General features: G+C 72.9%; 50 protein-coding genes and 1 tRNA gene (1 of these 51 cut by a window edge). 36 read left to right on the top strand and 15 right to left on the bottom strand.

The features are described 5' to 3' along the window. Positions 1-1,687, top strand: partial view of a penicillin acylase family protein gene (locus tag ACZ51S_RS22370; protein ID WP_468476676.1) — the 3' portion only. It extends 1,199 nt beyond the left edge of the window; 1,687 of the gene's 2,886 nt are visible here — the last part of the coding sequence; its start codon lies beyond the left edge, outside the window; its stop codon occupies positions 1,685-1,687. 91 nt (positions 1,688-1,778) lie between these two features. On the opposite strand, the gene ACZ51S_RS22365 is transcribed toward ACZ51S_RS22370, so the two are convergent. Next, positions 1,779-2,372: a 5-formyltetrahydrofolate cyclo-ligase gene (locus tag ACZ51S_RS22365; protein WP_468803596.1), complete on the bottom strand. Its 594-nt coding sequence runs from the start codon at positions 2,370-2,372 to the stop codon at positions 1,779-1,781. Between the two features lie 127 nt (positions 2,373-2,499). Between ACZ51S_RS22365 and galU the strand changes: the two genes are divergently transcribed. The 7 genes from galU (at position 2,500) to ACZ51S_RS22330 (ending at position 7,866) form a co-directional block, all read left to right on the top strand. Continuing rightward, positions 2,500-3,402: a UTP--glucose-1-phosphate uridylyltransferase GalU gene (galU, locus tag ACZ51S_RS22360; RefSeq protein WP_388939308.1), complete on the top strand. Its 903-nt coding sequence runs from the start codon at positions 2,500-2,502 to the stop codon at positions 3,400-3,402. A gap of 4 nt (positions 3,403-3,406) precedes the next feature. Further along, positions 3,407-4,750, top strand: coding sequence for a molybdotransferase-like divisome protein Glp (glp, locus tag ACZ51S_RS22355; RefSeq protein ID WP_468476674.1), 1,344 nt, complete (start codon positions 3,407-3,409; stop codon positions 4,748-4,750). A gap of 80 nt (positions 4,751-4,830) precedes the next feature. Next, positions 4,831-5,310, top strand: coding sequence for a cyclic pyranopterin monophosphate synthase MoaC (gene moaC / locus ACZ51S_RS22350; protein ID WP_388939304.1), 480 nt, complete (start codon positions 4,831-4,833; stop codon positions 5,308-5,310). 32 nt (positions 5,311-5,342) lie between these two features. Further along, positions 5,343-5,903, top strand: coding sequence for a MogA/MoaB family molybdenum cofactor biosynthesis protein (locus ACZ51S_RS22345; RefSeq protein ID WP_468961860.1), 561 nt, complete (start codon positions 5,343-5,345; stop codon positions 5,901-5,903). Between the two features lie 17 nt (positions 5,904-5,920). Then, positions 5,921-6,538 carry a GNAT family N-acetyltransferase gene (locus ACZ51S_RS22340; protein ID WP_388939301.1) on the top strand — a complete coding sequence of 206 codons (618 nt, stop codon included), beginning with the start codon at positions 5,921-5,923 and terminating at the stop codon, positions 6,536-6,538. Positions 6,539-6,694: 156 nt separating this feature from the next. Further along, positions 6,695-7,714 carry a divisome protein SepX/GlpR gene (sepX, locus tag ACZ51S_RS22335; protein WP_468803597.1) on the top strand — a complete coding sequence of 340 codons (1,020 nt, stop codon included), beginning with the start codon at positions 6,695-6,697 and terminating at the stop codon, positions 7,712-7,714. A gap of 78 nt (positions 7,715-7,792) precedes the next feature. Beyond that, positions 7,793-7,866, top strand: a tRNA-Ala gene (locus ACZ51S_RS22330). A gap of 90 nt (positions 7,867-7,956) precedes the next feature. Here the strand turns inward: ACZ51S_RS22330 and ACZ51S_RS22325 are convergent. Continuing rightward, positions 7,957-8,562, bottom strand: a complete 606-nt coding sequence (locus tag ACZ51S_RS22325; protein WP_468476671.1) for a DUF6461 domain-containing protein — start codon at positions 8,560-8,562, stop codon at positions 7,957-7,959. Between the two features lie 256 nt (positions 8,563-8,818). Here ACZ51S_RS22325 and ACZ51S_RS22320 point away from each other — a divergent pair, with 256 nt between their 5' ends. Next, positions 8,819-10,135, top strand: a complete 1,317-nt coding sequence (locus ACZ51S_RS22320) for a CoA transferase (protein ID WP_468961787.1) — start codon at positions 8,819-8,821, stop codon at positions 10,133-10,135. 27 nt (positions 10,136-10,162) lie between these two features. Here the strand turns inward: ACZ51S_RS22320 and ACZ51S_RS22315 are convergent, their stop codons facing one another. After that, positions 10,163-10,666: a GNAT family N-acetyltransferase gene (locus ACZ51S_RS22315; RefSeq protein WP_468476669.1), complete on the bottom strand. Its 504-nt coding sequence runs from the start codon at positions 10,664-10,666 to the stop codon at positions 10,163-10,165. Between the two features lie 38 nt (positions 10,667-10,704). Between ACZ51S_RS22315 and ACZ51S_RS22310 the strand changes: the two genes are divergently transcribed. After that, positions 10,705-11,508 carry an exodeoxyribonuclease III gene (locus tag ACZ51S_RS22310; RefSeq protein WP_468476668.1) on the top strand — a complete coding sequence of 268 codons (804 nt, stop codon included), beginning with the start codon at positions 10,705-10,707 and terminating at the stop codon, positions 11,506-11,508. On the opposite strand, the gene ACZ51S_RS22305 is transcribed toward ACZ51S_RS22310, so the two are convergent. After that, the gene (locus ACZ51S_RS22305) at positions 11,490-12,248 is read right to left on the bottom strand and encodes a MerR family transcriptional regulator (protein WP_468961786.1); all 759 of its coding nucleotides are present in this window, start codon (positions 12,246-12,248) and stop codon (positions 11,490-11,492) included. The genes ACZ51S_RS22310 and ACZ51S_RS22305 overlap by 19 nt on opposite strands. A gap of 202 nt (positions 12,249-12,450) precedes the next feature. Here ACZ51S_RS22305 and ACZ51S_RS22300 point away from each other — a divergent pair, with 202 nt between their 5' ends. From ACZ51S_RS22300 to ACZ51S_RS22285, 4 genes are all read left to right on the top strand, one after another. Continuing rightward, entirely contained in the window at positions 12,451-14,058 is a 1,608-nt protein-coding gene (locus tag ACZ51S_RS22300; protein WP_468476666.1) for a flavin-containing monooxygenase, read from the top strand. Next, complete coding sequence (locus ACZ51S_RS22295; RefSeq protein ID WP_468803601.1) at positions 14,055-15,053, top strand: alpha/beta fold hydrolase; 999 nt, start codon at positions 14,055-14,057, stop codon at positions 15,051-15,053. Before ACZ51S_RS22300 ends, ACZ51S_RS22295 begins: the two co-directional genes overlap by 4 nt. Next, positions 15,050-15,934 carry an SDR family oxidoreductase gene (locus ACZ51S_RS22290; RefSeq protein ID WP_468476664.1) on the top strand — a complete coding sequence of 295 codons (885 nt, stop codon included), beginning with the start codon at positions 15,050-15,052 and terminating at the stop codon, positions 15,932-15,934. Before ACZ51S_RS22295 ends, ACZ51S_RS22290 begins: the two co-directional genes overlap by 4 nt. A gap of 77 nt (positions 15,935-16,011) precedes the next feature. Then, positions 16,012-16,212 (top strand): hypothetical protein, encoded by a 201-nt coding sequence (locus ACZ51S_RS22285; RefSeq protein ID WP_468803603.1) that lies wholly within the window; start codon positions 16,012-16,014, stop codon positions 16,210-16,212. Between the two features lie 111 nt (positions 16,213-16,323). On the opposite strand, the gene ACZ51S_RS22280 is transcribed toward ACZ51S_RS22285, so the two are convergent. Next, a complete protein-coding gene (locus ACZ51S_RS22280; protein WP_468476662.1) occupies positions 16,324-19,587 on the bottom strand; it encodes a S41 family peptidase in 3,264 nt (1,087 codons plus the stop codon). A gap of 214 nt (positions 19,588-19,801) precedes the next feature. Between ACZ51S_RS22280 and ACZ51S_RS22275 the strand changes: the two genes are divergently transcribed. Both ACZ51S_RS22275 and ACZ51S_RS22270 read left to right on the top strand, forming a co-directional pair. Then, positions 19,802-20,380, top strand: coding sequence for a TetR/AcrR family transcriptional regulator (locus ACZ51S_RS22275; protein WP_468476723.1), 579 nt, complete (start codon positions 19,802-19,804; stop codon positions 20,378-20,380). Positions 20,381-20,566: 186 nt separating this feature from the next. Next, a complete protein-coding gene (locus ACZ51S_RS22270) occupies positions 20,567-22,771 on the top strand; it encodes an MMPL family transporter (RefSeq protein ID WP_468961783.1) in 2,205 nt (734 codons plus the stop codon). A 203-nt stretch (positions 22,772-22,974) separates the two neighbouring features. On the opposite strand, the gene ACZ51S_RS22265 is transcribed toward ACZ51S_RS22270, so the two are convergent. Continuing rightward, a complete protein-coding gene (locus ACZ51S_RS22265; protein WP_468803604.1) occupies positions 22,975-23,457 on the bottom strand; it encodes an SsgA family sporulation/cell division regulator in 483 nt (160 codons plus the stop codon). Positions 23,458-23,634: 177 nt separating this feature from the next. Here ACZ51S_RS22265 and ACZ51S_RS22260 point away from each other — a divergent pair, with 177 nt between their 5' ends. The 4 genes from ACZ51S_RS22260 to ACZ51S_RS22245 are packed head-to-tail and all read left to right on the top strand — an operon-like array spanning position 23,635 to position 27,481. After that, positions 23,635-24,702, top strand: a complete 1,068-nt coding sequence (locus ACZ51S_RS22260; RefSeq protein ID WP_468476659.1) for an energy-coupling factor ABC transporter permease — start codon at positions 23,635-23,637, stop codon at positions 24,700-24,702. Between the two features lies 1 nt (position 24,703). Continuing rightward, positions 24,704-25,465, top strand: a complete 762-nt coding sequence (cbiQ, locus tag ACZ51S_RS22255; protein ID WP_468476658.1) for a cobalt ECF transporter T component CbiQ — start codon at positions 24,704-24,706, stop codon at positions 25,463-25,465. After that, a complete protein-coding gene (locus ACZ51S_RS22250; protein WP_468961781.1) occupies positions 25,453-26,259 on the top strand; it encodes an energy-coupling factor ABC transporter ATP-binding protein in 807 nt (268 codons plus the stop codon). The genes cbiQ and ACZ51S_RS22250 overlap by 13 nt, the downstream gene beginning before the upstream one ends. A 58-nt stretch (positions 26,260-26,317) precedes the next feature. After that, positions 26,318-27,481, top strand: a complete 1,164-nt coding sequence (locus ACZ51S_RS22245; RefSeq protein ID WP_468961779.1) for a serine hydrolase domain-containing protein — start codon at positions 26,318-26,320, stop codon at positions 27,479-27,481. A 55-nt stretch (positions 27,482-27,536) separates the two neighbouring features. Here the strand turns inward: ACZ51S_RS22245 and ACZ51S_RS22240 are convergent, their stop codons facing one another. The 3 genes from ACZ51S_RS22240 to ACZ51S_RS22230 all read right to left on the bottom strand — a co-directional run bounded on the left by ACZ51S_RS22240 (position 27,537) and on the right by ACZ51S_RS22230 (position 31,649). Next, the gene (locus ACZ51S_RS22240; RefSeq protein ID WP_468476655.1) at positions 27,537-28,016 is read right to left on the bottom strand and encodes a YbaK/EbsC family protein; all 480 of its coding nucleotides are present in this window, start codon (positions 28,014-28,016) and stop codon (positions 27,537-27,539) included. 149 nt (positions 28,017-28,165) lie between these two features. Continuing rightward, positions 28,166-29,803 carry a penicillin-binding transpeptidase domain-containing protein gene (locus tag ACZ51S_RS22235; RefSeq protein ID WP_468803607.1) on the bottom strand — a complete coding sequence of 546 codons (1,638 nt, stop codon included), beginning with the start codon at positions 29,801-29,803 and terminating at the stop codon, positions 28,166-28,168. A 79-nt stretch (positions 29,804-29,882) separates the two neighbouring features. Further along, a complete protein-coding gene (locus tag ACZ51S_RS22230) occupies positions 29,883-31,649 on the bottom strand; it encodes a dolichyl-phosphate-mannose--protein mannosyltransferase (RefSeq protein ID WP_468476653.1) in 1,767 nt (588 codons plus the stop codon). Positions 31,650-31,717: 68 nt separating this feature from the next. Here ACZ51S_RS22230 and rsmI point away from each other — a divergent pair, with 68 nt between their 5' ends. The 13 genes from rsmI (at position 31,718) to ACZ51S_RS22165 (ending at position 47,809) form a co-directional block, all read left to right on the top strand. Next, positions 31,718-32,614 carry a 16S rRNA (cytidine(1402)-2'-O)-methyltransferase gene (gene rsmI / locus ACZ51S_RS22225; protein WP_388939265.1) on the top strand — a complete coding sequence of 299 codons (897 nt, stop codon included), beginning with the start codon at positions 31,718-31,720 and terminating at the stop codon, positions 32,612-32,614. A 161-nt stretch (positions 32,615-32,775) separates the two neighbouring features. Next, a complete protein-coding gene (locus ACZ51S_RS22220; RefSeq protein WP_468476651.1) occupies positions 32,776-33,267 on the top strand; it encodes a hypothetical protein in 492 nt (163 codons plus the stop codon). 9 nt (positions 33,268-33,276) lie between these two features. Continuing rightward, complete coding sequence (locus ACZ51S_RS22215; protein WP_468961777.1) at positions 33,277-34,227, top strand: TatD family hydrolase; 951 nt, start codon at positions 33,277-33,279, stop codon at positions 34,225-34,227. 165 nt (positions 34,228-34,392) lie between these two features. Continuing rightward, entirely contained in the window at positions 34,393-35,883 is a 1,491-nt protein-coding gene (locus ACZ51S_RS22210; protein ID WP_468476649.1) for a ubiquitin-like domain-containing protein, read from the top strand. Then, positions 35,880-36,791 carry a 16S rRNA (adenine(1518)-N(6)/adenine(1519)-N(6))-dimethyltransferase RsmA gene (rsmA, locus tag ACZ51S_RS22205; RefSeq protein WP_388939257.1) on the top strand — a complete coding sequence of 304 codons (912 nt, stop codon included), beginning with the start codon at positions 35,880-35,882 and terminating at the stop codon, positions 36,789-36,791. The genes ACZ51S_RS22210 and rsmA overlap by 4 nt, the downstream gene beginning before the upstream one ends. Continuing rightward, positions 36,788-37,690: a 4-(cytidine 5'-diphospho)-2-C-methyl-D-erythritol kinase gene (locus ACZ51S_RS22200; RefSeq protein ID WP_468961775.1), complete on the top strand. Its 903-nt coding sequence runs from the start codon at positions 36,788-36,790 to the stop codon at positions 37,688-37,690. Before rsmA ends, ACZ51S_RS22200 begins: the two co-directional genes overlap by 4 nt. A 209-nt stretch (positions 37,691-37,899) precedes the next feature. After that, the gene (locus tag ACZ51S_RS22195; protein WP_468476647.1) at positions 37,900-39,222 is read left to right on the top strand and encodes an acyltransferase family protein; all 1,323 of its coding nucleotides are present in this window, start codon (positions 37,900-37,902) and stop codon (positions 39,220-39,222) included. A 28-nt stretch (positions 39,223-39,250) separates the two neighbouring features. Continuing rightward, positions 39,251-41,050 carry an ABC-F family ATP-binding cassette domain-containing protein gene (locus tag ACZ51S_RS22190; protein ID WP_388939252.1) on the top strand — a complete coding sequence of 600 codons (1,800 nt, stop codon included), beginning with the start codon at positions 39,251-39,253 and terminating at the stop codon, positions 41,048-41,050. A gap of 188 nt (positions 41,051-41,238) precedes the next feature. Further along, positions 41,239-42,876, top strand: coding sequence for a PQQ-binding-like beta-propeller repeat protein (locus tag ACZ51S_RS22185; RefSeq protein ID WP_468961774.1), 1,638 nt, complete (start codon positions 41,239-41,241; stop codon positions 42,874-42,876). 41 nt (positions 42,877-42,917) lie between these two features. Then, positions 42,918-44,582 carry an outer membrane protein assembly factor BamB family protein gene (locus ACZ51S_RS22180; protein ID WP_468476645.1) on the top strand — a complete coding sequence of 555 codons (1,665 nt, stop codon included), beginning with the start codon at positions 42,918-42,920 and terminating at the stop codon, positions 44,580-44,582. A 133-nt stretch (positions 44,583-44,715) separates the two neighbouring features. Beyond that, positions 44,716-45,426 (top strand): response regulator transcription factor, encoded by a 711-nt coding sequence (locus ACZ51S_RS22175; RefSeq protein ID WP_388939565.1) that lies wholly within the window; start codon positions 44,716-44,718, stop codon positions 45,424-45,426. A 189-nt stretch (positions 45,427-45,615) separates the two neighbouring features. Beyond that, positions 45,616-46,575 (top strand): UDP-glucose 4-epimerase GalE, encoded by a 960-nt coding sequence (galE, locus tag ACZ51S_RS22170; protein WP_468476644.1) that lies wholly within the window; start codon positions 45,616-45,618, stop codon positions 46,573-46,575. Positions 46,576-47,035: 460 nt separating this feature from the next. Then, positions 47,036-47,809: a LuxR C-terminal-related transcriptional regulator gene (locus ACZ51S_RS22165; protein ID WP_468476643.1), complete on the top strand. Its 774-nt coding sequence runs from the start codon at positions 47,036-47,038 to the stop codon at positions 47,807-47,809. On the opposite strand, the gene ACZ51S_RS22160 is transcribed toward ACZ51S_RS22165, so the two are convergent. Beyond that, positions 47,768-48,265, bottom strand: a complete 498-nt coding sequence (locus ACZ51S_RS22160; protein ID WP_125603002.1) for a MarR family winged helix-turn-helix transcriptional regulator — start codon at positions 48,263-48,265, stop codon at positions 47,768-47,770. The genes ACZ51S_RS22165 and ACZ51S_RS22160 overlap by 42 nt on opposite strands. Positions 48,266-48,411: 146 nt before the next feature. On the opposite strand from ACZ51S_RS22160, the gene ACZ51S_RS22155 reads away from it, so the two are divergent. Further along, a complete protein-coding gene (locus ACZ51S_RS22155) occupies positions 48,412-49,269 on the top strand; it encodes a trans-aconitate 2-methyltransferase (protein ID WP_468476642.1) in 858 nt (285 codons plus the stop codon). Next, complete coding sequence (locus ACZ51S_RS22150) at positions 49,266-49,661, top strand: VOC family protein (protein ID WP_468476641.1); 396 nt, start codon at positions 49,266-49,268, stop codon at positions 49,659-49,661. The genes ACZ51S_RS22155 and ACZ51S_RS22150 overlap by 4 nt, the downstream gene beginning before the upstream one ends. A 171-nt stretch (positions 49,662-49,832) precedes the next feature. Here ACZ51S_RS22150 and ACZ51S_RS22145 read toward each other — a convergent pair whose 3' ends face one another. After that, positions 49,833-50,507: a TetR family transcriptional regulator gene (locus ACZ51S_RS22145; RefSeq protein WP_468803611.1), complete on the bottom strand. Its 675-nt coding sequence runs from the start codon at positions 50,505-50,507 to the stop codon at positions 49,833-49,835. Beyond that, positions 50,504-51,475 (bottom strand): acyl-CoA desaturase, encoded by a 972-nt coding sequence (locus tag ACZ51S_RS22140; RefSeq protein WP_468476640.1) that lies wholly within the window; start codon positions 51,473-51,475, stop codon positions 50,504-50,506. Before ACZ51S_RS22140 ends, ACZ51S_RS22145 begins: the two co-directional genes overlap by 4 nt. Before the next feature lie 396 nt (positions 51,476-51,871). On the opposite strand from ACZ51S_RS22140, the gene ppc reads away from it, so the two are divergent. Then, entirely contained in the window at positions 51,872-54,565 is a 2,694-nt protein-coding gene (gene ppc / locus ACZ51S_RS22135) for a phosphoenolpyruvate carboxylase (protein ID WP_388939563.1), read from the top strand. A 92-nt stretch (positions 54,566-54,657) separates the two neighbouring features. On the opposite strand, the gene pth is transcribed toward ppc, so the two are convergent. The 3 genes from pth to ACZ51S_RS22120 all read right to left on the bottom strand — a co-directional run bounded on the left by pth (position 54,658) and on the right by ACZ51S_RS22120 (position 57,108). Beyond that, positions 54,658-55,248 (bottom strand): aminoacyl-tRNA hydrolase, encoded by a 591-nt coding sequence (gene pth / locus ACZ51S_RS22130; protein ID WP_468961772.1) that lies wholly within the window; start codon positions 55,246-55,248, stop codon positions 54,658-54,660. 99 nt (positions 55,249-55,347) lie between these two features. Next, complete coding sequence (locus tag ACZ51S_RS22125; RefSeq protein WP_388939237.1) at positions 55,348-55,932, bottom strand: 50S ribosomal protein L25/general stress protein Ctc; 585 nt, start codon at positions 55,930-55,932, stop codon at positions 55,348-55,350. A 198-nt stretch (positions 55,933-56,130) separates the two neighbouring features. Beyond that, complete coding sequence (locus tag ACZ51S_RS22120; protein WP_361600702.1) at positions 56,131-57,108, bottom strand: ribose-phosphate diphosphokinase; 978 nt, start codon at positions 57,106-57,108, stop codon at positions 56,131-56,133. Positions 57,109-57,202: the final 94 nt, after the last annotated feature.

Below are 57,202 nucleotides of genomic sequence, written 5' to 3'. Positions count from 1 at the left end.
CATGCCCGGCGTGGTCATCGGCCACAACGCCGACATCGCCTGGGGCATGACCAACCTCGGCGCCGACGTGACCGACCTCTACCTGGAGCAGGTCCGTCCCGAGGGCTACGTCTACGACAACAAGATCGTCCCCTTCACCACCCGTGAAGAGGAGATCAAGGTCGCGGGCGGCAAGAGCAAGAAGATCACCGTCCGCACCACCAACAACGGACCGCTGATCTCCGACCGCAGCGACGAGCTCGAGACCGTCGGCTCCCGCGCCCCCGTCCCCAGCTCGGCCCCGGACCGCGGCAACGGCTACGCCGTCGCCCTGCGCTGGACCGCCCTGGACCCGGGCAAGTCGATGGACGCGGTGTTCAAGCTCGACCGGGCCAAGGACTTCAACAGCTTCCGTGCCGCGGCGGCCGACTTCGAGGTCCCCTCGCAGAACCTGATCTACGCCGACAACAAGGGCGCGAACGGCAACATCGGCTACCAGGCCCCGGGCCGCATCCCGATCCGCAACCAGGGCGACGGCCGCCTGCCGGCGCCCGGCTGGGACCCGAAGTACGCCTGGAAGGGCGGCCGGGACGGCAACGCCGGCTACATCCCGCAGAACGAGATGCCCTGGGAGCTCAACCCGGCGCGCGGCTACATCGTCACCGCCAACCAGGCCGTCACCGAGTCCGGCACCGGCGCCGGCAAGTACCCGTACGTACTGACCACGGACTGGGGTTACGGCGCCCGGAGCCAGCGGATCAACGACCTCATCGAGGCGAAGACCAAGGACAACGGCAAGATCTCCACCGACGACATGCGGACCATGCAGATGGACAACAGCAGCGAGATCGCCGCGCTGCTGACCCCGATGCTGGCCAAGATCCCGGTCTCGGACCCGGACGTGCGTTCGGCGCAGAAGCTGCTCGAGGGCTGGAACTACACGCAGGAGCCCGACTCCGCGGCGGCCGCGTACTTCAACGCGGTCTGGCGCAACATCCTCAAGCTGGCCTTCGGCGACAAGATGCCGAAGGAGCTGCGGGTCGAGGGCAGCTGCATGAACGTCAGCGAGGAGAGCACCGGCCCGAACGACGACCTCACCAAGACGGTCCGCGAGTGCGGTACGCGCGGCCCCGACTCGGCGCAGCCGGACGGCGGCGACCGCTGGTTCGAGGTGGTCCGCCGGCTGGTCAAGGACGAGAAGTCGCCGTGGTGGCAGGCCACCCCGAAGACCGTCCACGACAAGCCGATCAAGACCCGTGACGAGCTCTTCGCGCGGGCCATGGAAGACGCCCGCTGGGAGCTGACGGCCAAGCTCGGCAAGGACCAGTCGACCTGGAGCTGGGGCCGGCTGCACCAGCTGACGCTGAAGAACCAGACGATCGGCAAGGAGGGCCCGGGCTTCATGCAGTGGGTCCTCAACCGCGGCCCCTGGAACCTGGGCGGCGGCGAGGCCACCGTCAACGCGACCGGCTGGAACGCCACCAGTGGCTACGAGGTCACCTGGGTGCCGTCGATGCGGATGGTCGTGAACCTCGGCGACCTGGACAAGTCCCGCTGGATCAATCTGACCGGCGCCTCGGGTCACGCGTACAACGGCACGTACACGGACCAGACGGCGCTGTGGGCCAAGGGTGAACTGCTGGAGTGGCCCTTCGGGAAGGACGCCGTCGACAAGTCGACAGTGGACACCCTGACGCTCAAGCCGTGATCACGAGACCGCGGCGGCGCCGGCTGGTCGGCTGGCCGGCTGACCGGCTCATCCGCTGATCGGCTCACGGGCTGATCGGCTCACGGGCTGATCACGCGGTGAAGCGCACCACCCCCGACGGGGTGGCCACCGCCTGCACGGGGTGGTCGTGCGGTTCCTCCGGGACCCGCGCGACCACCTCTTCGTCGTACAGGAGCACCACCAGCGCGGGATGCGCGCCGGCACGCTCCAGGCGCGCGAGCACCCGGTCGTACGAGCCCCCGCCGCGGCCCAGCCGCATCCCGCGCCCGTCCACCGCGAGCCCGGGCAGCAGCACGGCGTCGGCGCCGGTCACGGCGTCCGGGCCGAGCGGGGTCCCGGAGGGCTCCAGCAGCCGCATCTTGCCCGGGTGCGCGGCTTCGGCGAGGCTGTCCGGGCCCTCGTACGCGGCCCAGTCCAGATCGTTGTCGGGCAGCAGCAGGGGCAGCAGCACCCGCTTGCCGGCCGCCCGCAGCGCGTCGAGCAGCTCGCGGGTGCCCGGTTCCGCGCCGACGGAGACGTACGCAGCGACCGTGCGCGCGCCGGCCAGTTCCGGCAGGGTGAGCGCGGACCGGGAGAGCGCGCGGGCCGCCGCCTCGCGGGCTCCGGGGGACAGGGCGCGGCGGGCGGAAAGGAGCTCCCGGCGCAGGGAAGCCTTTTCGGGCACGGCCGGGTGGTTCCCGGGCGAGTTCTGTACCACAGTCTCGTCACAATTCCTTTCACATATGGATCAAGTCGGGCATATTCGCCAGAACCGCGCTGAGCGCACAGCGTGACCCACTATCGTTCTGCCCATGATTCAGTCGCACCCAGTGATCAAGAAGGCCGTTATCCCGGCTGCGGGGCTCGGCACTCGGTTCCTTCCGGCGACCAAGGCGACCCCGAAGGAAATGCTCCCGGTCGTGGACAAGCCGGCGATCCAGTACGTCGTCGAGGAGGCCGTATCGGCCGGCCTGGACGACGTACTCATGATCACAGGCCGTAACAAGCGGCCCCTGGAGGACCACTTCGACCGGAACTACGAGCTCGAGTCGGCTCTGATCGCCAAGGGTGACGACGACCGGCTGAAGAAGGTGCAGGAGTCCAGCGATCTGGCCACCATGCACTACGTCCGCCAGGGCGACCCGCGCGGTCTCGGCCACGCCGTCCTGTGCGCCGAGCCGCACGTCGGCAACGAGCCCTTCGCCGTCCTCCTCGGCGACGACCTGATCGACCCGCGCGACCCGCTGCTGCGCCAGATGGTCGACGTCCACGCCGCCACCGGCGGCACCGTCATCGCGCTGATGGAGGTCGACCCCTCCAACGTGCACCTCTACGGCTGCGCCGCCGTCGAGCCGACCGGCGAGGACGGCGTCGTCCGGGTCACCGGACTCGTCGAGAAGCCGGAGCCGGCCGAGGCGCCCAGCAACTACGCGGTCATCGGACGCTATGTCCTCCACCCCGCGATCTTCGGCATACTGCGGGAGACCGAGCCGGGCCGCGGTGGGGAGATCCAGCTCACCGACGCCCTGCAGAAGCTGGCCGCCGACGACAGCGTGGGCGGCCCGGTGCACGGCGTGGTCTTCCGAGGCCGCCGCTACGACACCGGGGACCGGGGTGACTACCTGCGGGCCATCGTCCGACTCGCGTGCGAACGTGAGGACCTGGGCCCGGAGTTCCGCACCTGGCTTCACCGTTACGTCACGGAGGAGATGTAGCACCTTGAGCAGTTCCGCACCGCAGGACGCCGGCCGGCACCGTCTGTGGTCGGTGGACGAGCACCTCGCGGACATCCTCGCCGCCGTCCGGCCGCTGGAGCCCATCGAGCTCCAGCTGCCGGACGCCCAGGGCTGTGTCCTGGTCGAGGACGTCACCGTGCCCGTCGCCCTCCCGCCCTTCGACAACAGCTCCATGGACGGGTACGCCGTCCGCACGGCCGACGTCCAGGGTGCGAGCGAGGAGTTCCCCGCGGTGCTCGCCGTCATCGGCGACGTGGCGGCGGGCAGCGGAGAGCTGCCCACCGTCGGCCCCGGCCAGGCCGCCCGCATCATGACCGGTGCCCCGCTGCCGCCCGGCGCGGAAGCCGTCGTACCGGTCGAGTGGACCGACGGCGGCACCGGCGGAGGCGCCGCCTCCGGCATGACCCCGGCCAGCGCCGCGCCCGAGGGCGCGGCAGGCGAGGTACGCGTCCACCGCGCGGCCGAGGCACGGGCGCACGTGCGCCCGCGCGGAAGCGACGTACAGGCCGGAGACCTGGCGCTGGCCGCCGGCACCGTCCTCGGCCCGCCGCAGATCGCCCTGCTCGCGGCGATCGGCCGCGGCACCGTACGGGTCCGGCCGCGCCCGCGCGTGGTCGTCCTGTCCACCGGCAGCGAGCTGGTCCAGCCGGGTGAGGCGCTGGCCCCCGGGACGATCTACGACTCCAACAGCTTCGCGCTGGCCGCCGCCGCGCGCGACGCCGGCGCCATCGCCTACCGCGTCGGCGCGGTCGCCGACGACGCCGACACCCTGCGCTCCACCATCGAGGACCAGCTGATCCGTGCCGACCTGATCGTCACCACGGGCGGCGTCAGCGTCGGCGCGTACGACGTGGTGAAGGAGGCCCTGACCGCCACCGCCACCGGCGCCGATGGCGGGCCCTCGGGCGGCGGCGTCGACTTCCGCAAGCTCGCCATGCAGCCCGGCAAGCCGCAGGGCTTCGGCACCGTCGGCCCCGACCACACCCCGCTGCTGGCCCTGCCCGGCAACCCGGTGTCCTCGTACGTGTCCTTCGAGCTGTTCGTGCGCCCCGCGATCCGGGCGCTCATGGGCCTGCCGAAGTCCGAGGTCTCCCGTCCGAGCGTGCGCGCCGTGCTGAAGGCCGAGAAGCCGCTCGGCTCCCCGGCGGCCCGCCGTCAGTTCCTGCGCGGCAAGTACGACGCCGCGGCCGGCACGGTCGCCCCGGTCGGCGGATCCGGCTCGCACCTCATCGCCGCGCTGGCGCACGCCGACGCGCTGATGGTCGTACCGGAGGACGTCACCTCGGTGGAGCCCGGGGCCGAGCTGGAAGTGATCCTGCTCGGCTGAGCGGGGCCCGGTGCGGGTAGCGTGTTGCATCACACAGGCCCCAGGCTCCAGGGGGCCCGGAGCGGGAGCGGCACGCAGATATGAGTACGCAGAGCAGGCTGACGCACATCGACGAGGCCGGCGCGGCCCGGATGGTCGACGTCTCCGAGAAGGACGTCACCACCAGGACGGCGCGCGCCAGCGGACGCGTCCTCGTCTCGCCGCGGGTGATCGAGCTGCTGCGCGGCGAGGGCGTGCCGAAGGGCGACGCCCTCGCCACCGCCCGCATCGCCGGGATCATGGGGGCCAAGAAGACCCCCGATCTGATCCCGCTCTGCCACCCGCTCGCGGTGTCCGGAGTGAAGGTGGACCTGAAGGTCGCCGACGACGCCGTCGAGATCCTCGCCACCGTCAGGACCACCGACCGTACGGGCGTCGAGATGGAGGCGCTGACGGCGGTCGCCGTCGCCGGCCTGACCGTGATCGACATGGTGAAGGCGGTCGACAAGGGCGCGGTCATCACCGACGTCCGGGTGGAGGAGAAGACGGGCGGCAAGTCCGGCGACTGGAGCCGCGCGTGACGCCCCCGCGCGGCGGCGAGGTGCACAGCCACGTGCCGCCGGAGACCGGCGGCGCCCCGGAGGCGGGGCGGCCCGACGCCGGGGCGCCCGTGGGGCGGGCCCTGGTCGTCACCGCCTCGAACCGCGCCTCCCAGGGCGTGTACGCCGACAAGGGCGGCCCGCTGCTGGCCGGGGCGCTGGAGAAGCTCGGCTTCACGGTGGACGGCCCACGCGTGGTCCCGGACGGCGACCCCGTCGAGCGGGCGCTGCGCGAGGGCGTGGCCGCCGGCTACGACGTCATCCTGACCACCGGCGGCACCGGCATCTCGCCGACCGACCGCACCCCGGACGCCACCGGCCGGGTGCTGGACTACGAGATCCCGGGCATTCCGCAGGCCATCCGCGCGGAGGGCCTGGCCAAGGTGCCCACCGCCGCCCTGTCGCGGGGCCTGGCGGGCGTGGCCGGGCGCACGCTGATCGTGAACCTGCCCGGTTCCACGGGCGGCGTGAAGGACGGCCTCGCGGTGCTGTCGCGGATCCTGCCGCACGCCGTCGACCAGATCCGGGGCGGCGACCATCCCAGACCCGACGCGGCGGCCGGGAGCCCGAGCTGAACGGCCCCTCCTGGCCGGTGGTGCTGACGGACGGCGATGTCACGCTCCGGCCGATAAAGCTGCGGGACCAGCGCGCCTGGCGCGAGGTCAACCAGCGCAACCGGGACTGGCTGCGGCCGTGGGAGGCGACGATCCCGCCGCCCACGCCGTGGGGGCCGGTGATCCACCGGCCGACGTACCGGCAGATGGTCCGCCATCTGCGGGCGGAGGCGCAGGCGGGGCGGATGCTGCCCTTCGTCATCGAGTACCGGGGGCGCTTGGTCGGCCAGCTGACGGTCGCCGGGATCACCTGGGGCTCGATGTGCGCCGCCCATGTGGGCTACTGGGTGGACCGGGACGTGGCCGGCCGCGGGGTGATGCCGACGGCGGTCGCGCTCGCCGTGGACCACTGCTTCCAGAAGGTCGGGCTGCACCGGATCGAGGTGTGCATCCGCCCCGAGAACGGGCCCAGCCGCCGGGTCGTGGAGAAACTCGGGTTCCGTGAGGAGGGGCTGCGGCCGCGTTATCTGCATATCGACGGGGCGTGGCGCGACCACCTGGTCTTCGCGCTGACGGCGGAGGAGGTTCCGCAGGGGCTGCTGCGCCGCTGGCAGCGGACGCGCAAGCGGGAAAGTCCGCCGTCGGCGCCCGCGTAAAAGCAGGTAATCGCAAAAACGTTCGAATTTATGGCCGGCTCGCCCCATAACCTGATCCGAAGAATCACAAAAAAAGTCGGTGATATCAGCCGGATCGTGCGACACACCGGCCCAATTGGCTGATCCCCTCGGCCGCGCCCCTCTACGGTGTGAGGTGTGAGCAGCAGCGGCCTCATCTACGCAGTCATCGTCGGGGCCTGGGCCGCCTACTTGGTGCCCATGTGGCTCCGGAGGCAGGACGAGCTGAACGAAGCGCGTCCGACGGAACGCTTCTCCACCGCCATCCGGCTGCTTTCCGGCCGGGCGGGAATGGAGCGCCGTTACGCCAAGGGGCTGCGTGAGCGCGGTGAGGATCAGGCTGAGGCCCAGCCCCACGCGGACCCGGAAGCGGCGACGGAAACGGTGAATTCCGTGGACGCCGACGCCCGGGCCATCGGCGTACCCCCGACCAGGGTGGAGCTGAGATCGGCCGAGGCCGAGCGGGCCCGCCGCCAGCAGCGCCTCCAGGTGCTCGCACGCCGCAGGCGCACCACCGCGCTCCTGTTCCTCGCCTTCAGCGGCGGCGCGGTCGCCGCCGCCGTCGGCGGGATCCGGTACCTGTGGGCCCCGGCCGTGCCGGCCCTGCTGCTGAGCGCCTACATCGTGCACCTGCGGGTCCAGGAGCGGCGGCGCTACGAGTTCACCATGGACCGCCGCCGGGCCGAGGCGGCCGCCCGCAGCCTGCGCGAGAACCGCACCCAGCGCCACCGCGAACAGCCGGAACCCCCCGCGGGTACCGAGCCGGACCCCGCGCCGCCGGTCTCCCCGCAGGAGGCCGGACGCCGCGCGCTCGTCGAGCAGACCGACCATGCCGAGTGGGTGGACCAGCAGCGCGAGCGCGAGCGCGGCCCGGCGCGCGGCGACAGCTGGGAGCCGGTACCGGTCCCGCTGCCGACGTACGTGACGGCCCCGGTCGCCCCCCGCGCCACCGGCCCGGTGAACCCGGACGGCTGGAGCGCGGCCCGCTCCAGCACCGCCGAGCCGACCGACCCGCGCCTGCGCGCCCAGCCGGCCGCCCCGAAGCCGGACCCGGTCCCGCAGCCCGCCCCGCCCCGCCCGCGCGGCCGCGACCTCGGCCGCACCCCGCTCTTCGACCAGTACGAGAGCGACGACCGCCCCCGCGCCGCCAACGAGTGACGGGTGACCTGCGCGGACCCTCCGGACAACGCGTTTTGGAGCACCCGCGCGGGGATGCTAATGTTTCACACGTCGCAAGGGCCTGTGGCGCAGTCTGGTAGCGCACCTCGTTCGCATCGAGGGGGTCTGGGGTTCAAATCCCCACAGGTCCACAAACGACAGTTCTTGAGTAGCTCTCAGGAATCGTCTCGAGATCCCGTTCCGCCGAAAGGCGGGGCGGGATCTCGGCGTTTCCGGGCATGTCACCGGACCTGGACCGTGGCGCAGGTGAAGGTCGTGTTCCGGAGCAGGGCCGGAGTGACGGCCACGCCGGTCAGGTGCTCCGCCAGAGCGAACGCCGCCGGTGAGGACAGATCCGTTTCCGGGGACTCGTCCTCGAGGTGGAAGCCGATCCGTTCCATGACGTCGAGGAGCTCGTCGGGTGCGGTGCCCCACCGGTCCTCCGGGAACATGGGGTCGAAGCACAGCCGCAGGACCTGGTCCCGCGCCCAGAGGAACGTGCCGACGGCGTTGACGTTGACGAAGTGAGAGATCCAGCTCGTCCCGGCCGAGGCCGGCAGGACCCGGTCTTCGGTGACTCCGAGGTAGCCGTTGGGTTCGATCAGGAGCGTCCAGAGGCCCACGGTCGTCATGGCGACCAGCTGACGGGCGCCGTCCTCCAGGTCGTACTGGGCGAAAGCGGCGTCGGTGACGGCGGCTATGCCCCGCAGGGGAGCTTCCGGTCGTCCTTCGAGCCGGGCCGTCAGCTCAGCGGGCGACAGGCCCCGTACCAGGGTGAAGCAGTACGCCTCGGCAAGGTCGGGAAAGTCGCTCTCGAACCACGCGTAGTCCGCTCCGGTCTTCGTCATGCCGCCCATCCTCGCTGCTGCGTCTGACAGCGGCGGGCCAGGGAAGCGCCCTTCCCCGGTCTCTGGAGTGGCTGGTCAGCGCCGAGCCGAGTACGCCCGTGGCCAGGCCGGTTACCGGGGCGGCCGCGCAGCCCCACTGCCCCGTGTCATTTCCGTGCTCCGCTCGCCGACCACGCCACCCTGCGTGCGCAGCCGCTTGAACGGCAACCCGTGACGCGGCGGCCCCTGCGGGAGGGAGCGTCGGGACAATGGGGGCATGGTGGATGTGGATGGGGCCGTCGCGCAGGCGTGGGAAGCGCTGGGCGGGGACGGGGAGTTGGCCGGGCGGGTGCGTTTCCGGGGGCCGGGCGGGCTGGAGGGGCCGCTGCCGGTGCGGGAGTTGGCGCGGGCCTGCGTGGGGGTGTGCGGGCTGGCGGCGGCCGAGCTGGCCGCCGTACGGGCCGGGGGCACGGTGCTCGACGCGGCTCCGGTCGTGGTGGACGAGGGGGCCGTGGCCACGGCGTTCGTCAGCGAGCGGCACCTGCGGGTGGAGGGCAGGGCGCCGGTGAGCTTCGCGCCGCTGTCGGGGTTCTGGCGGGCGGCCGACGGGTGGGTGCGGACCCACGCCAACTACCCGCACCACGAGGCCGCCCTGGTGCGGGCGCTCGGCGTGCCCAAGACCCCGGAGGCGGTGCGGGAGGCGCTCGCGGGGCGGAGCGCGGTGGAGGCGCAGGAAGCGGTCTACGCCGAGGGCGGGCTCGCCGTCGCGGTCGCGCGGGAGTACGGGGAGCCGCAGCCGCTGGTCGAGTGGGTACGGGGGCCCGGGCGCGGCCGGCTGCCGGCGCCGGCCGGGCCGCCCGCGTCCGGGGTGCGGGTGCTGGACCTGACCCGGGTCATCGCGGGGCCCGTCGCGACGCGGACGCTGGGGCTGCTGGGCGCCGACGTGCTGCGGATCGACTCCCCGGGGCTGCCCGAGGCGGACGACGCCTACGCGGACACCGGCTTCGGGAAGCGTTCCGCGCTGCTGGACTTCGCCGGCGCGGCGGACCGGGCCGTGCTGGAGAGCCTCCTCGACACGGCCGACGTGGTGGTCACGGGGTACCGGCCGGGGGCGCTGGAGCGGTTCGGGCTGGGAGCGCGCGAGCTGCTGGAGCGCCGGCCGGGGCTGGTGGTGGCCGAGCTGTGCGCGTGGGGGTGGCACGGGGCGTGGGCGGGCCGCCGCGGCTTCGACTCGCTGGTGCAGGCCGGGTACGGGATCGCCGCCCGGTGCGCGGGGGAGGACGGTGCCCCGGGGGTGCTGCCGGCGCAGGCCCTGGACCACGGCACCGGGTACCTGGTGGCCGCGGGTGTGCTGCGGGCGCTGGCGGAGGGCGGCGGCCGCGCGTTGCGGTTCTCGCTGGCGGGGACGGCGTCGTGGCTGGTGCGGGAGGTTCCCGCCGCGGGGGCGGGGGCGCCGGGCCACTCGGCGGAGCCGTGGCTGCGCGAGGCGGATTCCGCATACGGGAGGCTGCGGTACGCGGCGAGCCCGTTCGGGGACTGGGGGCGGGGGCCGTCCCGGTGGGGTGCGGACGAAGCCGCCTGGCTCCGCCGCTGACCCGTCGGCACGGCCCCGCGGGGCGGTTCAGGAGGCGGCGGCCGGCAGCGGCTTCGTCATGCAGCGGCTGGACTCGTAGAAGCGGTAGTAGCCGAACTTCTCGGACATGCTGTAGCCCGACGAGAGGTAGAGGGCGATGGCCTCCGGCTGCTGGTCGCCGGTCTCCAGGACCATGCGGCTGCGGCCCGCCGCCAGGGCGTCGGCCTCCAGCTCCGCCAGGATGCGGCGGGCCAGTCCCAGGCCGCGGGCCCGCGGGACCACGTACATGCGCTTGACCTCGGCGTCGCCGTCCGAGTAGCCCTCTTCGTTCTTGTCCTGGCTGCGCCAGGCGCCGCTCGCCACCGGGGCGCCGGAGGCGTCGTAGGCGATCAGGTAGAGGCCGTTGGGCGGGACGAACATCACCGGGTCGAGGAAGGTGGCGTCGCCCTCGCCGTCGTAGCGCTGCTGGTACTCCACCTGGACCTGGGCGTCGAGCTCCGCCGCGTCCGGGTGGTCGTACGGCACGGCGCGGATGTTTATACCGTGAGACATTCGAATATCGTACGGATCCATCCCGCTATGGTGCAGGGATGCTCACCGTGACCACCGTGAATGTGAATGGGATCCGCGCCGCCGCGAAGAAGGGCTTCGTGGAGTGGCTCGCCGGATCCGACGCCGACGTCGTGTGCCTGCAGGAGGTGCGGGCCGAGGAGGCGCAGATTCCCGCGGAGGCCAGGGAGCCCGAGGGCTGGCACACCGTGTTCGCGCCGGCCGCCGTCAAGGGGCGGGCCGGCGTCGCCCTGTACACGCGGCGGGCACCGGAACGGGTGCGGGTGGGCTTCGGGAGCGACGAGTTCGACGCGAGCGGGCGGTACGTGGAGGTCGACCTGCCCGGGGTCACCGTCGCCAGCCTGTACCTGCCGTCCGGGGAGGCCGGCACCGCGAAGCAGGACGAGAAGTACCGGTTCATGGAGGAGTTCGCCGGCTACCTCCGCGCTCTGAGGGCGCGGGCCGCCGCCGACGGGCGGGAGGTCGTGGTGTGCGGGGACTGGAACATCTGCCACCGCGAGGCCGACCTCAAGAACTGGAAGACCAACCGCAAGAACGCGGGCTTCCTGCCCGAGGAGCGGGAGTGGCTGGGGAAGGTGTACGCGGAGGCCGGGTACGTCGACGTCGTGCGCGAGCTGCACCCGGAGACGGAGGGTCCGTACTCGTGGTGGTCCTACCGGGGCCGGGCCTTCGACAACGACGCCGGCTGGCGCATCGACCTCCAGGTGGCGAGCCCGGGGCTGGCCGCGAAGGCCGTGAAGGCCTTCGTCGAGCGGGCCGAGACGCACCCCGAGCGCTGGTCGGACCATGCGCCGGTGACGGTGGTCTACGAGCTTGGGGTCTGAGGGGTCTGAGGGGCCTGGGGTGGCTCGGGCGTCTGGGGCGTCTGGGGTGGCTCGGGGGCCGGAGGGGGCTGCTGGTGCAGGCGGTCCATCGCCATCGTCAGCTCCGCCTCGACCACGCTCTTCGCCAGCGGGCGCAGCCGCGCCACGGCGTCCCGCCCGATGTGGGCGGAGATCAGCTCGGTGAACAGCTCCGCCATCGCGTCGGCGTGCTCGCGGACCCTGCGGCCCGTCTCCAGCACCGCCGACAGCGGTACGCCCTCGCGGACCAGGGCCGAGGAGACGTCCAGCAGGCGCCGGCTGACGTGCACGATCTCCTCGCCGTCGGTGGCGAGGTACCCCAGGTCGAGGGAGGCCGCCAGGTTCTCCGGGGTGACCTCGCCCTCGAAGTAGTCGGCCAGGGCCTCGGGCGAGAGCCTGACCGGGGTCTCCTCCGACCAGCCGATGCCGAGCAGCTCGCCGAGCTGGCCGACGTCGCGGCCCTTCTCGAAGGCGGCGGTCAGTTCGGCGATGCCGCCGAGGGTGTGGCCGCGTTCGAGCAGGGCGGCGATGGTGCGCAGCCGGGCCAGGTGCTGGTCGTCGTACCAGGCGATGCGGCCCTCGCGGCGCGGCGGCGGGAGCAGCTTGCGCTCGCGGTAGAAGCGCAGGGTGCGCACCGGAATGCCGGCCGCCTCGGCCAGTTCCTCCGTCCGGTACTCGCGCTCCACGGCGGGCTCCGCCTCTCTCGTCGCCGGTCTCTCCACACGCGCAGCCTAGGGCTTGTCCCGCGGATCGGTCCCGCGGATCATGGCGCGGCCGTTCCATTGGGGCGCCGCCGCGCCGTACTCGCGGTAACTTTCCGGGCGCGACCCCTACCCATGGGTACGGGGCTGCTCTACTCTCCCGATTGTGCCAGTGATTGCTGGCAACGTTGCGGTTCGGATTGCGGTGCGGAAGGCGGCGGGCATGGGCGGCAAGGGCAGGACGGCCGGCGGGAGCGGGCGTGAGCACGTACGCGTGGCGGTGATCGGGTCCGGCTTCGGCGGGCTCGGCGCGGCCGTGCGGCTGCGGCGCGAGGGGATCACCGACTTCGTCGTACTGGAACGGGCCGACTCCGTCGGCGGCACCTGGCGCGACAACAGCTACCCCGGGTGCGCCTGCGACGTGCCCTCCCACCTGTACTCCTTCTCCTTCGCGCCCAACCCGGACTGGCCGCGGACCTTCTCCGGGCAGCCCGCCATCCGCGCCTACCTGGAGCACGTCGCCGACACCTTCGGGCTGCGCCGGCACATCCGGCTCGGTCACGAGGTCCTGATGATGCGCTGGGACGCGCAGGAGCTGCGCTGGGAGATCGAGACCTCCGCGGGCGGGCTGACCGCCGACGTCGTGGTGTCGGCGACCGGACCGCTGTCCGACCCGAAGATGCCCGAGGTCCCCGGGCTTGCCGAATTCCCCGGCAAGGTCTTCCACTCCGCGCGCTGGGACCACGACTACGACCTGAGCGGCAAGCGCGTCGCGGTGATCGGTACGGGCGCCTCCGCGATCCAGATCGTGCCGGCCATCGCCCCCCGGACGGCCCGCCTGACGCTCTTCCAGCGCACCCCGCCGTGGGTGCTGCCGCGCACCGACCGCGCCATCAGCACCGCCGAGCGCTGGCTGCACCGGCAGCTGCCCTTCACCCAGGCGGCCCGCCGCGGGCTGCTGTGGGGCATCCGCGAGATCCAGGTCAGCGCCTTCACGAAGCGGCCGAACCAGCTCGGTCTGATCGAATCCCTCGCCAAGGCCAACATGGCGCGCTCCATCAAGGACCCGGCACTGCGGGCCAGGCTCACGCCCTCCTACCGGATCGGGTGCAAGCGGATCCTGCTCTCCAGCGAGTACTACCCGGCGCTGGCGCGGCCCGACGTGGACGTGGTCGCCTCCGGGCTCAAGGAGATCCGGGGCTCGGTGCTCGTCGCCGCCGACGGGACCGAGACCGAGGTGGACGCGATCGTCTTCGGCACCGGCTTCCACGTCACGGACATGCCGATCGCCGACCGGGTGGTGGGGGCCGACGGGCAGACCCTCGCGGACTCCTGGAAGGACGGGATGCAGGCGCTGCGCGGGGCGACCGCGGCCGGCTTCCCCAACTGGATGACGATCATCGGACCGAACACCGGCCTCGGCAACAGCTCGATGATCCTGATGATCGAGTCCCAGCTGAACTACATGGCGGACTACCTGCGCCAGCTCTCCCTCCTCGAAGGGAGCGGCCCGGGCGGGCGCACCGCCCTCGCGGCCCGCCCGTCCGCCGTCAACCAGTGGAACCGGCGCGTCCAGGCGCGGATGGAGCGCACGGTGTGGAACACCGGCGGCTGCACCAGCTGGTACCTGGACTCCCAGGGCCGCAACACCACCGTCTGGCCGGGGACGACGGGAGAGTTCCGGCGCGAGACGCGCACGGTCGACCTGTCGGAGTACGAGGTCGTACGCGTGCGCGAGCGCGGCCGCGCCGCGGCCTCCGCGGCCCCCGCCTCCGTCTCCCCGGCCCCCGTATCCCCGGCGGCCGCCCCCGCCGCGGAGGGAGCCGCGTGAGCCGGCCCGGGCACGTCACCACCGGCCGGTACGCGCCCCCGGCCGCCGCCCGCGAACTGGTCGCCGTATCCGCCGACGGGGCACGGCTGCACGTGGAGGTGCACGGGGAGGAAGGGGCCCCGGCGGTCGTGCTCTCCCACGGCTGGACCTGCTCCACCGCCTTCTGGGCGGCGCAGATCCGCGACCTGGCCCGCGACCACCGGGTCATCGCCTACGACCAGCGGGGCCACGGCCGCAGCCCGGCGGCCACCGACCACAGCACCACCGCCCTCGCCGACGACCTGGCCGCCGTGCTGAAGGCCGCCCTCACCCCCGGGGAACGGGCCGTGGTCGCCGGGCACTCCATGGGCGGCATGACCGTCATGGCAGCCGCCGGCCGCCCCGAGTTCACCGAGCACGCCGCGGCCGCCCTGCTGTGCAGCACCGGCAGCTCGCGGCTGGTCGCGGAGGCGACCGTACTGCCGCTGCGCGCCGGGCGTGCGAGGACCCGCGCCACCCGCGCGGTGCTCGCCTCGCGCGCCCCGCTCGGCCCCGTCACGCCGGTCGCCCGCGCCGTGCTCAAGTACGCGACCATGGGCGCCGGGTCCGCGCCCGACCGGGTGGAGGCCTGCGCCCGCATCGTCCACGCCTGCCCGGCGGGGGTGCGCCACGCCTGGTCCGAGGTGCTGGCGGGACTGGACCTGGACGCCGCACTGGCCCGGCTCACCGTGCCGACCGCCGTCATCGGGGGCAGGGACGACCGGCTCACCCCGGTGGCGCAGGCCCGGCGGCTCGCGGCGGCGCTGCCGCACTGCGTGGGCCTCACCGAACTCACCGGCACGGGGCACATGACCCCCGTCGAGGCGCCCGAGGCCGTCACCGGCGCCCTGCGGGAGCTGACGGACCGGTACCTCGGCCCGGCCGCTCCCGGTCACCTGGCCGCGGCTCCCGGTCACTCCCGCACCGGCCCCGGTCCGTTCGCCGCATCCGACGCAGAGAAGGAGAAGACCGCGTGAGCGCTCGCAGGAGTCTGGAAGGCCAGGTCGCCGTCGTCACGGGTGCCGCCCGCGGGGTCGGCGAGCTGCTCGCCCGCAAGCTGTCCGCGCGCGGAGCCAAGGTCGCCCTGGTGGGGCTGGAGCCGGAGGCGCTCAAGCAGGTCTCCGAACGGCTGCACACCGACAGCGACCACTGGCACGCCGACGTCACCGACCACGAGGCCATGGCCCGTGTCGCGCGGGAGGTCAAGGAACGCTTCGGGAAAGTCGACATCGTCGTCGCCAACGCCGGAGTCGCCGCCGGCGGGCCGTTCGGGGACTCCGACCCCGTGGCCTGGCGCCGCGTCATCGAGGTCAATTTGATCGGCGGTGCCGTCACCGCCCGCGCCTTCCTGCCCGTACTCATGGAGAGCCGCGGCTACTTCCTGCAGATCGCCTCGCTGGCCGCGATCACCCCGGCGCCGATGATGACGGCGTACTGCGCCTCCAAATCCGGCGTCGAGGCCTTCGCGCACAGCCTGCGCGCCGAAGTCGGCTACAAGGGCGTCAAGGTGGGCGTCGGCTACCTCTCCTGGACCGACACCGACATGGTGCGCGGCGCCGACCAGGACGAGGTCATGCGCGAACTGCGCCGGCGGCTGCCCTGGCCCTCGAACCGCACCTATCCGCTGGGCCCGGCGGTCGACCGGCTCGTGGCCGGCGTCGAACGCCGCTCGGCGCACGTGTACGCGCAGTGGTGGCTGCGCGGGATGCAGGGCGTCCGCGGCTACCTGCCGGCGGTCATCGCGGCGGCCGGCGCGCGGGAGATGAAGCGCGTCGAACCGAGGCTCGGCGAGGTCGCCACGGGGCTCGTCGGGGCGGGCGGGGCGGCCGACGAACAGGAGCGCTCCCGGCACAGCTGATCGAAATGCGTGCTTTGTCCCCTCGTGTCAGTCTGGTCGAGGCCCAACCACCGACACCCCGTACGGAGTGAAAAAGCATGGGTATCAAGGACCAGTTCCAGGACAAGGCGAACGAGATCAGGGACCGGGCAGAGAAGGCCGGGCAGGGCGTGAAGGACGAGATGGCCGAGCGCACCGCCAAGGCGAGGCAGAAGAAGGACATGGGTTCGAGCTCGCGGTCGAAGCCGCAGTCGCAGTCGCACGACGACATCAAGGACGAGCTCGACGACCGGACCTGAACCGCCGGAACTGAACCGCTGAACCACTGAAGCGCTGCAACACCCCGCACGTCGCCGAGGGGCGTGATCCGGAGTCCGGATCACGCCCCTTCCGCGCGCCGCCGCCCGCGCCTACCCCCGCGGCGGCAGCTTCGGACGCCGCCGGTCCGGTACGTCGGTGTAGCCGGGCGGCACGGCGGCCGGGTCCTGCTCCAGCAGCTCCAGCGCCAGGTGCACGGCGTCGTCCAGCTGTGCGTGCCGCCCCTCCGCCCAGTCGAGCGGGGTGCGCAGGATCGCCAGGTCGGGCTCCACGCCGTGGTTCTCCACCGACCAGCCGTACTCCGGGAACCAGGCGGCGTTCATCGGGACCGTGATGACCGTCCCGTCGCCCAGGGTGTGCCGGCCGGTCATCCCGACGACCCCGCCCCAGGTGCGCTGGCCTACCACCGGGCCGAGGCCCAGCAGCTTGAACGCGGCGGTGATCATGTCCCCGTCGGAGGAGGTCGCCTCGTCGGCCAGGGCCACGATCGGCCCGCGCGGCGCGTTGGACGCGTACGAGACGGGCTGGGCGTTGCGCGTCAGGTCCCAGCCGAGGATCGAACGGGTGAGCTTCTCCACCACCAGTTCGCTGATGTGCCCGCCCGCGTTGCCGCGTACGTCCACGATCAGGGCGGGCCGGGACATCTCCATGCGCAGGTCGCGGTTGAACTGCGCCCAGCCCGAACCGCCCATGTCGGGGATGTGCAGGTAGCCGCAGCGCCCGCCGCTGACCTCGCGGACCACCGCGCGGCGTTTGGACACCCAGTCCTGGTAGCGCAGCGGCCGTTCGTCGATGAGCGGTACGACCGCCACCCGCCGGGCCCGGCCCTCGCCCTCGGCGGGCTGGAAGGTGAGCTCGACGGTCGTGCCGCCGGCCGCCGACAGCAGCGGGTAGGGGCCGGCGACCGGGTCCACGGGGCGGCCGTCGACGTGGGTGAGGACCGCGCCCTCGCGGATGCCGGTGCCCGCGAGCGGGGAGCGGGCCTTGGAGTCGGAGGACTCGCCGGGCAGGATCCGCTTGACCACCCAGCCCTCCTGCCGGTGCACGAAGTTGGCGCCGAGCAGCCCGATGGCCCGCTGGTAGTGGGGCGGCCCCTCGTTGCGGCGGGCGGGGGAGACGTAGGCGTGCGAGGTGCCGAGTTCGCCGAGCACCTCGCGCAACAGGTCGGCGAACTCGTCGGGGGAGGCGACCCGTTCGACGAGGGGGCGGTACTGGCGCAGTACGCCGTCCCAGTCGATCCCGCACATCTTCGGTTCCCAGAAGTAGGCCCGGATGATGCGGCCGGCCTCCTCGAAGGCCTGGCGCCATTCGGCCGCCGGGTCGACCTCGTGCAGGATGCGCCGCAGGTCGAGGTAGACGGTGGAGTCGCCGTCGCCCGGCTCGGTCGCCGGGACGGCGCGCAGGTCGCCGTCGTCGTTGACGACGAGACGGGTGCCGTCGCCGCTGGCCGCGAACCAGTCCAGGCCGGACGCCAGTTCGCTCTTGCGGGCCTTGGTCATGTCGAAGTGCTCCAGCGTGGGCTTGCCGCTGGTGTCGGCCGGGTTGGCGAAGGTCTCGCCGAGCGCGCCCGAGATGGGCCAGCGCAGCCAGACCAGTCCGCCGCCGTGCACCGGGTGGAGGGCCGAGTACTTCGACGCGGAGACGGGGAAGGGCGTGACCCGGTTCTCGAGGCCCTCGACCTCCACCGTGACCGTGCCGTCGCCCTCCCCGGACTCGCCCTCGACCGGATCGAGCCCGCCGGCCGCGGGCCGCCCGTCGGGGGAGAAGGCGAAGGGGGACGGGGTGGCGGAGGAGAGCGGCACCAGGTAGGGGCGGCAGCCCAGCGGGAAGGACAGGTCGCCGGTGTGCACGTCGTACACCGGGTCGAAGCCGCGCCAGGACAGGAAGGCGAGGTAGCGCCCGTCCCGGGTGAAGACCGGGTTCTCGTCCTCGAAGCGGCCGTTGGTGACGTCGACGACGACGCGCGCGCCGGGGCCGGAGATCTTCGCCATCTTGATCTGCCGCAGGGAGCGTCCGATGCCCGGGTGGGACCAGGTCAGCCAGCAGCCGTCGGGGGAGAAGGCGAGGTCGGTGACGGGGCCGTTGATGGACCGGATGAGTTCGGTGACCTCCCCGTTGGACTCCTCCGTGGCGTCGAGCAGCAGCAGCCGCCCGTCGTGGGAGGCGATGGCGAGCCGCTCCCCGTCGGGATCGGAGACCAGCTCCGTGACGCGGCCCAGCTCGCCGGAGGCCAGCCGGCGCGGCTCGCGGTCGCCGGAGGCGCGCGGGAGGTAGGCGATCTCGATCGCGTCCTCGCCCTCGGCGTCGGTGACGTAGGCGACCTGCCCGCTGCTGCCGAGCATCTCGGGCAGCCGTACCCGCACGCCCGGGGTGTCGGCGATGGTGCGGGCCGGCCCGTCGCGGTGGGTGAGCCAGTACAGGCTGCCGCGTACGACGACGGCGCTGGCCCGTCCGGTGGTGTCCACGGACAGCGAGTCGACGTTGCTGGCGGCCGGGACCTGGTACGTACGCCGCCCCGCGCGCGGGCCGCCGAGCCGGACCGGGAGCTTCCGCGGGAAGGCCCCCTCGGCGAGGGAGTCGACGAGCCAGATGTCGCCCGCGCACTGGTAGACCACGCGGGAGCCGTCGCTGGAGGCGTGCCGGGCGTAGAACTCGTCGTGGTCGGTGTGGCGGCGCAGGCCGGTGCCGTCGGGCAGGCAGGAGTAGAGGTTGCCGATGCCCTCGTGGTCGGAGAGGAAGGCGATCCTGCCGTCCACGAACATCGGTGCTTCGATGTGGCCCTCGATGTCCTCCAGGAGCCGCTGCCCGTGCAGCCACAGCCGGCCGGTGGCGCCGCCCCGGTAGCGCTTCCAGGCGGCGGGCTCGTGCGGGGGCTTGCCGGTCAGCAGCAGGCTGCGGTGCTCGCCGTCGACGTCGAGCACCTGGATGTCGGAGACCGGGCCCCAGGGGAGACGGCCGCCCGGGCCGCCGTCGGTCGGCAGTTTGTAGGCCCAGGAGTAGTAGGAGAAGGGCTGCCCGTGCGAGGAGACGGCCAGGACGTTGCCGTCCGGGTCCCAGCCGCAGACCCGGGTGTCGGTGGAGCCCCAGTGGGTGAGCCGGCGGGCCGGACCGCCGTCGACGGGGGCGAGGTGGATCTCGGGGTCGAGGCTGCGCCAGGTGGTGAAGGCGATGTGCCGACCGTCCGGGGAGAAGCGCGGGTGCCCGACCCGGGTGCGGTCCACGGTGAGGCGCCAGGCCCGGCCGGGGGTCTGGCCCTCGGGGACCAGCGGGGCGACCCAGAGGTCGTCTTCGGTGGCGAAACACAGCAGGTCGTCGTGGAGGTGCGGGAAGCGGAGGTACGCGACGTCGTGACTCACCCCCCCATGCTTTCCGCGCCAGGGGGGCCCGGCAACTCGTACAGGTGACGCGGTCGCCACCCGTGCGGGTGAGGCGCGGGGTGACCCACACCACGCCCCCAACGAAACGGAACGGTTTCGTTTCGTTAGCCCGTGGAGGTAGTCTCTGAGGAGTACGGAACCGTTTCGTTCGGAGGTGGACGCGATGAAGGCAAGCTGCCGGGTGGGCGACGTGATGTCGGCCCGGCGTAGCCGGATCACCCCCGAACGGGAAGCCGAACTCCACGGGGCGGTCCTCGACCTCCTGCGCGAGGTCGGCTACGAGGCGCTGACCATGGACGCGGTCGCCGCCCGTACGAAGTCCAGCAAGGCCACCCTCTACCGCCAGTGGGGGAGCAAGCCGGAGCTGGTCGCCAAGGCCCTGCGGTGCACCCAGCCGGTCTCCCTCCGGGAGATCGACACGGGCAGCCTGCGCGGGGACTTCGCGAAGATGGTCGAGTGCTCCGACGACGCGCAGATGGCCAAGGACACCGCGCTGATGCGGGGTCTGGCCCATGCCGTCCACGAGAGTCCGGAGCTGCACCGGGCACTGCGCGACCTGCTGGTCGACCCGGAGATCAACGGTCTCCAGGTGATGCTCCAGCGCGCCGTGGAGCGGGGCGAGATCCGACCGGACTGTCCGGCGCTGGACTTCGTACCGCACATGCTCATCGGGGCGTTCATCGCGCTCCCGCTGATCGAGGACCGGTCCGTCGACCGGGCCTTCCTCGGCCAGTTCATCGACGCCGTGGTCTTCCCCGCCCTCGGCGTCTGACGTCCCGCCCGGGTACTTCGCCCGGGGCCGGCTCCCCGGCCCCGCGGTTCCGTGAAGTACAGCTCCACAGAAGTACAGAACGTCCTTCCTGCTGCTCCTGACACGCCGCTCTCGTCGTCGGGCCGGCTTTCCACGCCCAGATCCGTCCCGGATCCATCCCACGACCTGAATCGGGAGAACCACGACGTGGCAACCTTCCTCTACCGGCTCGGGCGCGGTGCCTTCAGGCGCCGCGGCCTGGTCGCCCTCGTATGGGTGGCGCTGCTCTTCGCCGCGGGCTTCGGCGCCGCGACGGCCCCCGCGCCCACCTCCGGCTCGTTCTCCATACCCGGCACGGAGGCCCAGAAGGCCTTCGACCTGCTGGACGAGAAGTTCCCGGGCATGTCCGCCGACGGCGCGACCGCCCGCATCGTCGTCAAGGCCCCGGCGGGCGCCAAGGTCACCGACCCGGCTCCCAAGGCCGAGGTCGAGAAGCTGATCTCCGGCCTGAAGAGCGGCGCCGGCGCCGCCCAGATCGCCTCCGTCGACGACCCGTACCAGACGAAGGCGGTGAGCCAGGACGGCTCCACCACCTACGTCAGCGTGAAGTACAAGGTCAGCGGCATGGAGCTGAAGGACGACACCCGAGAGGCCCTGAAGGACTCGGGCCATGCCGCCCAGAAGGCCGGCCTCCAGGTGGAGATCGGTGGCGACGCGCTGATGGAGGCCCCCGAAACGGGCTCCGGCGAGGCCATCGGCATCATGGTCGCCGGGATCGTCCTCGTCATCACCTTCGGCTCGCTGATCGCGGCCGGCCTGCCGCTGCTGACGGCGCTGATCGGCGTCGGCATCGGCGTCTCCTCGATCACCGCGCTCGCCAGCGTCCTCGACCTCGGCTCCACCACCTCCACCCTGGCGATGATGATCGGCCTCGCGGTCGGCATCGACTACGCGCTCTTCATCGTCTCCCGCTACCGCGTGGAACTCGCCGAGGGCCGTGAGCGCGACGAGGCCGCCGGCCGCGCCGCCGGAACCGCCGGCTCCGCCGTGGTGTTCGCCGGTCTGACCGTGGTCATCGCCCTGGTGGGCCTGGCCGTCGTCAACATCCCGATGCTGACGAAGATGGGTGTCGCCGCCGCCGGGACGGTGGTCATCGCGGTGCTCGTCGCCCTGACGCTGGTCCCGGCGATCCTGGGCTTCGCGGGCAGGAAGGTGCTCCCGGCCGGCCAGAAGAGCAAGCTGTTCGGCAAGGGCCGTCCGGCCGGCGCCGAGCCCAAGGCCAACGGCGGCACCCGCTGGGCCCGCTTCGTGCTGCGCCGCCCGGTCGTGGTGCTGCTGGCCGGTGTGATCGGCCTCGGCGTCATCGCGGTCCCGGCGAGCAAGCTGGAGATGGGCCTGCCGGACGACGGCTCCAAGCCGGTCTCCACCAGCCAGCGCAAGGCGTACGACATGCTGTCCGAGGGCTTCGGCCCCGGTTTCAACGGCCCGCTGATGGTGGTCGTCGACGGCGACAAGGCGCTGGCCGACCGCACCGCCGAACGGATCAAGGGCCTGGACGGGGTGGCGGCCGTGATGCCCCCGCTCCAGAACCAGGCCAAGGACGCCGCGATCGTCAGCGTGATCCCGAAGGACCGGCCCTCCTCCACCGAGACCGAGGACCTGGTCCACTCGATCCGCGAGGGCAACGGCAAGGACGTGCTCGTCAGCGGTCAGACCGCGATGAACATCGACTTCTCGCAGAAGATGAACGACGCGCTGCTGCCCTACCTGGCGCTCGTCGTCGGCCTCGCCTTCCTGCTGCTGATGCTGGTCTTCCGCTCGATCCTGGTGCCGCTCAAGGCGGCCCTCGGCTTCCTGCTGTCGGTCGTCGCCGCCCTCGGCGCGGTCGTCGCGGTCTTCCAGTGGGGCTGGCTGGGCTCGCTCTTCGGTGTGGAGCAGACCGGTCCGATCATGTCGATGATGCCGATCTTCATGGTGGGCGTGGTCTTCGGTCTCGCCATGGACTACGAGGTCTTCCTGGTCACCCGCATGCGTGAGGCGTACGTCCACGGCGAGCGTCCGGGCCAGGCCGTGGTGACCGGCTTCCAGTACAGCGCCCGGGTGGTGGTGGCCGCCGCCATCATCATGATCGCCGTCTTCTCCGGCTTCCTCGGCGCCAACGACTCGATGGTGAAGATGATCGGCTTCGGCCTGGCCGTGGCCGTCCTCTTCGACGCCTTCGTGGTCCGCATGGCCATCGTTCCGGCGGTGCTGGCGCTGCTGGGCCACAGGGCCTGGTGGCTGCCGAAGTGGCTCGACCGGATCCTGCCCGACGTGGACGTGGAGGGCGAGAGCCTGCGCAAGCACCTCGGCGAGTCGGGAGCCGGCTCGCCGGGCGACCCCGACAAGCGGCGCGAGCTCGTCGACGCCTGAGCGGAAGCCCGGGCCGGCGGCTGAGCCCGGCCCGGGCCGACCGCCGGGGTCACCTGGCCGGCTCGTCCGGCCGGGTCCGGCCGCGTCAGCCGGCCGGGTCCGGCTACGTCAACCGGACGGGTCAACTTCGGGCCCGGAAACCCACACCCGCAGAACACCGGCCCCGCATCTGGAACACCAGGTGCGGGGCCGGTGGCGTTCCGCTACGCCGTCCGGGTGGTGGCGTACGTGCGGCGCAGGAAGCGGCGCAGCGCGGCGCTGTCGAACTGGAGGACGGCGACCCCCTCCGGTGAATGGAACTCGACCACCACCTGTACGCGCCCGCACGGCCACACGCGTACGTCCCCGGTCCCGGACGGGGCGAGCAGGCCGGCCTCCAGGAGGGCGAGGGGGAAGACCCACTCGTTGTCGGTGTCCTCGGGGGACAGCTCGGCCGGGAAGACCACGCGCACGGCCAGCGGCTCCGCGGCGGTGAAGCGCAGGGCCACGGGAATGGCCCGGTAGAGGGGGTCGTCGGTGATCACGCGGGCCCGCACCCGCTCCTCGACGGCGGTGCGGGTCCCGGCCGCGGTGGCCGTCGCGGTGGCCGTCGCCCTCGCCGTGGCGGTCACGGTCGCGGTCGCGGCGGAGGCGGTGCCCGCGGTCGGGCCGGAGGGTGCTGGTGGATTCTCGGCGGCGGCTGACATCGACAAGACTCCTCTAAATCGGAACATTTGCGTCCGTTTGTCCGTCCAGCCTCGCACATTCCCACGAAAGCGCACGGATCTATTTGTGACCTGGCTGCTCTTGCCAACCGTTTGCAACTGGGCACTACTCTTGAACGGTTAAAGACTTGTGCGAGAAAGAGGAAGCGGAGCTTCTCCATGCATGTGCCCGACGGATTCATCAACACACCCGTCTCGGTTGCCGCAGGAGTAGCGGCCGCCGCGGCCGTCGCGGTCAGCCTGCGCGGCGCCCGCCGCGAGCTCGACGAACGCACCGCCCCGCTGGCCGGGCTCGTCGCCGCCTTCATCTTCGCCGTGCAGATGCTGAACTTCCCGGTCGCCGCCGGCACCAGCGGACACCTCCTCGGAGGGGCCCTCGCCGCCATACTCGTCGGCCCGTACACGGGTGTGCTGTGCGTGTCCGTCGTCCTGCTGATGCAGGGCATCCTCTTCGCCGACGGCGGCCTGACCGCGCTCGGCGTCAACGTCCTCACCATGTCCGTGGTCACCGTCGTCGTCGCGTACGCCGTCTTCCGCGGGCTCCTGAAGCTGCTGCCCGCCGGCCGCCGCCCGGTGACCGCCGCCGCGTTCGCCGGTGCCCTGCTCTCCGTCCCCGCCGCGGCCGCCGCCTTCGCCGCCCTCTACGCGCTGGGCGGCACCACCGACGTCCCGATCGGCAAGGTCGTCACCGCCATGGTCGGCGTCCACGTCCTCATCGGCATCGGCGAGGCCGCCATCACCGCCGCGACCGTCGGCGCCGTGATCGCCGTACGCCCCGACCTGGTGCACGGCGCGCGCCGGCTGACCACGCCGCTGAAGCTGCGCGTCGGCGGTGAGCTGGTCGACGCCCCCGCGCCCGCCGCCGCCCCCGCGCCCGCCGAAGACGCCCCCCGCTCCACCCGCACGCTGTGGCTGACCGGCCTGGCCACCGCCCTCGTCCTGGCCGGCTTCGTCTCCTTCTACGCCTCCGCCAGCCCCGACGGCCTGGAGAAGGTCGCCGCCGACCAGGGCATCGACAGCAAGGTCGAGGAGCACGCCGCCGCCGGCTCCCCGCTCGCCGACTACAGCGTCAAGGACGTCTCCGACGCACGGCTGTCCGGCGGTCTCGCGGGTGTCATCGGCGTCGGCGCGACCGTCGCCGTCGGCACCGGTGTCTTCTGGACCGTGCGCCGCCGCCGCGCGCGGGACCTGACCGCGACCTCCACGGCCGCCCCCTCGGCCCCCTGACATGGGTGCCGGGCACGCGCACAAGCTCTACCGGCACGGGCACTCGCCCGTGCACGAGCTGCCGCCGCACTGCAAGATCGCCGCGACGTTCGCGTTCGTGGTGGTCGTCGTGTCCACCCCGCGCGAGGCCATCTGGGCCTTCGCCGGGTACGCGGTCCTCGTCGCCGGCGTCGCGGCGGCGGCCCGGATCCCCGCGGGCTTCCTGCTGCGGCGGATGCTGATCGAGGTGCCGTTCGTCCTCTTCGCGGTGCTCATGCCCTTCGTGTCGCAGGGCGAGCGGGTGGAGGTCCTCGGGATGTCCCTGAGCGTCTCCGGCCTCTGGGGCGCCTGGAACGTCCTGGCCAAGGGCACCCTCGGCGTGGCCGCCTCCGTACTGCTCGCCTCCACCACCGAACTGCGCGCGCTGCTGCTCGGGCTCCAGCGGCTGAAGCTGCCGCCGCTGCTGGTGCAGATCGCCTCCTTCATGATCCGGTACGGCGACGTCATCACCGACGAGCTGCGCCGCATGTCGATCGCCCGGCGCTCACGCGGGTTCGAGGCGCGCGGCGTCCGGCACTGGGGGGTGCTCGCCAAGACGGCCGGCGCCCTCTTCATCCGCTCCTACGAACGCGGCGAGCGGGTCTACCTCGCGATGGTCAGCCGCGGCTACGCCGGCTCCATGCCGGTGATCGACGACGTCACGGCCACGCGCGCCCAGTGGGCGTACGCGGCCGTGCTCCCGGTGACGGCGCTCGCCGTCTGTCTGATGGGATGGACGCTGTGACGTCTCCTTCCGCCCCTTCCGCTTCTTCCGTTCCTCCCGCCGGTTCCGGCGCGCCGTCCCTGGAGGTGTCCGGGGTCGCCTACGCCTACCCGGACGGGCACCAGGCCCTCTTCGGGGTCGACCTCACCGTCGGCCGCGGGGAGCGGGTGGCACTGCTCGGGCCCAACGGGGCGGGCAAGACCACCCTCGTGCTGCACCTCAACGGCATCCTGGGCGGCGGGGTCGGTTCGGTGACCGTGGCCGGGCTGCCGGTGGAGAAGCGGAACCTCGCCGAGATCCGGCGCCGGGTCGGCATCGTCTTCCAGGACCCCGACGACCAGCTGTTCATGCCGACCGTGCGCGAGGACGTCGCCTTCGGCCCGGCCGCGGCCGGGCTGCGGGGCGCGGAACTGGAGGAACGGGTCCGCGAGGCGCTCGACCTGGTCGGCATGGCGGCCTTCGCCGATCGGCCCCCGCACCACCTGTCCTTCGGCCAGCGGCGCCGGGTGGCGGTGGCGACCGTACTGGCGATGCGGCCGGAGATCCTCGTACTGGACGAGCCGTCCTCCAACCTGGACCCGGCCTCGCGGCGCGAGCTCGCCGACATCCTGCGCTCGCTGGACGTCACCGTCCTGATGGTGACCCACGACCTGCCGTACGCGCTGGAACTCTGCCCCCGCTCGGTGATCCTCAGCGAGGGGGTCATCGCCGCCGACGGCCGTACGAGGGACCTGCTGTGCGACGACGCGCTGATGCGGCGGCACCGCCTCGAGCTGCCGTTCGGCTTCGACCCGAGGTCGGTTGCCGCCGGGTAAGCGGAGGCCGCTGGTCCGGACGTGGCATAAGAGGGGTACGGCGATTGTTGGTCTGCTCGTGAACATCCAGGGTGTGGTGACCGGGGGCTTCGAGCCCGTCAGAGACGCCTTCGCGCGTAATTTCGAGGTCCTCGGGGACCGGGGCGCGGCCGTGTCCGTGTACCGGGACGGCCGCAAGGTCGTCGACCTGTGGGGCGGCACGAAGGACGCCGACGGCGATGCCGCCGGACCCTGGACCGAGGACACCGCCACGATCGTGCGCTCCGCCACCAAGGGCGTCGCCGCCGCCGTCCCGCTGCTGCTGCACCAGCGCGGACTGCTGGACCTGGACGCGCCGGTGGGCTCGTACTGGCCCGAGTTCGAGGCGGGCGGCAAGGGGAAGGCGCTGGTCCGCCACCTGCTCGCCCACCAGGCCGGTGTCCCCGCGCTGGAGCGGGGCCTGACCACGGCGCAGGCCGTCGACGGGGTGAGCGGGGCGCGTGCGGTCGCCGCGCAGCAGGCCTTCTGGGAGCCCGGCAGCGAGCACGGCTACCACGCGCAGACCTTCAGCTGGCTGGTGTCCCAGCTGGTGCTGCGGGCGACGGGCCGTACCGTCGGCGGGATCCTCGCCGAGGAGATCGCCGAGCCGCTGGGGCTGGACTTCTGGATAGGCCTGCCGGAGGGCGAGGCGGCGCGGGTGGGCCGGGTGGCACCGGTCGAGCCGCCGCCCGGCGCGGGCCTGCTCAAGACCCGGCCGCGAAGGAACGTTTCCGAGGCGTACGCGGACCCGGACTCCCTCACCCGGCGCGCCTTCGCCGCCATCGACCCCCTGCCGGACGAGAACGACCCCGTCTACCAGGCGGCCGAGCTGCCCGGTTCCGCCGGCATCGGCACGGCGCGCGCCCTGGCCCGCTTCTACGCGGCGACCATCGGCGTGGTGGAGGACGGGGCGCGGATCTTCACCCCGGCCACCACCGCGCTGGCCGGCACGGAGTTCGCGTCCGGGCCCGACCGGGTGCTGGTCGTGAACACCCGCTTCGGCCCGGGCTACATGCTGCACGGCCCGGCGTCGCCGCTGCTGTCGCCGGCCTCCTTCGGCCATCCGGGGCGCGGCGGGTCGCTGGCCTTCGCGGACCCGGAGGCGGGGATCGGCTTCGGCTACGTGACCAACGCGCACGCCAAGTCGGTCACCGCCGACCCGCGCGCGCAGGCGCTGGTGCGGGCGCTGCGGTCCTGCCTCTGACGCCGTCGGCCGGCGTACGCGGGGCCGGACCCGCCGCCGCGCCGGCCGGCGGGGGTCAGGCGGTCTCGCGTACGTCGGCCAGCGCGGCCGCGGCGTGCCCGATGAGGTCCTTCGGGGGCATGGGGAACACGGTGTGCGGGGTGCCGGCCGCCGCCCAGACCACGTCGTGCTCCAGCAGCGACCGGTCGGCCAGCACCCGGGTGCGGGTGCGGTGGCCGAAGGGCGGGACGCCGCCGATGGCGTAGCCGGTGGTCTCGCGGACCAGCGCGGCGTCGGCGCGGGTGACTTTCGCGGCGCCGAGTTGACGCCGTACGGCCTCGACGTCGACCCGGGAGGCGCCGTCCATGAGGACCAGCACCGGGACGCCGTCCGCCGCGAAGACCAGCGACTTCACGATCTGACTGAGCTCGCAGCCGATCGCGGCGGCGGCGTCGGCGGCCGTACGGGTCCCTTCGGGGAAGGAGCGGACGTCGAGGTCGAGGCCCAGCTCGGTGAGGGCCCGGGCGAACAGGGGGTGCGCGGTGGTGGTCGTCATGCCGGGACGCTAGCGCCGCGCGGGGGTCGCGGGCGAGGCGTTTTACCCGGCGCGGCCCACCGGCGGTTCGCCGCTCCCCGCGCGTCCTGGCCCGACACGCCGCCGGCCCGCAGCCTCCGGACCGGCCCGCCCCCCGCCTGCGCCCCCCGTCAGGACGCGTTCAGCACGGTCGCGACGACGGGGCCCGCGCTGTCGCCGCCGTGGCCGCCGCCCTCGACCATCGCGGCCGCCGCCACGTCACCCCGGAAGCCCGTGAACCAGCTGTCCGGAGCCGCCGCGCCGTCGACCTCCGCCGAGCCGGTCTTCGCACCCTTGTCGGAGCCGCCGACCGCGGACATGGCGCCCGCCGCGGTGCCGCCGGGGGCGGCCGCCTGCTTCATCATCCGCACCAGCTGCGCCGACACCCCGGGCGCCAGCGAGCGCGGGGCGGCGGCCAGGGCGCGGCCGTCCAGCGAGGCCTTGACCAGCACCGGCTGACGGAACACCCCGGTCCGGGCGGTCGCCGTGATCGAGGCCATGTTCAGGGGGTTCATCAGGACGGGCCCCTGGCCGATGTACTCGGCGGCCGCCGCCGCACCGGAGGTCACCGGCACGCTGCCGTCCTGGGACGGGATGCCGGTCTTCCAGTCCAGCCCGATGCCGAAGGCCTCCTTGGCCACCCTCGGCAGCGCGCCGTTGTCGCCGACCTCGTCGATCAGGCCGATGAAGGCGGTGTTGCAGGACTTGGCGAAGCTGGTCGAGAAGGGCTGCCCCTTCAGCGAGAAGCCGTCCAGGTTCCGGAAGGGCTTGCCGTCCCACGACACGCTCGGCGCGCAGTCCGCCGGGCGGTCCGCCGCCACCAGGCCCTTCTCCAGCAGCATCGCCGCGGTCACGATCTTCATCGTCGAGCCGGGTGCCCGCCGGCCCTGCATCGCCGCGTTGAAGCCGTCCCTGCGGTGGTTGGCCACCGCCAGGATGTCGCCGGTGCTCGGCTGGACGGCGACGACCGAGGCCTCGGCGTGCTGGGCCACCGCCTTCTCGGCCGCCGCCTGCACATCGGCGTCCAGCACGGTCCGGATCTCCCCGGGCCGGCCCTCCACCAGCGTCAGCAGGCTCCGCCTGGGCGCGTCCTGGGCGGCGGGTTCGATCCACAGCTCGACGCCGGGCGTGCCGCCGGTCTTCTCCCCGTACGTCTTGCGCAGCGCGTCCAGCACCGGCCGCAGCGACGGGTACTGCTCGGCCGTCAGCTCCTTGCCGTTGCGGTCGACCGCCTTGACCGGCGGGCTGGCCGGGGTGCCGGCGCGCAGCTTCTCGTCCTTCTGGAGCTGCGGGTGGATGACGGAGGGCTGCCAGTCGACGAGCGGCCTGCCGTCGCTGACGCCGCGTACGACGGTCAGCCGCGAGTCGTACGCGAGGGGCTTGGTCGTGCCCCCGTAGCCGATCTCGGCCTCGACCCTGAACGGCACGGTGGTGCCCTCCGCGGTGCCGGGGGTGATGACGGCCTTGGCCACCATCGCCTTGGCCCTGTAGTCGGCCACCGCGGTCCGCGCGGCCTGCGCGTCGGTGGTGAGCTCGGCGGCCGTGCGGTCGTCGCCGGCCGCCCACGCGGCGAGGAAGGCCCGCGCGGTGGCGGCGGCCTCCTTGCCGGTGACCGGTCCGCTCGCCGTCTCGGCGGGCGCCGCGCTGGTCCGCGTACCGCCGCCCTGGTCGCCGCTCTCCCCCACCAGGGTGTACACCCCGTACGCCGTTCCGCCGACCATCGCGAGGAACACCCCGCCGACGATGGCACCTTTCGCCGCCCCGTTCACTGCGTCCCCTCCCCAGGAGCCCCCGTCCTCTGAACGTGTTCAAAGAACATACGAAAGGGACCTTACCTGCCGGTAGGGGTCAGATCCAGGTATCCAGCCACATCCGGCCACGCCACGAGTCCATCGGCAGGGTCTGGCCGGTGTAGATCGGCCAGAAATAGATGAAGTTCCAGATGATGAGCAGGACGAGAACGCCCGCGCCGATGGCGCCCACGGCCCGCCGGCGCTCCGAGGAACCCGCCGGGCCGAGCATGGCGCCGATCATCATCGCCACCGCCAGGCACAGGTACGGGACGAAGACCACCGCGTAGAAGTAGAAGATGGTCCGCTCCTGGTAGTTGAACCAGGGCAGCAGGCCGGCGCCGAGCGCGCACGCGATCGCCCCCGCGCGCCAGTCCCGGCGGAAGAACCACCGGTACAGCACGTACAGCAGCGCGAAGCAGCCCGCCCACCACAGCAGCGGCGTGCCGAGGGCCAGTACCTCGCGCGCGCACTTGCCCGCCTCGGACGCGGGGCAGCCGTCGGTGCCGGGCGCCGGGGACTCGTAGAAGTAGGAGACGGGCCGGCCCAGGACCAGCCAGCTCCACGGGTTGGACTCGTAGGTGTGGCCGGAGGTCAGGCCCACGTGGAACCGGTAGACCTCCGTCTCGTAGTGCCACAGGCTGCGCAGCCACTCGGGGAGGAAGGACAGCGCGCTGTCCTGGTCGTTCTTGGCGGCCCAGTCGCGGAAGTAGCCGCCCTTGCCGTTGTCCGGGCTGAGGATCCAGCCCGTCCAGGAGGCCGCGTACACGGCGACCGCCACCGGCACCGTCGACAGGAAGCCGGGCAGCGCGTCGCGGCGCAGCATCGCCGCGTACGGGGCGCCCGCGCCGGCGGTGCGGCGCGCGGCCGCGTCCCACAGCACGGTGAGGATCCCGAAGAAGGCCAGCACGACGAGGCCGTTCCACTTGGTGCCGAAGGCCAGGCCCAGGCAGACGCCGGCCAGCAGCCGGTACGGGCGCGGGCCCAGCCGCAGGGTCTCCGCGATCCGCGCGTCGGGGTGGGCGCGGCCCTCCTCGTCGACCGGCAGGGCCGCCGCGAGCCGGGCGCGCGCCTTGTCCCGGTCGATGACCAGCGCGCCGAAGGCCGCCAGGACGAAGAACATCAGCACCAGGTCGAGCAGTGCGGTCCGGCTCATCACCAGGTGCAGCCCGTCGACCGCCAGCAGCGCGCCCGCCAGGCAGCCGAGGAAGGTGGAGCGGAACAGGCGCCGGCCGATGCGGCACACCATCAGCACCGACAGGGTGCCGAGCACCGCCGTCATGAAGCGCCAGCCGAAGGGTTCGAAGCCGAACATCCACTCGCCGAGGCCGATCACCCATTTGCCGACGGGCGGGTGCACCACGTAACCCGGGTCCAGGGGGAGCGGTACGGCGTCGGGATTCGACAGAATCGACTTGTCGACATCCTTGGGCCAGCTGGCTTCGTAGCCCTGCTTGATGGTGGCCCACGCGTCCTTGGCGTAGTACGTCTCGTCGAATATCACCGCCTTGGGGCTGCCCAGGTGCGTGAACCGCAGCACCCCCGCCACCAGCGTGACCAGCAGCGGACCCGCCCAGGCCATCACCCGCCGCCAGGTCCGCCGGCTCGGCCCGGGGATCCCGAGCGCCGTCCACAGCTGCGCGGAGGGGCGTGCGTACGGGGGCACGAGGCGGGTGCGGACATCGGTCACCGGCGCGGCCGGCGCGTAGCCGAACGCGCGCAGGCGGCGCAGCCACACGGGCGGCTCGTAGTCGGAGTCGCCTCCGCCCGGCGGGACGGGCGGGGCCCCCGCGGGGCTGGGCGGCGGCGTCGCGGTACTGGTCACCGGGTCATCGTAGGGAACGCCCCTGTGCGAGCCCCAGTCCCCACGAGCCCCAATGAGAGGATGAGCCGGTGACAGCTGACCAGCCCCGCGGTGCCGAAGCCTCCCCCTCCCACGGCGTACTCGTCCTCGCCGGGACCCCCATCGGCGATCTCGCCGACGCCCCGCCCCGGCTCGCGGCCGAACTGGAGCGGGCCGATGTGATCGCCGCCGAGGACACCCGCCGGCTGCGCCGGCTCACGCAGGGGCTCGGCGTGCACACCACCGGGCGCGTCCTGTCGTACTTCGAGGGCAACGAGTCCGCCCGCACCCCCGAACTGGTCGAGGCGCTGGAGGCCGGCCGGCGGGTGCTGCTGGTGACGGACGCCGGAATGCCCTCGGTCTCCGACCCCGGCTACCGGCTGGTCGCCGCCGCCGTCGAGAAGGACATCAAGGTCACGGCCGTGCCCGGCCCGTCCGCCGTGCTCACCGCGCTCGCCCTGTCCGGGCTGCCCGTGGACCGCTTCTGCTTCGAGGGCTTCCTGCCGCGCAAGGCGGGCGAGCGCCTCGGCCGGCTCCGCGAGGTGGAGGGCGAGCGGCGCACGCTCGTCTACTTCGAGGCGCCGCACCGGCTCGACGACACCCTGGCGGCCATGGCCGAGGTGTTCGGCGCCGGCCGGCGGGCGGCCGTGTGCCGCGAGCTGACGAAGACGTACGAGGAGGTCAAGCGCGGCGGCCTCGGCGAGCTCGCCGAGTGGGCGGCCGAAGGCGTGCGCGGTGAGATCACCGTCGTCGTGGAAGGCGCCCCGGCGGCCGCGCCCGGCGACGTGGACGACGAGGAGCTGGTGCGGCGCGTACGCGTGCGCGAGGAGGCCGGCGAGCGCCGCAAGGAGGCCATCGCGGCGGTCGCGGCGGAGGCCGGCGTACCCAAGCGCGAGGTCTTCGACGCGGTCGTGGCGGCAAAGAACGCGCCACAGAAGATGCCGTGAACCGGTAAAGGGCTAACCTGAAAAGCAAAGCTCAGACCGCGCACCCGGCGTCTTTGGGCATGACTGGGCCAAAGACCGTCCATAACTGGACATGGCCTGATGCGCTCCCGCCCGAAGAGGCGTCCACTGGACATGGCACCAGTGGAACAAGAGGAGCTGGCATGAGTGAGATCGCAGACACCCCGGTATCCGTCACGGCCGCGGGACCGGTCCCTGTTCCCGCCTCCGGCGTACAGACCGTGCACGAGGCGTACTCCTTCGCGTGCATGAAGTGCGGCTACGGCTGGGAGCAGGCCTACGCGATAGAGCACCACGTCGACGGCAAGGGCGAGCCGTTCATCATGTACACGGTGAACGGCGAGCGGGTGCCCTCCCCGCTGTCGAACCCGACCTGCCTCAACTGCGGCGGACACGTCGTACGGATCATGCGCGAGGGCCAGGTCTCCACGGTGCTCGGCACCATCGACCGGCTCTACCACCACCGCATCGCCCCCGGGATCGCCGGACCCGTCCCGGCCGGGGAGAACGCCCCCCGCCCCCCGAAGCCGCGCGGGGGCCCGGCGCACGACTCCCCGGGGCCCGTGGCCGTCGACGTCTCCGAGCGGCGCCGCGGCCCGCTCTCCCGCCTCCGGGGGTTCTTCGGGCGGTCATAAGATCGGCTCATGAGCTCTAGCCCCTCCTCCTCCACGGCCGCCGCCGGCGAGAACGCGTCCCAGACCGCGCCGAAGGCCGACTCGAAGGCCGCGTCGAAGGACGTCCCGCCTCCGCTGCCCGAGCCGCTCCGGGTGGCGGTGGCCGACTCCCACACGCACCTCGACATGCAGTCCGGCACGGTCGAGGAGGGGCTCGCGAAGGCCGCGTCCGTGGGCGTGACCACCGTCGTCCAGGTGGGATGCGACGTGAAGGGCTCGCGCTGGGCGGCCGAGACCGCGGCCGCCCACGCCAACGTCCACGCCGCCGTGGCCCTCCACCCGAACGAGGCCCCCCGCATCGTCCACGGAGACCCCGCGGGAGGCTGGTCCCGGCAGGGCGCCCGGCCGGGCGGCGGCCAGGCGGCGCTCGACGACGCGCTCGCCGAGATCGAGGCGCTCGCCGCGCTGGACCACGTCAAGGCGGTCGGCGAGACCGGCCTCGACCACTTCCGCACCGGCCCCGAGGGGATGGCCGCGCAGGAGCGTTCCTTCCGGGCCCACATCGAGATCGCCAAGCGGCAGGGCAAGGCCCTCGTCATCCACGACCGCGACGCCCACGCCGACGTCCTGCGGATCCTGCGGGAGGAGGGCGCCCCCGAACGCACCGTCTTCCACTGCTACTCCGGCGACGCCGCGATGGCCCGCGAGTGCGCCGCCGCCGGCTACTACATGTCCTTCGCCGGCACCGTCACCTTCAAGAACGCCGCACCGCTGCGCGAGGCCCTGGCCGTCGCCCCTCTCGAACTGGTGCTGGTCGAGACGGACGCCCCGTACCTCACCCCCGCGCCCTACCGCGGACGGCCCAACGCCCCGTACCTCATTCCGCTGACGGTGCGGGCCATGGCCGCGGTACGCGGCATCGACGAGGACGCCATGGCCACCGCCCTCGCCGCGAACACGGCCCGCGCCTTCGACTACTGACCGGCCGCCACCCCACCACCCCCGCCGCGCCCTCGCGCAGCCGTTCGGACGACACGCTGTGTGGTCGAACGGCTTTGATGCGTGACGCCCGCTGCCGCTAGGGTGCCGTGCCCGAGCAGCCGGGGCGGGACCAGTGGAGCGAGCGACACCAGTGGAGCGAGCGACGTGAGCGAGACGCAGGGCAGTCACCGCCGTGCCCCCTGGCCGGAGACCCAGCGGGACCCCGGCCCGTACGAAGGCCCGTACGCCCACCCCGACCCCCAGGTCCCCGCCCCCCGCGCCGAGGGCCGCCGGGCCGCCCGGCGCCGCGCGGCGGCGGCCCCCGCCGACACCCCGCCGCCCGCCCCGCCACTCGCCCCGGACCCCGGCCGCCCGGACCCCGACCGCCCCGGCGGCCGGCGCAGAGCCGCCACCGGCAGCCGCCGCCGCACCACCGCCGAACCGGCGCCGCCGCCCCCGGCCGCCCCGGACGCCGACCCCGTCGCCGCCCGCCCGCCCGGCCCCCGGGCCGGCCGGCGCAGGCGCTCCGCCCCCGCCCCGGCCGGCCCGGGCGCGGCCACCGCCCGCGACAGCTGGCGGCGCATCGTCCCCCAAGCCCTCGTCGTGGCCTTCCTGGCCGGCGGCACCACCGCCTTCGTCGCCGCCGACAAGGCCGTCCGGCTCACCGTCGACGGAGTACCGCGCACCCTGCACACCTTCGCCGGGAGCGTCGACGAACTCCTCGCGTCCGAAGGCCTCGGCGTCGGCCCCCACGACCTCGTCGCCCCCGCACCCGGCTCCGCCCTCGACGACGGCCAGCAGGTCGTCGTCCGCTACGGCCGCCCCCTGCGGCTCACCCTCGACGGCACCACCCGCCAGACCTGGACCACCGCCCGCACCGTGGACGCGGCCCTGCGCCAGCTCGGCGTACGCGTCGAGGGCGCCTACCTCTCCACCCCCCGCACCGCACCCGTCCCCCGTACCGGCCTCACCCTCGGCGTGCGCACCGAACGCGGCGTCACCTTCATGGCCGACGGCCGCGAACGCACCATCCGCACCAACGCCGCCACCGTCAAGGAGGCCCTCGACCAGGCCGGCATCACCCTCCACGGCCAGGACACCACCTCCGTCCCCCCGGACTCCTTCCCCCGCGACGGCCAGACCGTCACCGTGCTGCGCATCACCGGCACCCGTGAGGTCCGCGAGGAACGCATCCCGTACGACACCGAACGCGTCGAGGACCCCGGGCTCTTCGCCGGCACCGAGGTCGTCGAGCGCGTCGGACGGCCCGGGGCGCGCCGGGTCACGTACGCCCTGCGCACCGTCAACGGGGTCCGCCAGCAGCCCAGGAAGATCGCCGAGGAGGTCGTCCGGGAGCCCGTCACCCAGCGGGTGCTGGTCGGCACGAAGCCGCTGCCCACCTCCGTCGCCGGGGCCGACGGCCTCAACTGGGCCGCCCTGGCCCAGTGCGAATCCGGCGGCCGCCCCTCCGCCACCGACCCCTCGGGCACCTACGGCGGCCTCTACCAGTTCGACGTGAGCACCTGGCGGGCCCTCGGCGGCAGCGGCCGCCCGCAGGACGCACCGGCCTCGGAGCAGACGTACCGGGCGAAGAAGCTCTACGTGCAGCGGGGGGCGAGTCCGTGGCCGCACTGCGGCCGTAGGCTTGAGCGGTGAGCACCGCAGAGCAGCAGCCCCACGAGACCTCCGAGGTCCCTTCCGACGCCCTCCTCGGGCCGGCCGACATCCGAGAGCTGGCCGCCGTCCTCGGCGTACGCCCGACGAAGCAGAAGGGCCAGAACTTCGTCATCGACGCCAACACGGTGCGCCGGATCGTGCGCACCGCCGGGGTGCGTCCGGACGACGTGGTCGTGGAGGTCGGTCCGGGCCTGGGTTCGCTGACGCTCGCCCTGCTGGAGGCCGCCGACCGGGTGACCGCCGTCGAGATCGACGACGTCCTGGCCGCCGCGCTGCCCGCCACCATCGAGGCGCGGATGCCGCACCGGAAGGACCGTTTCGCTCTGGTCCACTCCGACGCGATGCTCGTCACCGAGCTCCCCGGCCCGGCGCCGACCGCGCTCGTCGCGAACCTGCCCTACAACGTGGCCGTGCCGGTCCTGCTGACCATGCTCGACCGCTTCCCGAGCATCGAGCGGACCCTCGTCATGGTCCAGTCCGAGGTCGCCGACCGGCTCGCCGCCCGCCCCGGCAACAAGGTGTACGGAGTCCCCTCCGTCAAGGCCGCCTGGTACGCGGACGTCAAGCGCGCCGGAGCCATCGGCCGCAACGTCTTCTGGCCCGCGCCGAACGTCGACTCCGGGCTCGTCTCCCTCGTACGGCGCTCCGAGCCGGTGAAGACCACCGCCTCCAAGGCGGAGGTCTTCGCGGTCGTCGACGCCGCCTTCGCGCAGCGGCGCAAGGGGCTGCGCGCCGCGCTGGCCGGCTGGGCCGGGTCGGCCGCCGCCGCCGAGGAGGCGCTGGTCGGCGCCGGCATCTCCCCGCTGGCGCGCGGCGAGTCCCTGACGGTGGAGGAGTTCGCCGCGATCGCCGAGCACAAGCCGGCCGTCGGGAGGCCCGCGCTGTGAGCGTGACGGTACGCGTCCCCGCGAAGGTCAACGTCCAGCTGGCGGTGGGCGCCGCCCGCCCCGACGGTTTCCACGACCTCGCCAACGTCTTCCTGGCCGTCTCCCTGTTCGACGAGGTCACCGCCACCCCGGCCGACGGGCTGAGGGTGACCTGCGAGGGTCCCGACTCCGACCAGGTGCCGCTGGACCGCACCAACCTCGCGGCGCGCGCCGCCGAGCTCCTCGCGGCCCGCGCCGGCGTCGAGCCCGCCGTCCACCTCCACATCGCCAAGAACATCCCCGTGGCCGGCGGGATGGCCGGCGGCAGCGCCGACGGGGCGGGTGCGCTGCTGGCGTGCGACCTGCTGTGGAAGCTGGACACCCCCCGCGAGGAACTGCTGGACCTCTGCGCGGAGCTGGGCAGCGACGTCCCCTTCAGCCTCGTCGGGGGCGCCGCGCTGGGCACCGGGCGCGGCGAGTTCCTCACCCCGGTGGCCGCCGGGCGGTTCCACTGGGTGTTCGCGGTCGCCGAGGGGGGCCTGTCCACCCCGGCGGTGTTCCGCGAGTTCGACCGCCTGACCGCCGGTACGGACGTGCCGGCGCCCGAGGCGTCCCCGGCGCTGCTCGAAGCCCTCTCCTCGGGCGACGCCGACGCGCTGGCCGCCGTCCTGCCCGGGTCCAACGGCCTCCAGGACGCCGCCCTGTCGCTGCGCCCGCAGCTCGCCGCCACCCTCGCGGCGGGCGTCGCCGCCGGGGCGCTGGCCGGACTGGTCTCAGGGTCGGGGCCGACGACGGCCTTCCTGGTGCGGGACGCCGAATCCGCCGCGGAGGTCGCCGCCGCGCTGGAGGCCTCCGGCACCTGCCGTGCCACCCGGGTCACCTCCTCCCCGGCCCCCGGAGCGACGGCCGTAACCGCCTGAGCGACGGCCGTGACCGCCTGAGCGACGGCCGTAACCGCCTGAGCGACGGCCGTGACCGCCTGAGCGACGGCCGTGACCGCCTGAGCGACGGCCGGGAAGGCGGGCGCGCCGGGAGGGCGCGGGGCCGCCCGGCCGCGCGCGGCTACCTAGGCACGGGATGAGTACCCGCGCCCTGTCGGAGGGCGGGGCGCGGCCGCGACCGTAGGGGCATGACAGTCAGCGCACGCGGCATGGCCGCCGCCACGCCCGCCTCCCGCGACCGGTACGTGGACCTGCTCCGGGTCGCCTCCCTCGCCACCGTCGTGTTCGGGCACTGGCTGATGGCCGCCGTCAGCACCGACGGCATAGGGAACCTCCTCGCGCTTGTGCCCCCGCTCCAGGTGCTCACCTGGGGGCTGCAGGTCATGCCGGTGTTCTTCTTCGTCGGCGGGTTCTCGCACGCCCTGTCGTACCGCTCGCTGGAGCGCCGCGCCGAGGGCCGGCCCGTCTACGCCGTCTTCCTGCGCGCCCGTCTCCAGCGGCTGCTGCGGCCCACCCTGGCCTTCGTCCTCGTCTGGGCGGCGCTCGCCCTGCTCGTGCAGCTCGCGGGCGCGGACGACGGCCGGCTGGCCGGCGCCGCGCTGCGGATGGTGACGCAGCCGCTGTGGTTCATCGGGATCTACCTGGCGATGGTGGCCTTCACCCCGCCGCTGCTGAAGCTGCACGCCCGCTGGGGCTGGGCCGCCCTCGCCGCCCTCGCCGGCGCCGCGGCCCTGGTCGACGTACTGCGCTTCGCGCTCGGCGTCCCGTACGCGGAGTTCCTGAACTTCGCCTTCGTCTGGCTCGCCGTGCACCAGCTCGGCTTCCTGCGCGCCGACGGCCGCATCACCCGGCCCGCCCTCCTCGGCGCCGCCGGGCTCGCCGGGGCGGTGCTGCTCGTCGCGGCCGGACCGTACCCGCTGTCCATGGTCGGGATGCCCGGGGAGAAGGTGTCCAACATGGCCCCGCCCACCCTCGCCCTGCTCTGCCACGGCATGTGGCTGGCCGGCGCCGTCCAGCTGCTCGCCCGGCCCGCGACGGCCTGGCTCGCCCGGCCGCGGGTCTGGCGCGGGGTCGTCGCCGCCAACGGCGTCGCCATGACCGCCTTCCTCTGGCACCTCACCGCCATGCTGGCCGTGTACGCCGCCCAGCTCGCCCTGGGTCTGCCGCTGCCCGAGCCGGCCACCGCCGCCTGGTGGGCGCAGGTGCCGCCGCGGATCCTCCTGGCGGCCGCCCTCACGGCCGCGCTCGTGGCCTGCTTCCGCCGCTTCGAGGCGCCGCGGCCCGCGTCCGCCGCCCCCGGCAGCGGGCCCGCCGCCGCCCTGGGCACCACCCTGTGCCTGCTGGGCGTCCTCGGCCTGTCCACGACCGGCCTCGGCGGCCTCCTGGAGGGGCACACCGCCACCCTGATCGCCCTGCCGGTCACCGCGCCCGCCGCCATCGGCATGGCAGTGGGGGGCGCCTGGCTGGTGGAACGTTCCGCCTCCGTCCGGAGGGTTAGGCTGAGGGGCTGATCCACACCCTTTCCCTGGAGCGCGTCTGATGGCCGTCAATCTGGTCAATGTCGAGGCAGTCAGCAAGGTGTACGGCACCCGTACCCTGCTCGACGGCATCTCCCTCGGCGTGTCCGAGGGAGACCGGATCGGCGTCGTCGGCCGCAACGGCGACGGCAAGACCACCCTCATCCGGATGCTGGCCAAGCTGGAGGAGCCCGACTCCGGCCGGGTCACCCAGAACAGCGGCCTGCAGATGGGCGTGCTCACCCAGCACGACTCCCTCGACCCGTCCGCCACCGTCCGGCACGAGATCATCGGCGACATGGCCGACCACGAGTGGGCCGGCAACGCCAAGATCCGCGACGTCCTCACCGGTCTCTTCGGCGGCCTCGACCTGCCCGGCTTCGGCCAGGGCCTCGACACCGTCATCGGTCCGCTCTCCGGCGGCGAGCGCCGCCGCATCGCGCTCGCCAAGCTGCTCATCGCCGACCAGGACCTCCTCGTCCTCGACGAGCCCACCAACCACCTCGACGTCGAGGGCATCTCCTGGCTGGCCGGCCACCTCCAGGCCCGCCGCTCCGCCCTCGTCTGCGTCACCCACGACCGCTGGTTCCTCGACCAGGTCTGCACCCGCATGTGGGACGTGCAGCGCGGTTCCGTCTACGAGTACGAGGGCGGCTACAGCGACTACGTCTTCGCCCGCGCCGAGCGCGACCGGATCGCCGCCACCGAGGAGGCCAAGCGGCAGAACCTGATGCGCAAGGAGCTGGCCTGGCTGCGCCGCGGCGCCCCCGCCCGGACCTCCAAGCCGCGCTACCGCATCGAGGCCGCCAACGAGCTGATCGCCGACGTGCCGCCGCCGCGCGACAAGTCCGAGCTGATGAAGTTCGCCAACGCCCGCCTCGGCAAGACGGTCTTCGACCTGGAGGACGTCACCGTCCAGGCCGGTCCCAAGACCCTGCTCAAGCACCTCACCTGGCACCTGGGCCCGGGCGACCGCGTCGGCCTGGTCGGCGTCAACGGCGCCGGCAAGACCTCCCTGCTGCGGGCCCTGGCCGAGGCCGCCCGCACCCAGGGCGAGGTGCAGCCCGCCGAGGGCTCCGTGACGGTCGGCAAGACGGTGCGCCTGGCCTACCTCTCCCAGGAGGTCGGCGAGCTCGACCCGTCGCTGCGCGTCCTGGAGGCCGTCCAGCGCGTCCGCGACCGCGTCGACCTCGGCAAGGGCCGCGAGATGACGGCGGGGCAGCTGTGCGAGCAGTTCGGGTTCACCAAGGAGAAGCAGTGGACGCCGGTCGGCGACCTCTCCGGCGGCGAGCGGCGCCGGCTGCAGATCCTGCGCCTGCTGATGGACGAGCCGAACGTCCTCTTCCTCGACGAGCCCACCAACGACCTCGACATCGAGACCCTCACCCAGCTGGAGGACCTCCTCGACGGCTGGCCGGGCTCGATGATCGTGATCTCCCACGACCGGTTCTTCATCGAGCGCACCACCGACACGGTGATGGCCCTGCTCGGCGACGCGAGCCTGCGGATGCTGCCGCGCGGCCTGGACGAGTACCTGGAGCGCCGCCGACGGATGATCGAGGCCGCCGCCCCGGCGCCGGCCCCGGCCGCCGCCGTCAAGTCGACGGCCTCGGGCGACTCGCGCGCCGCGAAGAAGGAGCTCCAGAAGATCGAGCGCCAGCTCAACAAGATGTCGGACCGCGAGACGAGCCTGCACGCGCAGATCGCCGAGCACTCCACCGACTACGACAAGGTCGCCAAGCTCGACGCGGAGCTGCGGGAACTGATCTCCGAGCGCGACGACTTGGAGATGCGCTGGCTGGAACTGGCCGAAGAGGCCTGAGTCCGGCGCCGCCCCGCGGCCCCCGGAAAACGCCGGCCGGACGGATAACGGCCGTGTCACGGGCCGGTCCTCCCTTGGGAACAGGGGTGCGACCGGCCCGTTGAGTGTCGGCCACGGGTGATAGAAAGGGTCGGTTCTTCGTCGGTCTCCGGACCGCCCCCACCGCCCGAACCCGAAGGTATGCGCTGATGACCGAGCCGCCCCAGCCGCCGAACCAGCCGCCGTCCCCTTCCGGTTACGGTCACCTGCCCGGGCCGCCGCAGCAGGGCTACGGCTACCCGCCGCAGGGCGCCAACCCGTACGCGCAACAGCCGCCGACGGTGCCGCAGCCGCTCGTCCAGCACGGCGGGTACGGCTTCCCGCCCGGGCCGGGCATGCCCCCCGGCCCGCCGGCGCCGGGCGGACCGGTCCGGCGCAAGGGCGCGGTCATCGTCGCGGCGGCGGTCGCGGGTGTCCTCGTACTGGGCACCGGCGCCTACTTCGCCTTCCTGAGCGGTGACGACGGCCCCAAGACGCCCGTCGCGCAGGGCTCGACGCCCGCCGACCCCAAGCCCTCGGGCTCCCCGTCCGTGGACAAGGGCGACGGCAGCGGCAACGGAGGCGCGGACCAGACCGACCTCAACGCGGGCCGCAAGCCCGGCGAGGACAAGGTCATGTGGTTCAAGACGGCCAAGCTCACCGGTCCCGGGGCCGGCATCCCGACGCAGGGGCAGTGGGTCGTGGGTGACACCGTCGTCAAGACGATCGACAAGTCCGTCGTGGGCTATGCCGTCACCGACGGCAAGGAGAAGTGGAAGATCGACGTCCGCGCCGAGATCTGCGGGCTCACCGACCAGACCACCGCCGACGGCAAGACCGTCATCGTCGTCAAGGACGGCGGCGGATCCAACGCCGACTGCAACCAGATGAAACTGATCGACCTCAAGGCGGGCAAGGAGGGCTGGACGAAGCCGGTCGACAAGGAGAACCTCTTCGACGGCGGCGGCGTCGACGTCGGGCTGGCCCTCACCGGCGACACCGTCGCCGTGAACCGGATGGCCGCCACCAGCGCCTACCGCGTCAGCACCGGCGAGAAGCTCTTCTCCGGCAGCGGCCCCGAGGGCTGCCAGCCCAGCCAGTACGCCGCCGGCAACGGCAAGATGCTCGGCATCGCCCTGTGCATGGACGCCGACAAGACCATCGAGGTGCAGGACGCCGACCCGGTCACCGGCAAGAAGACCTGGTCCTACCGGCTGCCCAAGGGCTGGCGCGTCACCGGCGTGTACTCCGTCTCCCCGATCGTCCTCGACATCGGCAACCGCGAGACCAAGGAGCGGGCCGTCATCGCCCTGACCCCGGACGGCAAGAAGCGCTCCAGCATGGCCGCCGAGGGGAACTTCCAGGTCAACTGCGGCGCCGGCAGCAGCGACAACCTCCAGGGCTGCGGCGCCTCCGCCGTGGACGGCGACACGCTCTACCTGAACACGCTGACGGACAAGGGCACCAACAACGAGGTCGTCGCCTTCGACCTCGCGACCGGCAAGGCCAAGTGGCGCCGCGCCGCCGGGGACCAGCGCGTGTTCCACCCGCTCAAGGCGGCGAACGGACAGCTGACCGTCTACCGCGCCGGCCTGCGCGACGAGCCCGGCGAGATCCTCTCCATGCCCGCCGCCGGCGGCGAGCCCAAGACGCTGCTGCGCATGCCGTCCGGCCCCGCAGCGAAGGTCGAGGGATCCTTCCTCTCCAACGGGCGGCGGGCCTTCGAGGACGGCCGGTTCGTCACCTCCGCCGCCTCGCTGACCGGCAACGGCCAGGACGAGAGGCTCCTGATGGTCTTCGGCAAGTGAACGAGTCCACCGAGCGCCCCACCGAGAGGCAGTAGCAAGCGATGAGTACCCCGCCGCCCCCCAGCCAGCCGCCCTCCGGCGGTTTCGGCGGCCCCCCGCCGCCGCCCGGCCCCCCGCAGCCCCCGGCCCAGCCGCCCACGGTCCCGGCCCCCCAGGCCGGCTACGGCTACCCGCAGCCCCAGGCCCAGCCCGGCTACGGCCACCCGCAGCAGCCGAACACGCTCCAGGCCCCGGCCCAGCCGCAGTACGCCGCCCCCGGCGGCGGGAACAACGACAAGCGCAACCAGCTGGCGATCGTCGGCGCGGCCGTACTGGCCATGGCCCTCATCATCGGCGGCGGCTTCTGGTACGTCTCCGGCGACGACGGCGGAGCCCAGCCCACCGCGAACGGCGCCAGCGGCTCGCCCGAGGGCGACAAGGGCGGCCCCGCGGGCACCCCCGGCAGCGAGAAGGTCCCCTCCAACCCCAAGTCGAAGACGCTGGTCAACGTCCCCAGCCCGACCCCGCCCGACGTGGTCTCCGTCGACGGCTCCTGGCTGACCGACACCGTCTACGCCAAGTCCGACGTGGCCAAGGTCGTCGGCTACAACCTGGTCGACGGCGGCAAGAAGTGGGAACTGCCGCTGCCCGCCAACGTCTGCGGCGCCACCAAGCACATCAGCGACAACAAGACCGCCATCCTCTTCGAGGAGGGCCTGGCGACCAACGAGAAGAAGTACCCCCAGTGCACCCAGGTCGGCGTCCTCGACCTGAACACCGGCAAGCTCCTCTGGTCCGCCACCGCCAAGTCCGCCACCGGCGGCGACAAGCCGGTCGCCTTCAGCGAGGTCACCATCAGCGGCCAGACCGTCGCCGCGGGCGGCCTGTACGGCGGCGCCGCCTGGAACCTCGCCGACGGCAAGTCCCTGTGGACCCCGAAGACCGACGGCGAAGGCTGCTACGACCTCGGCTACGCCGGCGGCGAGGCCCTCGCAGCCCTGCGCAAGTGCGGCCGGGGCTCCAGCCCGACCCTGTACGCGCAGGCCCTCGACCCCGCCACCGGCGCGCCGAAGTACCAGTACAAGCTGTCCGCGGGCATCGAGTGGGCCGGCATCATCTCCACCAAGCCGCTCATCGTCGCCGCCAACGTCGGCAACACCGCCAAGAACGCCACCAACGTCAGCGACCTCTTCGTCGTCGACGACGCGGGCCAGCTCAAGACCCGTATCGGCCTCGCCGGCGGCAGCTACGCCCCCAGGTGCCCCGCCACCGAGGTCGAGCAGTGTTCGAGCATGGTCGTCGGCAACGGCAAGGTCTACCTGCCGTCGTACGAGCACCAGGGCTCGGCCTCCGTCGGCCGGACCAACGAGATCGTCTCCTTCGACCTGGAGACCGGCAAGGCCACCAGCGACCGCGCCGACGCGGGCGAGCGGTACACCATGTTCCCGCTGCGCATGGACGGGTCGAACATCATCGCCTACAAGGTGCCCCCGTACGACGGAGGCGGCCAGGTCGTCAGCATCGACGGCAAGACGATGAAGGAGACCCTGCTGATGCAGAACCCTGTCGAGAAGGCGAGCCAGCGCATGGAGACCGGCTTCTCGAAGGACCACTCCGAGTACCGCTACCACAACGGGCGCCTGTTCATCTCCCGTACCACGGTGCGCAAGCCGTACTCGGAGAAGTCCACGCCCGAGTACCTCTTCGTCTCCTTCGCGGCGAACTGACGCCGGGCCACGCCCCACGCCGAAAGCCCCCGGACGGTACCCACCGATCGGGGGCTTTCGCACGGTAACCGGCACGCCCCGTCGAACAAGCGTGTAGCTTGCCGGGTCAGATGGATCTGGGGTGGGAGCCTTGATGGGCGTACGGGTCGTGGTGGTCGACGAGCACCGGCTGCTGGCCGAGGCGCTCGCCTCGGCCCTGAAACTGCGCGGGCACCGCGTGCTCGCGGCGGCGGCACCGGCGGCCGGCGCCGCCGAGCTGGTCATCGGCCGCGCCCCGGAGGTGTGCCTGTTCGGCACCGCCACCCCGGCGGAGCCCGGCGTCTTCGAGCCGGTGGTGCGGATCAAGCGCGAGCGCCCGCAGATCGCCGTGGTGGTCCTGGGGCCCGTCCCGAGCCCGCGCGGGATAGCCGCCGCCTTCGCCGCCGGGGCCTCCGGGTACGTCCGCCAGGACGAGCGCATCGAAGGCGTCGAGCGGGCCCTGGCGAAGGCCCGGTCCGGGGAGGTCGCGATCGCCCCGCAGCTGCTCCAGGGCGCCTTCGCGGAGCTCCTCAACCCCGCTGCGCAGCCCGACGACGAGGCCGGCCGGCTGCTGCGGCTGCTGACCCCGCGCGAGGCCGAGGTACTGGTCCGGGTCGCGGAGGGCGAGGACACCCGGCTCATCGCCGCCGGCATGGCCATCGCGCCGAGCACGGCCCGTACCCACGTGCAGCGGGTCCTGATGAAGCTCGGCGTGGGATCGAGGCTGGAGGCCGCCGCGCTGGCCGCCCGTACCGGGCTGCTGGACCGGGCCGCGCTGCCCGCGCGGCAGCGGCCGCAGGGGCCCGGGGAGCCGTCCGAGGGCTGAGCCCCGCCGCGTGGGGGCGTCCGCCCGGCCCCGGGGGGCCACCCCTGCCCGCCCGGCCGGACGCGGGCCGGTCCCGGCCGTCCGGGTACGGTGTTCGAACGGCCGCGATTTCCCCGGAAGCGCGGAATCCGGTAAGCCAGTCACCAGGGCACGCGCATCCGCGTGCTTCCGCGAGATGTAGGAGTGCGAGTGAGCAAGTACCTGGTCACCGGCGGTGCCGGATACGTGGGCAGCGTCGTGGCCGCCCATCTGCTGGAGGCCGGACACGAGGTGGCCATCCTCGACAACCTCTCCACCGGCTTCGCCGAGGGCGTCCCCGCCGGCGCCACCCTGATCAACGGCCGGATCCAGGACGCCGCCGACCACCTGGACTCCTCCTACGACGCGGTGCTGCACTTCGCGGCCTCCTCGCAGGTCGGCGAGTCCGTCGTGAACCCCGGCAAGTACTGGGACAACAACGTCGGCGGCACCCTCGCCCTGCTGACCGCGATGCGCGAGGCCGGGGTGCGCCGGCTCGTCTTCTCCTCCACCGCCGCCACCTACGGGGAGCCGTCCGGCGGGGTGCTGACGGAGACCTCGGTGACCGCGCCGACCAACCCGTACGGGGCCTCGAAGCTGGCCGTCGACCACATGATCGCGGGGGAGTGCGCGGCGCACGGCCTCGCGGCGGTCTCGCTGCGCTACTTCAACGTGGCCGGCGCCTACCGGGAGTTCGGAGAGCGCCACGACCCCGAGACGCACCTGATCCCGCTGGTGCTCCAGGTCGCCCTCGGCGAGCGCGAGGCCATCTCGGTGTTCGGCGACGACTACCCGACCCCCGACGGGACCTGCGTCCGCGACTACATCCACGTCGCCGACCTGGCGGAGGCCCACCTGTCCGCGCTGCGCGTCGCGGCCGAGGGCGAGCACCTGGTGTGCAACCTCGGCAACGGCAGCGGCTTCTCGGTCCGCGAGGTGATCGAGACGGTCCGCAAGGTCACCGGCCGGGAAATCCCCGAGGTGGTCGCTCCGCGCCGCGCCGGAGACCCCGCGGTCCTCGTCGCCTCCGCCCGCACGGCGCACGAGCGCCTCGGCTGGACCCCCACCCGCTCGGACCTCACCAACATCGTGACCGACGCCTGGAACTTCGCCCGCGAGCAGCGCTCCTGACGCTCCGGCTCCTTCCGTGCGCCCCCCACAGCCCGACGGCTTGGGGGGCGCACGCGTAAGGGCCGGGCGCGGGCCGCAGGCGCCGCGCGCGGGCGCCCGGCGTGCGTACGCCGGGTGAAATGCACCCCGTGCAACTGCCCGCGGCACGCGCCCGTCGGGAATCCGCCTCCCCAGCCCTCCGGACAGACGAAAACAAGCCACCGAGAAGGCCGTCGCGGACCTCCCCGCCGGAAATCGGGGCGAAAAACTTCTGCTATTCGGCCAACCGCGAGACGCCGCCCCCTCTACGCTGATGCGAGACACCGGTGGGGGCCGGTGTTGTTTCAGGGGTCGAGACGCGCCGGGTACGGCGTTCGGTCCGGGGTAGTGCACAGATGTCGCGGCGGCGGCCGCGGGCTTGTGGCCCACCCGGCCGGGCGCCGTACCCGTAGTCGTCCGTTCCCCGACCCTTGGGGGTTTTGTGGTTCGTATCCGGGTCCTGGTGGTCGATGGCCACCGCATCTTCGCCGAGTCTCTGGCGGCCGCGCTCGCGGCCGAGCCGGACGTGGACGTGTCCGCGGCCGGCAGCGGTCCGGCGGCCTCGCGCTGCCTCGAGCGCGCGGTGGCCGAAGGCCGGCGCTACGACGTGCTCCTCGTCGACGCCGACCTCGGCGCCGGCGCGGCCGCGCCGCAGGCCGTTCCGGGCCAGCGGGAAGCGGGCTCCGGCCCGGCCCCGCCGGCCGACGGGATCGCCCTCGTCGCCGGGGTACGGGGCGCGCACCCCGGCGTGCGCACCGTGGTCCTCGCCGAACGCGACGATCCGCGCCGGGCCGCGCTCGCCCTGCAGGCGGGGGCGTCGGGGTGGGTGGCGAAGGACTGCTCGCTCCAGCGCCTGCTGGCCGTGATCCGCGGGGTGCTGCGCGAGGAGACCCACCTGCCGCCCGCGCTGCTCACCGGGGTGCTGCGGGAGCTGACGGCCGCCCGCAAGCACCGTACGGACAGCGAGCGGCTCGTGGAGTCCCTCACCCCGCGCGAGCACGAGGTGCTGCGCTGCATGGTGGCGGGCCTGGGCCGCAAGGACGTGGCCGCGCGGCTGTTCCTGTCCCCGCACACCGTGCGCACCCACATGCAGAACGTGCTGGGCAAGCTCGGGGTCCACTCCACCCTGGCCGCCGTGGCGCTGGCCCGGCGGGCCGGCGTACGTCCCGCGGAGCTAGCCGGGGATGTTGTCGAACGGAGCGGTCAACTGGCGTAGCAGCCCTGCGAGCTCGCCCCGCTGCGTCGTGGAGAGCTGGGCCAGGATGGCGCGTTCCTGGGCCAGCAGTCCCGCCAGGGACTGGTCGGCGCGGTCGCGCCCTTCGGGGGTCAGCCGGACCAGCACTCCGCGCCGGTCGCTGGGGTCGGGAAGCCGCTCGACGAGGCCCTTCTTGGCGAGCCGGTCGATGCGGTTGGTCATGGTGCCGGAGGTGACGAGCGTCTGCGTCAGCAACTGTCCGGGGGAGAGCTGGTAGGGCGCGCCCGCACGCCGCAGCGAGGTGAGCACGTCGAACTCCCACGGTTCCAGGCCGTGCTCGGAGAAGGCGAGCCTGCGGGCCCGGTCGAGGTGGCGCGCGAGCCGGCTGACGCGGCTGAGCACTTCGAGCGGTTCCACGTCGAGGTCAGGGCGCTCTCGCCGCCATGCCGCGACCAGTCGGTCGACCTCGTCCTCCATGCCGATCAGTGTACGGGGTCTGTCGACGTGAAGTCTCTTCGGATCAAGAATCTTGACATCGAGATATATTCCGGCCGAGCATGGGGCATGGACGTGGCCGGAACGGCTTCCGCTTCCGATCGCCCCACGAGTAGGGAGGCTCGAACATGCATTCCGATATCGCGCGGGCCGTGCGCGCCCACACCCGCGACGGCTCCGCACCCGTCTGGGACCCCCAGCAGTACCTCCACCACGCCGGGCACCGCACGCGCCCTTTCCTCGACCTGATGAACCGCATACCCGAGCTCCCCTCCAGCGCCCCCCGCATCGCCGACCTCGGCTGCGGCCCCGGCAACGTCACCGCCCTCCTCGCCGACCGCTGGCCCGAGGCCCGTATCACCGGTTTCGACCTTTCCCCGCAGATGCTCCAGCGTGCCTCCGCCGACTACGCCGGCCCCACCCCCGGCGGCGGCCGTATCGACTTCCGCCCCGCCGACCTCGCGGACTGGATGCCCGAGGAGACCTACGACCTGATCGTGTCCAACGCGGCCCTCCAGTGGGTGCCCAGCCACCCCGGCTCCTTCGCCGCCTGGATCAACGGTCTGCGCCCCGGCGGCACCTTCGCCTTCCAGATCCCGGGCAACTTCACCGCCCCCAGCCACCGGCTGCTCGCCGAACTGTGCGACACCCCGCGCTGGCACGACCGCCTCGCCGGGCTCGGGGCGCGCTACATCCACCTGCTCGAACCCGCCGAGTACCTCGCCCGGTTCACCGAGCTGGGCTGCGCCGTCGACGTCTGGGAGACCACGTACTCCCAGCTCCTCCAGGGCACCGACCCCGTCCTCGCCTGGGTCAAGGGCACCGCGCTGCGGCCCGTCCTCACCGCCCTCGGCGACGACCGGGAGGCCGTCGACCGCTTCCTCGCCGAATACCGCGAGATCCTGCGCGCCGCCTACCCGCCGGGCCCCCGGGGCACCGTCTTCCCGTTCCGCCGGATCTTCGCCGTCGCCCACAAGGAGGCATGACCGTGCTGACCGCCGTCGACCACGTGCAGCTCGCCGCCCCGCCCGGATCCGAGGACACGCTGCGCGCGTACTGCCAAGACGTCCTCGGCATGCGGGAGATCTCCAAACCGCCCGTCCTCGCCGCGCGCGGGGGCTGCTGGTTCGCGGCCGGAGGCGTACGGCCGCACCTCGGCGTGGAGGACGACTTCCGGCCCGCCCGCAAGGCCCACCCGGGGCTGAGGGTGACCGGGATCGAGGAGTACGCGGACAGATTCCGCGAACGCGGCGCCGACGTCGTCCGGGACGACAACCTGCCGGGCCACCGCCGCTTCTACTCCCACGACCCGGTCGGCAACCGGCTGGAGTTCCTGGAACCGCACGCCCCCGGGGCCGACGGGCCGCCGGCGGGCTGACGACCGCCGGGGCCGCCGGCCGACCCGGACCCGCACGGCCGGCACCGCCCCGCACGGCACGGGTCGGCACCGCCCCGCACGGCCGGGTACCCGTACGACGCCACGACGCGACGGCGCCCCGTCACCGGAACGTCCGGTGACGGGGCGCCGTCGCACGTCGTTCGTACGCGCTCAGCTCTTGCGGTGCCCCACCAGCCGCGGCTTCGCCTCCAGGTTCTCCAGCCCGTGCCAGGCCAGGTTCACCAGGTGCGCCGCCACCTCGGGCTTCTTGGGCCGCCGCGTCTCCAGCCACCACTGGCCCGTCAGCGCCACCATCCCGACCAGCGCCTGCGCGTACAGCGGGGCCAGCTTCGGATCGAAGCCCCGGGCCTTGAACTCCAGCCCCAGGATGTCCTCCACCTGAGTGGCGATGTCACTGATCAGCGACGCGAAGGTGCCCGTCGACTGCGCCACGGGCGAATCCCGCACCAGGATCCGGAAACCGTCCGTGTAGTTCTCGATGTAGTCCAGCAGCGCGAACGCCGCCTGCTCCAGCAGCTCCCGCGGATGCCCGGCCGTCAGCGCGCTCGTCACCCCGTCCAGCAGCTGGCGCATCTCGCGGTCCACGACGACCGCGTACAGCCCCTCCTTGCCCCCGAAGTGCTCGTACACCACCGGCTTGGACACCCCGGCCTTGGCCGCGATCTCCTCCACCGACGTGCCCTCGAAGCCCTTCGCGGCGAACAGGGTGCGGCCGATGTCCAGCAGTTGCTGACGCCGCTCGGCGCCCGTCATCCGGACCCGGCGGCCCCGCCTGGGTTTGTCGCTGCTGGAACTGCTGCCGTCGATCGCCACGTCCCCCATCATGCCGGGTTCGGCGTCTCTTCCTTGCGCCGGGCGTCGATCCTCGCCCCGGACGGCCACCGCACGTCGGAGGCCCACCCCAGCAGCTCGAACCAGCGGATCAGCCGCGCGCTGGAATCCACCTGACCGCGCAGCACGCCGTGCCGCGCCGACGTCGGGTCGGCGTGGTGCAGGTTGTGCCAGGACTCCCCGCACGACAGCACAGCAAGCCACCACACGTTGCCCGAGCGGTCCCGCGACTTGAACGGCCGCTTGCCCACCGCGTGACAGATCGAGTTGATCGACCACGTCACGTGGTGCAGCAGCGCCACGCGCACCAGCGAACCCCAGAAGAACGCCGTGAAGGCGCCCCACCAGGACATCGTCACCAGACCGCCCACCAGCGGCGGGATCGCCAGCGACACCACCGTCCAGAGGACGAAGTCGCGGCTGATCCGCCGGATCGCCGGGTCCTTCACCAGGTCGGGGGCGTACTTCTGCTGATCGGTCTGCTCCTCGTCGAACAGCCAGCCGATGTGCGCCCACCACAGGCCCTTCATCAGGGCCGGCACCGTCTCGCCGAACCGCCACGGAGAATGCGGGTCGCCCTCGTGGTCGGAGTACTTGTGGTGCTTGCGGTGATCGGCCACCCACCGCACCAGCGGCCCCTCCACCGCCATGGAGCCCATGACGGCCAGCGCGATCCGCAGCGGCCGCTTCGCCTTGAAGGAGCCGTGCGTGAAGTACCGGTGGAAGCCGATGGTGATGCCGTGGCACGCCAGGAAGTACATGAACACCATCAGGCCCAGGTCGAGCCACGTCACCCCCCAGCCCCAGGCCAGCGGCACCGCCGCCAGCAGCGCCAGGAACGGCACGGTGATGAAGAGAAGCAGTGCGATCTGCTCCGCGGAGCGCTTCCGTTCGCCACCGCGCGTCGCGGAGGGCGCGGAAGGCGACGAGGAGTCCTCGATCAGTTCCGGGCTGAGGGTCATGGGGTCCCCTGGGGGGTGAGAAGGCGGCCGGCGCGGCGCGCGCCTGACCTACGGAGCCGTAACCTACGGCAACGTAAGTATGGCAAATACGGCGCGCCCGGCAACAGGACCCGCGCGACGGGCCCCCGGCCTGCCCAAAGGGCGGGCACCCTGCCCGGGCACGGGGACGGGACACCTATCCTGGTGTCGTCGGACAGCGCGGTCCGCACGGGCAGCCCGGGCTGCGCAGCACGACCGGCATGGCCGCGCACCCCCGGGAGCCCACAGCCCAGTAGCGCTCGAACACTGCAAGGAGCCGCACCTGTGAGCAGTGCTGACCAGGCCGCCCAGGCCCCCGTCACCCAGCCCGCCGATCCCGCCGCCGCGACACGGACGGCGGAGACGGCGAACGCGGAGCTGCGCGCGGACATCCGCCGCCTCGGCGACCTCCTCGGCGAGACCCTCGTCCGCCAGGAGGGCCGGGAACTCCTCGACCTCGTCGAACGGGTCCGCGCCCTGACGCGCACCGACGGCGAGGCCGCGGCGGCCCTCCTCGGCGACACGGACCTGGAGACCGCCGCCAAGCTGGTGCGCGCCTTCTCCACCTACTTCCACCTCGCCAACGTCACCGAGCAGGTGCACCGCGGCAAGGAGCTGCGCGCCCACCGCGCCGCCGAGGGCGGGCTCCTCGCCCGCACCGCCGACATGCTCAAGGACGCCGACCCCGAGCACCTGCGCGAGACGGTCAAGAACCTCAACGTCCGCCCCGTCTTCACCGCCCACCCCACCGAGGCCGCCCGCCGCAGCGTGCTGAACAAGCTCCGCCGCATCGCCGCCCTCCTGGAGGAGCCCGTCACCGGCGCCGGCGACCGCCGCCGCCACGACCTGCGGCTCGCCGAGAACATCGACCTCGTCTGGCAGACCGACGAGCTGCGCGTCGTGCGCCCGGAGCCCGCGGACGAGGCCCGCAACGCCATCTACTACCTCGACGAGCTCCACGCCGGCGCCGTCGGCGACGTCCTCGAGGACCTCGCCGCCGAGCTCCAGCGCGTCGGCGTCGAGCTGCCCGCCGGCACCCGCCCGCTCACCTTCGGCACCTGGATCGGCGGCGACCGCGACGGCAACCCCAACGTCACCCCCGACGTCACCCGCGACGTGCTGATCCTCCAGCACGAGCACGGCATCACCGACGCCCTCGAACTCGTCGACTTCCTGCGCGGACTCCTCTCCAACTCCATCCGCTACACCGGAGCCACCGAGGAACTCCTCACCTCCCTCCAGGCCGACCTGGAACGCCTCCCCGAGATCAGCCCCCGCTACAAGCGGCTGAACGCCGAGGAGCCGTACCGCCTCAAGGCCACCTGCATCCGCCAGAAGCTCCTCAACACCCGCGAGCGCCTCGCCAAGGGCATCCCCCACGAGGAAGGCCGCGACTACCTCGGCACCGCCGAGCTCCTCGCCGACCTCACCCTCATCCAGACCTCCCTGCGCGAACACCGCGGCGCCCTCTTCGCCGACGGCCGCATGGACCGCACCATCCGCACCCTGGCCGCCTTCGGCCTCCAGCTCGCCACCATGGACGTACGCGAGCACGCGGACGCCCACCACCACGCCCTCGGACAGCTCTTCGACCGCCTCGGCGAGGAGTCCTGGCGCTACGCCGACATGCCGCGCGACTACCGGCAGAAGCTCCTCGCCAAGGAACTGCGCTCCCGCCGCCCCCTCGCGCCCACCCCGGCCCCCCTGGACGCGGCGGGACAGAAGACCCTCGGCGTCTTCACCGCCATCAAGGACGCCTTCGAGAAGTTCGGCCCCGAGGTCATCGAGTCCTACATCATCTCGATGTGCCAGGGCGCCGACGACGTCTTCGCCGCCGCCGTCCTCGCCCGTGAGGCGGGCCTCCTCGACCTCCACGCCGGCTGGGCCAAGATCGGCATCGTTCCGCTGCTGGAGACCACCGACGAGCTGCGCGCCGCCGACGTCATCCTCGACGAGATGCTCGCCGACCCCTCCTACCGGCGCCTGGTCTCCCTGCGCGGCGACGTCCAGGAGGTCATGCTCGGCTACTCCGACTCCAGCAAGTTCGGCGGCATCACCACCAGCCAGTGGGAGATCCACCGCGCCCAGCGCCGGCTGCGCGACGTGGCCCACCGCCACGGCGTCCGCCTGCGCCTCTTCCACGGCCGCGGCGGCACCGTCGGCCGCGGCGGCGGCCCCTCGCACGACGCGATCCTCGCCCAGCCCTGGGGCACCCTGGAGGGCGAGATCAAGGTCACCGAGCAGGGCGAGGTCATCTCCGACAAGTACCTCGTCCCGTCCCTGGCCCGCGAGAACCTGGAGCTGACCGTCGCGGCCACCCTCCAGGCCTCCGCCCTCCACACGGCCCCCCGCCAGTCCGACGACGCCCTCGCCCGCTGGGACGCGGCCATGGACATCGTCTCGGACGCCGCCCACGGCGCCTACCGCGCACTCGTCGAGGACCCCGACCTGCCCGCGTACTTCTTCGCGGCCACCCCCGTCGACCAGCTCGCCGACCTCCACCTGGGCTCCCGGCCCTCCCGCCGCCCCGACTCCGGCGCCGGCCTCGACGGCCTGCGCGCCATCCCGTGGGTCTTCGGCTGGACCCAGTCCCGCCAGATCGTCCCCGGCTGGTACGGCGTCGGCTCCGGCCTCAAGGCCCTGCGCGAAGCCGGGCAGGACACCGTCCTCACCGAGATGGGCGAGCGCTGGCACTTCTTCCGCAACTTCCTGTCCAACGTCGAGATGACGCTGGCCAAGACCGACCTGCGGATCGCCCGCCACTACGTGGACACCCTCGTCCCGGACGAGCTCAAGCACGTCTTCGACCGCATCGAGGCCGAGCACGAACTCACCGTCCGCGAGGTCCTGCGCATCACGGGCGGGGAGAAGCTCCTGGACTCCCAGCCCGTCCTCCAGCAGACCTTCGCCGTCCGCGACGCCTACCTGGACCCCATCTCCTACCTCCAGGTCTCCCTGCTGGCCCGCCAGCGCCAGGCCGCGGCCCGGGGCGAGGAGCCCGACCCGCTGCTCGCCCGCGCCCTGCTGCTCACCGTCAACGGCGTCGCCGCCGGCCTGCGCAACACCGGCTGACCGGCCCCGTACGCACAGGAAGCCCCCGCCGGAACCGGCGGGGGCTTCCTGCGCGTCACGGGAAGGCAGGGGGAGACCAGGAGTCCGGCAGCTCAGGAGTTGTAGGCCGACTGGGCGCGCTCCAGGCCCTCCTGGACCAGGCACTCCACCGCGTCCGCCGACCGGTCCACGAACCAGTCCAGCTCCTTGCGCTCCGTCGACGAGAAGTCCTTCAGCACGAAGTCCGCGACCTGCATCCGGCCCGGCGGGCGCCCGATGCCGCACCGCACCCGGTGGTAGTCCGCACCCATCGCCTTCGTCATCGACTTCAGCCCGTTGTGGCCGTTGTCCCCGCCGCCCAGCTTCAGCCGCAGCGTCGCGTAGTCGATGTCCAGCTCGTCGTGGACCGCCACGATCCGCTCCAGCGGAACCTTGTAGAAGTCCCGCAGTGCCATCACCGGTCCACCGGACAGGTTCATGAACGACATCGGCTTCGCGATCACCACCCGCCGGTTCAGCGGTCCCGGCGGACCCATCCGGCCCTCGACCACCTGCGCCCGCGCCTTGTGCGCCTTGAACTTCCCGCCGATCCGCTCCGCCAGCAGGTCCGCCACCATGAAACCGATGTTGTGGCGGTTGCCGGCGTACTCCGCCCCCGGGTTACCGAGACCGACGATCAGCCACGGCGCCGCGTCGTCCGACATCAAAAACTCCTTAAGCCCGTGAACGAGAACGACCGCCGTCCCGCTCCAGTGGAGCCGGACGGCGGTCGGTCAGCAACTGCTGAGGGGGTGGGGCGAGACTCAGGCCTCGGTGCCCTCGGCGGCCTCGGCGGCCGGCTCCTCGGCCTGCGGGGAGACGACCTGCAGGACGGCGGTCTCACCGTCGACGGCCAGCGTGGTGCCGGCCGGCAGGACCAGGTCCTTGGCGTGGATGGCGGCACCGGCCTCGAGGCCCTCGATGGAGACGGTGACCTCGGTCGGGATGTGGGTGGCCTCGGCCTCGACCGTGATGGTCGACAGCAGGGTCTCCAGCAGGTTGCCGCCGGGGGCGAGGTCGCCCTCGGTCACCACGGCGACCTCGACCGTGACCTTCTCGCCCTTCTGGACGATCAGGAAGTCGACGTGCTGGATGTTGCGGCGCAGCGGGTGACGCTGGACGGCCTTGGGGATGACCAGCTCGGTGCCGGCACCCTCGATGTCCAGGGAGAGCAGCGCGTTCGGGGTCTTCAGCGCCATCATCAGCGCGTGGGCCTCGACGCCGACGTGCTGCGGGGCGGTGCCGTGGCCGTAGATGACGCCCGGGGTCAGGGCGTCACGACGGGACTGGCGGGCAGAGCCCTTGCCGAAGGTGTCGCGGAGCTTCGCGGAAAGCTTGATCTCGGACATGTTCACTCCTCGTGGGGTGACGAAAACGGACAGAGGTCACCCGGCCGAAACGGCCTGCTACGAAGAGCGCGTCGATAACGGAGCGTCCGTACCGGAAAACGGGTACGGCCTCCCTCGCCGAGCAACTCATCGAGTGTACCCGGCGGGGAGGCCGTGCCCAAAAGGATCTAGCGGGAGGTCAGAGCGGGACCCTCAGGCCTACTGCTGCTCCTCGAACAGGCTGGTCACCGAGCCGTCCTCGAAGACCTCGCGCACCGCGCGCGCCACCATCGGGGCGATCGACAGGACCGTGATCTTGTCGAGCTCCAGGTCCGAGGGGTCCGGCAGCGTGTTGGTGAAGATGAACTCGCTCACCTTCGAGTTCTTCAGGCGGTCGGCGGCCGGACCCGACAGGATGCCGTGCGTCGCCGTCACGATGACGTCCTCCGCGCCGTGCGCGAAGAGCGCCTCGGCCGCGGCGCAGATCGTGCCACCGGTGTCGATCATGTCGTCGACCAGCACGCAGACACGGCCCTTGACCTCGCCGACGACCTCGTGGACGGTCACCTGGTTGGCGACGTCCTTGTCGCGGCGCTTGTGCACGATCGCCAGCGGCGCGTCCAGGCGGTCGCACCAGCGGTCGGCCACGCGCACGCGGCCGGCGTCCGGGGAGACGATCGTCAGCTTGGTGCGGTCCACCTTGGCGCCCACGTAGTCCGCGAGGACCGGCAGGGCCGACAGGTGGTCCACGGGGCCGTCGAAGAAGCCCTGGATCTGGTCGGTGTGCAGATCCACCGTCAGGATCCGGTCCGCGCCCGCGGTCTTCAGCAGGTCCGCGACCAGGCGCGCCGAGATCGGCTCGCGCCCCTTGTGCTTCTTGTCCTGGCGGGCGTACCCGTAGGACGGGATGATCACGGTGATGGAGCGTGCCGACGCGCGCTTCAGCGCGTCGATCATGATCAGCTGCTCCATGATCCACTTGTTGATCGGAGCCGTGTGGCTCTGGATCAGGAAGCAGTCCGCGCCACGAGCAGACTCCTGGAAACGGACGTAGATCTCGCCGTTCGCGAAGTCGAAAGCCTTGGTCGGCACGAGGCCGACACCGAGCTGGTGTGCGACCTCCTCGGCCAGCTCGGGGTGGGCGCGGCCGGAGAAGAGCATCAGCTTCTTCTCGCCGGTCGTCTTGATCCCGGTCACAGCACTGTCTCCTCAGACGTGTGAAAGCTGCTCGCCCCCGTGTGCGTCCGTCCCGCACACGGTGAGCCAGCCGAATTGCGTGCACCTATCACGG

The organism is Streptomyces sp. NPDC034043, assembly GCF_055575675.1.
This window is presented reverse-complemented; position numbering and strand designations above follow the sequence as displayed.

Excerpts from the sequence above, each read along its gene's own strand:
- galU (WP_388939308.1), top strand. The coding sequence starts at position 2,500 with ATGATTCAGTCGCACCCAGTGATCAAGAAGGCCGTTATCCCGGCTGCG.
- moaC (WP_388939304.1), top strand. The coding sequence starts at position 4,831 with ATGAGTACGCAGAGCAGGCTGACGCACATCGACGAGGCCGGCGCGGCC.
- ACZ51S_RS22325 (WP_468476671.1), bottom strand. The coding sequence starts at position 8,562 with ATGACGAAGACCGGAGCGGACTACGCGTGGTTCGAGAGCGACTTTCCC.
- ACZ51S_RS22320 (WP_468961787.1), top strand. The coding sequence starts at position 8,819 with ATGGTGGATGTGGATGGGGCCGTCGCGCAGGCGTGGGAAGCGCTGGGC.
- ACZ51S_RS22315 (WP_468476669.1), bottom strand. The coding sequence starts at position 10,666 with ATGTCTCACGGTATAAACATCCGCGCCGTGCCGTACGACCACCCGGAC.
- ACZ51S_RS22310 (WP_468476668.1), top strand. The coding sequence starts at position 10,705 with ATGCTCACCGTGACCACCGTGAATGTGAATGGGATCCGCGCCGCCGCG.
- ACZ51S_RS22300 (WP_468476666.1), top strand. The coding sequence starts at position 12,451 with ATGGGCGGCAAGGGCAGGACGGCCGGCGGGAGCGGGCGTGAGCACGTA.
- ACZ51S_RS22285 (WP_468803603.1), top strand. The coding sequence starts at position 16,012 with ATGGGTATCAAGGACCAGTTCCAGGACAAGGCGAACGAGATCAGGGAC.
- ACZ51S_RS22275 (WP_468476723.1), top strand. The coding sequence starts at position 19,802 with ATGTCGGCCCGGCGTAGCCGGATCACCCCCGAACGGGAAGCCGAACTC.
- ACZ51S_RS22265 (WP_468803604.1), bottom strand. The coding sequence starts at position 23,457 with ATGTCAGCCGCCGCCGAGAATCCACCAGCACCCTCCGGCCCGACCGCG.
- ACZ51S_RS22260 (WP_468476659.1), top strand. The coding sequence starts at position 23,635 with ATGCATGTGCCCGACGGATTCATCAACACACCCGTCTCGGTTGCCGCA.
- cbiQ (WP_468476658.1), top strand. The coding sequence starts at position 24,704 with ATGGGTGCCGGGCACGCGCACAAGCTCTACCGGCACGGGCACTCGCCC.
- ACZ51S_RS22250 (WP_468961781.1), top strand. The coding sequence starts at position 25,453 with ATGGACGCTGTGACGTCTCCTTCCGCCCCTTCCGCTTCTTCCGTTCCT.
- ACZ51S_RS22240 (WP_468476655.1), bottom strand. The coding sequence starts at position 28,016 with ATGACGACCACCACCGCGCACCCCCTGTTCGCCCGGGCCCTCACCGAG.
- ACZ51S_RS22220 (WP_468476651.1), top strand. The coding sequence starts at position 32,776 with ATGAGTGAGATCGCAGACACCCCGGTATCCGTCACGGCCGCGGGACCG.
- ACZ51S_RS22215 (WP_468961777.1), top strand. The coding sequence starts at position 33,277 with ATGAGCTCTAGCCCCTCCTCCTCCACGGCCGCCGCCGGCGAGAACGCG.
- ACZ51S_RS22195 (WP_468476647.1), top strand. The coding sequence starts at position 37,900 with ATGACAGTCAGCGCACGCGGCATGGCCGCCGCCACGCCCGCCTCCCGC.
- ACZ51S_RS22190 (WP_388939252.1), top strand. The coding sequence starts at position 39,251 with ATGGCCGTCAATCTGGTCAATGTCGAGGCAGTCAGCAAGGTGTACGGC.
- ACZ51S_RS22185 (WP_468961774.1), top strand. The coding sequence starts at position 41,239 with ATGACCGAGCCGCCCCAGCCGCCGAACCAGCCGCCGTCCCCTTCCGGT.
- ACZ51S_RS22180 (WP_468476645.1), top strand. The coding sequence starts at position 42,918 with ATGAGTACCCCGCCGCCCCCCAGCCAGCCGCCCTCCGGCGGTTTCGGC.
- ACZ51S_RS22175 (WP_388939565.1), top strand. The coding sequence starts at position 44,716 with ATGGGCGTACGGGTCGTGGTGGTCGACGAGCACCGGCTGCTGGCCGAG.
- ACZ51S_RS22160 (WP_125603002.1), bottom strand. The coding sequence starts at position 48,265 with ATGGAGGACGAGGTCGACCGACTGGTCGCGGCATGGCGGCGAGAGCGC.
- ACZ51S_RS22155 (WP_468476642.1), top strand. The coding sequence starts at position 48,412 with ATGCATTCCGATATCGCGCGGGCCGTGCGCGCCCACACCCGCGACGGC.
- ACZ51S_RS22150 (WP_468476641.1), top strand. The coding sequence starts at position 49,266 with ATGACCGTGCTGACCGCCGTCGACCACGTGCAGCTCGCCGCCCCGCCC.
- ACZ51S_RS22145 (WP_468803611.1), bottom strand. The coding sequence starts at position 50,507 with ATGATGGGGGACGTGGCGATCGACGGCAGCAGTTCCAGCAGCGACAAA.
- ACZ51S_RS22140 (WP_468476640.1), bottom strand. The coding sequence starts at position 51,475 with ATGACCCTCAGCCCGGAACTGATCGAGGACTCCTCGTCGCCTTCCGCG.
- pth (WP_468961772.1), bottom strand. The coding sequence starts at position 55,248 with ATGTCGGACGACGCGGCGCCGTGGCTGATCGTCGGTCTCGGTAACCCG.
- ACZ51S_RS22125 (WP_388939237.1), bottom strand. The coding sequence starts at position 55,932 with ATGTCCGAGATCAAGCTTTCCGCGAAGCTCCGCGACACCTTCGGCAAG.